We start from the raw sequence: 57671 nt of genomic DNA on the forward strand, positions 1-57671 counted from the left end.
TCCTGGTAAGCATTGCGCCGGAAACACTTGAAAAAGGCAAGGAAGAATACACCCGAATTACAAGCACAACCAATATCGCTGATTTTTATTATGAAAAAGGCGTGCTTTATATCACATTCCTTGACGGAAGCGAGTTTGAGTACTTTGGGGTTTTAAGGCCAATTTATATTAAGATGGTCAATGCCGAATCGCCAAGCCGTTTTGCAAGAAGGCACATCTATAACGAATATATTTACAGAAGCACTTCCAAATTAGTTGCCGCTGTTTAACTAAAATTAAAAAAGGTCTTGATATTCTCAAGACCTTTTTCACCTAACAAAATTTAATTTTATAAAAACTAAAAACAAGAGTTCTATTCATCTGCTGCAAAAGCAGAGTTTTTATCGATACTCACTTTCAGGGTAGTCGCAACTCCCTGCTCATTAACCATAGTCATGTTAAGAGTATCAAGCTTAGAAAGGTTTTTAGAAACCAATCCGTTGAACATATTATACGAAATGTTCATTTCTTTAAGATTGTGTAATTTTTCAAGGTCGAACGGAACCTGTCCATCCATTTTGTTTTCAAATAAACTTAAGGTTTCCAATGAAGATAGGTTTGAGACTTCTTTATCTAATTTTCCGGTAAGCTTGTTACTGTTCAATAACAAAACTTTTAATGATTTTAATTGGTAGTAGGAAGCTGGGATTTGTCCTTCGATTTCATTGTTGAACAATGATAAGGTTTCAAGCTTTGATAAATTCCCAACAGCCACAGGCAATTGTCCTGTAAGCCTGTTCATGTGCATTTCAATTGATTTCAATTGGGTCGCATTTCCTAAAGCTTCCGGCAAAGCACCTGATACCTGATTGAATGCAACATTCAGTTTGGTAAGGTTTTTTAAGTTCCCGATTGATGCAGGCAAAACACCTGTAATATTATTTCTGAAAAGGTTTAAAACCTGCAAAGAAGTTAAATCACCTATTTCTTTTGGAAGCTCTCCGGTAAGATTGTTGTTTACTAATTTAATAGACACCACTTTATCATTTTGGATTTCTACACCATACCAAGTTGATGGCGAAGATTTTAAATCCCATTTGTTTGTCCATTGCGAACCTTTGGTGGCTTTGTTCAATTTGATCAAAGCATTTTTTTCAGTCGATGAGATTTCTGCAAAGCAGGAAACCGACGCCAAAAGTACTGTTACGTAGGTAAATAATGTTTTCATATCATTTAGGTTTGAGGGTTATGACGTTGTAAAACTATAAGAGTAGTCGTTTAAAAACAAAAATAATCGATGAAATGCACATTTACTATTATTTTTTATATATTTATCTTACAAATGTTTGTCAGATTCCTACTAAAATTGGAAAAATAGTTAAAAAAAAATCATTTAAATAATATTTTTTACATTTGGGACACTAACCAATTAAACCTAAACAATATGGAATTTAATTTTTACGCAGTTTTAGTCGCAATGCTTGTGACTTTAGTTATTGGATTCATCTGGTACAGCCCAAAAGTATTTGGAACGATTTGGATGAGGGAATCAGGAATGACCGAAGAAAAGGCCAAACAGGGAAATATGTTAAAGATTTTCGGATTGACTATTCTTTACTCTTTTATGCTGGCATTTATGATGTCTGCATTGACGGTTCACCAAATGGGTGCTTTGGGAATGATCGGTGGTCCCGATTTCATTGCAACCGCAAAACCATCCTTCTCTGCATTCATGAGCGATTATGGTACGGCTTTCCGAACTTACAAGCATGGTGCCTTACACGGATTCATGTCTGGGGTTTTCCTGGCGCTTCCTATCACAGCCATCAATGGTTTATTTGAGCATAAATCCTGGAAATACATGTTGATTAACGCAGGATATTGGATTGTCTGCATGACCATTATGGGAGCAATCGTTTGCCGTTGGGTTTAATTTAACATTTAATATAACTGAATCGCTCTACATTTGTGGAGCGATTTTTTTTACTTATTGGAAACCATTACTTATAAAATATATGTTGCAATTGACCAACTTCCCGATTCCTGGGATGAAGTTGCGCAACATAATGCGTTTTTGCAGACTCATTATTTAAAGGTACTCGAAGAATCGGCGCCCACCAATATGCAGTGTTTCTACATCGGTATTTTTGAAAAAGCCGAACTTATAGGCGTTGCACTGGCGCAATACCTTAATTTGAATAAACTGGAATCTTTTGGCGAAAGGGACAAATGCCTGAAAACTTCTGTACGCAACTTTGTGTTCCGGAATTTTGGTTCGCATACCTTGTTTCTGGGAAATAATATGATCACAGGACAAAATGGTTATATCTTTAATAAAGAGATTGATTCGAAAACCATTGGACAGATACTCAAACAATGCGCCGATGAGATTACGGCTTACTTTAAAAAACAAAGCATAAAAATCCACATTGTTTCATTTAAGGATTTCTACAAGGATTGTGCTGATGAACTAAAACAATCGGCATTTTCAGAAATGTACGAATTCAATACGCAGCCCAACATGATTTTTGAATTGAAGCCCGAATGGAAAACCAATGAAGATTATGTTGCCGCACTTTCAAAGAAATACCGCGACCAATACAAACGGGCACACAAGAAGTTTGAAGGAATTGAAACGCGGGAATTATTCCTGGGCGATATCATTACACATGAAAAAAGGATTTATGAATTGTATTACCACGTAGCTAAAAATGCCCCGTTCAACACTTTCTTTTTGGATAAAAACCATTTCTCTTCTTTCAAAAAACAATGCGGTGAACGATTTATCCTGATTGGTTATTTTTTGGATAACGAATTGGTTGGCTTCCACACCTTATTGCTTAACGGAACCACTTTGGAAACTTATTTCCTGGGTTATGATGAAAAAATCCAAAAGGAAAAAATGCTGTACCTGAACATGTTGTACAACATGACAAAATATGGCATTGAAAATCAGTTTAAGGAAATCATTTTCGGAAGGACTGCCTTGGAAATTAAGAGCTCAGTTGGTGCAGAACCGGTAATGATGTCCGGATTCATTTACCATAACAATAAACTAATCGATAAGTATTTTGATAAAATATTTCAAAGATTAGAGCCAAATATAAGTTGGCAGCAACGGCATCCGTTTAAGTAAGCGCGTCAATTTCGCCCTGAACCACTTCCCAGTCTTCAAGCAATTTATCCAGTTCCTGTTTTTTCTTATTGTAAGCCATAAAGAAATTAGCGTCTTCAACATGCTTGTCATAATTTGACGCCAACGCCTTATCATCAGCCTGAATGTCTTTTTCCAATTGTTGTATCTGGCTTTCGATTTTGCTCAACCGATTTTGCAACGATTTGTTTTTCTTCTGCTCTTCGTAGGATAGGTTTTTGGTTTCCTTATTATTTGTATTGGAAGCCACCACATCTTTCTTCTCAATTTCGCGCATATTGTTTGCGTTGCGCTGTTCCAAAAAGTAATTGATGTCACCTAAATACTCCTTTATCTTCTGATCCTTGAATTCATAAACGATATTGGACATTCCCTGAAGAAAATCCCTGTCGTGTGAAACCAAAAGCAAGGTTCCCTCATATTTCTGAAGTGCGGCTTTCAATACGTTTTTCGATTTGATGTCCAAGTGATTCGTCGGCTCATCCATTACCAAAACATTGATAGGCTGAAGCAGCAATTTACACAAGGCCAAACGGTTTCGTTCTCCTCCCGAAAGCACCTTCACTTTCTTCTCTACATCATCGCCACGGAATAAAAATGCACCCAGCATGTCACGGACCTTCATCCTGTTCGTATCCGAAGCTGCGTTGGTCATCGTTTCCAATAAGGTAATTTCGCCGTCGAGGTATTCTGCCTGATTTTGGGCAAAATAACCCAGCTGTACATTGTGCCCCAATTTTATCGAACCTTGGTATTTGAATTCGTTTACGATGGCTTTCATAAACGTTGATTTCCCTTGTCCGTTCTGGCCTACAAAGGCAATCTTGGAACCACGTTCCACCAAAAGTGAAATGTCTTTTAGGATGGTTTTATCTCCATAAGCTTTTGTAACATGCTCCGCTTCAATCACTACACGTCCCGGAGTCTGCGAAACGGGAAACGAAATATTCATCACCGAGTTGTCATCTTCATCAACCTCAATGCGTTCCACCTTATCCAATTTCTTGATCAGCGACTGCGCCATAGAAGCTTTTGAAGCTTTCGCACGGAATTTTTCAATCAGTTTTTCGGTTTCCTCAATTTTCTTTGCCTGGTTTTTTTGCGTTGCCAATTGCTTTTCACGGATTTCCTCACGCAGCACTAAATATTTGGAATAAGGTTTGTTGAAGTCGTAAGCCTTCCCCAAGGAAATCTCAATCGTTCTATTCGTAACATTATCCAAAAACATCTTATCGTGTGAAACGATTACCACGACTCCGGGAAAATTCCTCAAAAATCCTTCAAGCCAAATGATACTTTCGATATCCAAGTGGTTCGTCGGCTCATCCAGAAGCAATATGTCATTGGACTGCAATAATAATTTGGCCAATTCGATACGCATTCTCCATCCACCCGAAAAAGTATCGGTTTGATTATTGAATTCCTCACGCTTGAAACCAAGTCCAAGAAGAATCTTTTCGGTATCACCTACATAATTATAACCGCCTAATATTTCATAATGATGCGTTACATCACTCAATTGTTCAATCAAATCGGAATACGACTGGCTTTCGTAATCGGTTCTTGTTGCCAGCTGATGATTGATTTCGTCAATCTTTAATTCGGCTCTTTTTATTTCATCAAACGCCTGATAGGCTTCATCCAATACCGTTCTTCCCTGTTCAAAATCGATATCCTGACGCAGGAATCCAATCTTCACTTCCTTCTCGGTCGCAATCTGACCGGAATCGGGTTTGAAATCTCCGGCAAGAATCTTAAGCATCGTCGATTTACCCGCACCATTTTTTCCAACAAGCCCTACCCTGTCTCCCGAACCCAATCGAAAAGTTACTTCTTCAAAAAGGTAGGTTCCACCAAAAGAAACCGATAAGTTATGGATATTTAACATAGAGAAAAAGAATAGTGTATTAGGATTAAAACTGTTGTTTGGATTTACCTTTGTGCTGCCCATCCGCTGATGCGGAAAGTGTACAACCTTAAAATTTTTGCAAATGTTAAAAAAAGGATCCAAACTAAATAGCATTTTAACAGGAACTTGTCCAAGATGCCAGGAAGAACGAATGTATGTTGATAGAAATCCGTACAATTTGCCTAAACTTTTTAAGATGCATGAGCATTGCAGCCATTGTGGTTTGCAGTACCAGCTTGAGCCGTCATTTTTTTACGGCGCCATGTATGTTAACTACGGACTGACCGTCGCCCTGGGTGTTGCGGTTTTCATCATCACCAAGATTTTTATGGGCATGGACATCACCGAATCCTTCCTTTCCATCATCCTGGCGCTTATAATTCTCATGCCTGTCAACCTAAGGCTGTCGCGGAACATTTACATTAATATGTTTGTTAGTTTTGACAAAGAGGCTGTAAAGGAATAATTATTCAGGAGCACAACATTATCTTGAATCAGGATGTACTGTCCCGCTGTCCGCGCTACATGGTAGCTAGCTTCCATCGGGGCTATTCCACACTTTTGGCTGTATCTTGTCCATTCAGGAATTTACCCTTTCATCGTTAAAAAGTTACCATAAATCGGAAATTTAAAAAAAACGTTTACTTTTGCCGACATAAACAATCGTGATATGGCAAAGAATTTAGTTATCGTTGAGTCACCGGCTAAGGCAAAAACAATTGAAAAGTTTTTAGGACCCGACTTCCAGGTAGAATCGAGCTACGGTCATATTGCAGACCTGCCTTCTAAGGAAATCGGAGTTGATGTGACCAATGGTTTCAAGCCAAAATACGAAGTCTCCTCCGACAAGAAAGCTTTAGTTACCAAACTAAAATCACTAGCCAAAAATGCCGACACGGTTTGGTTGGCTTCCGATGAGGACCGCGAAGGGGAAGCCATCTCATGGCACTTGGCGGAAGAACTGAAATTAGACAAAAACAAAACGAAACGAATCGTTTTCCACGAAATCACCAAAAACGCCATCCTGAAAGCCATCGAAAACCCAAGGGAAATCGATTACAACTTAGTAAATGCCCAACAGGCACGAAGAGTTTTAGACCGATTGGTTGGGTATGAACTTTCTCCGGTTTTATGGAAAAAAGTAAAAGGCGGATTATCTGCCGGACGTGTACAATCGGTTTCTGTGAGATTGATTGTTGAAAGAGAAAGGGAAATACAGGAATTTAAGGCAGTAGCTTCTTATTCGGTTACGGCTGAATTCACCAACGAAGCGGGAAAAGTGGTTAAGGCCAAACTGCCTAAAAACTTTGCAACCCAAAAAGAAGCAGAAGATTTCCTAAATAAAAATATTGGTTCTATATATAAGGTAGGAGATTTGGAAACCAAACCTACCAAAAAATCACCTGCTGCACCATTTACAACATCAACCTTGCAACAGGAAGCCGCGCGTAAACTGTATCTTCCGGTTGGAATTACGATGCAGATTGCTCAACGTTTGTACGAAGCAGGATTGATTACCTATATGAGAACGGACAGCGTCAATCTTTCAAAAGAAGCAATGGATGCTGCTGAAGCTGAAATTACAAAATCTTACGGAAGGGAGTTTTCAAAACCAAGAACCTTCGCCACAAAAAGCAAAGGTGCCCAGGAAGCCCACGAAGCAATCCGTCCTACCGATATGTCGCGCCACACCATTAATGTGGAAAGAGACCAGGCACGTTTATACGATTTGATTTGGAAAAGAACTTTGGCGTCACAAATGAGCGATGCTGAATTGGAACGAACGAATGTGAGGATTGAAGCCAATAATCATTCAGAAGTTTTCCAGGCATCAGGAGAAGTAATCAAGTTTGAAGGCTTCCTAAAAGTCTATTTGGAAGGCAATGACGATGATGATGAAGAACAGGAAGGAATGCTGCCAGCTTTGAAAGTTGGAGAAAAATTGGCAAACAATTTTATCACCGCAACTGAAAGATACACCAGGCCGGCATCAAGATATACCGAGGCTTCTTTGGTAAAGAAACTCGAAGAACTGGGAATTGGACGACCATCAACCTATGCGCCTACCATTTCGACCATCATTGCAAGGACCTATGTTGAAAAAGGAAATCTTGACGGCGTTGAAAGAAAATATACACAGCTTACGCTGAAAGACAATAAAGTTGGGCAGCAAACCCTAACTGAAAATACCGGTTCCGATAAAGGGAAATTAGTCCCAACAGATATCGGGACAATCGTAAACGACTTTTTGGTTAAGAATTTCTCTACGATATTGGATTATAACTTTACCGCTAAGGTGGAACAGGATTTTGACGAAATCGCCGAAGGCAATATCGACTGGGCGAAAATGATGCAGGAGTTCTACGATAAGTTCCATCCGAATGTAACTTTGGTCCAGGACACAGCCGAAAGGGAAAGCGGAGAAAGAATATTGGGCACAGACCCAAAAACCGGAAAACAGGTTTTGGTGCGTTTAGGGAAATTTGGCCCGGTTGCACAGATTGGTGAAGCCGATGATGAAGACAAGCAATTTGCCAGCTTACGCCAGGAACAGAATATCGGAAGCATTACTTTGGAAGAAGCACTGAATTTATTTTTACTGCCAAAAAATCTGGGTACTTATAAAGGAGAAGAAGTTGAAGTAAGCAATGGTCGTTTTGGACCTTATGTCCGTTTTGGAAAACAATTCATTTCATTGCCAAAAGGGGAAGATCCATTAGATGTAACTATGGATAGGGCTCAGGAACTGATCAATGAAAAAGCTCAGGCCGATGCACCGATTGCTACTTATAAAAATGAGCCGGTTCAAAAAGGCGTTGGGCGTTTTGGACCATTCTTGAAATGGAACGGAATCTTCATCAACGTAAGTAAAAAATACAACTTCGATAATTTATCGCAGGCTGACATTACCGAACTTATTGAAGAGAAATTACAAAAAAACATCGATAAGGTTATCCACGACTGGAAAGAAGAAGGCATAGTGGTTGAGAAAGCCCGTTGGGGAAAATCGGTAATCCTTAAAGGAAAAACCAAAATCGAATTAAACAAAGATATCGATGCGTCCAAACTGACTTTGGAGCAAGTAAAAGAAATGATTGCTGCCAAAACTCCGGTTAAAAAGGCTGCAGCCAAAAAAACCACAACCAAAAAAGCACCTGCAAAAAAGAAATAAACTATGGAATTCGATTTTCTGTCGCCTGTTGATAATGAAATTGTTCAATACATAAAAGGATTGTCATCACAGCACTTGGGAAGTAAAGTTGCTTTCCATACTGAAAAGGATTTTCCGGATATCGATAAAATAAAAATTGCCATTATTGGCGTGCTCGAAAATCGCGGCATAGCAAACTTCGTAGATGACGAAGTCAACCTTGACGCCGCCAGAAAGGAATTATACAGCTTATTTCCCGGAAACTGGCAAAGCTCTATTGCCGATTTGGGAGACATCATAGCAGGAAACTCTTTGGAGGATACTTATTTTGCCCTACAGAAAGTAGCTTCCAAACTTATAAAAAAAGGAATCATTCCGATTGTTATAGGCGGTACTCAGGATTTAACGTATCCATTATACAGAGCCTATGATAATCAGGAGCAAATGGTCAATTTAGTTTCGATAGACAGTAAATTTGATTTTGGCAAACAGGAAGAAGGCATTTCGGCTAATTCCTATTTATCTAAGATTGTACTGGACGAACCAAACAACCTTTTTAACTTCAGTAACATAGGATACCAAACCTATTTCAACTCACAGGAAGAAATAGATTTGATTGAAAAACTCTATTTTGACGCTTACAGATTAGGAGAAATTTCAAACAATATTGAACTTGCAGAGCCAACATTCCGCGATGCAGATATCGTTAGCATAGATTTGAATGCTGTAAAGTCTTCGTATTCAGGAAATTTTGTTACTTTTACACCTAACGGTTTTGACGGGAAGGAAATCTGTAGTTTATCAAGATATTCCGGCATAAGTGATAAGGTAAGTTCTTTTGGGATTTTCAACCATAATAATACAAGGGAAGAATCGGTACTTATTGCCCAGATAATCTGGTATTTTATTGAAGGGGTAAATTACCGCTCCAATGAATATCCTTTTGGAACAAAAGAAAACTATCTGAAATATATCGTTCCGATGGAAAGTGAGGAATTGGTTTTCTATAAAAGCAACAAAACAGGGCGATGGTGGATAGAAATAAATTTTTTTGCAGGCCAACACAATAAACTGAAAAAAAATACGTTATTACCTTGTTCGCATGAAGAATATCTTGCTGCGTGCAACAATGAAATACCTGAAAGATGGTGGAAAGCGCAGCGAAAAAATAGTATTTAAGAATAAAAACCAGACATATTATAGCGTAAAACTTACAAAATAGACAAAAAACAGCATTTTATCGTTAAAAAGTGCATTTTATCGATAAAATATTTTTTTTATATTAACAATAACTCTATTTTTGGAATGTGAATTAATATGTTGAAAGAATTAACAGAGAAATTTAATATTAATTAATTGCTTTTTTGAAAAATAATAAATAGGTTTACGCCCTTAAAAAATTATTCAAATTAACCCCAAAATATACATATGAAGAAGTTCATAACATTTGCGTCATTTTTAGCTTTATTAACCAGTTGTGGTGGATCTAGCGATAAAGGTGAATTGGTAGGAGTTAAAGGAAAAAAATGGCATCCAGAAAAGCCATTTGGAATGACTTTAGTTCCTGGTGGAGCATACATTATGGGTAAATCTGACGATGACCCAGCAAATATGCAGGATGCACCTACTAAAACGGTTACGGTCCGTTCGTTTTATATGGATGAGACTGAAATCACGAATAGTGAGTACCGCCAATTTGTGGAATGGGTAAAAGACTCTACAATAAGAGTTCGTTTGGCTATTCTTGCAGATGAGGTTGGGCAAACTTCTACAGGTAAAGGTGGAAAAGGTGGCGGAAAAGGTGGAAGCATCGGAGATTTTGCTTTCGCTGATACAGATCCGGCTAAAATGACTCCGTACGACAAATACATGTATGAGAATTATTATAGTGTAGGAACTGATGACGATCCTTATGCCGGAAGAAGACTGAACAAAAAAATCAAACTTATAAAAGATACTAAAAAATATCCGGACGAGTATTACACTGAAGTTATGGATACAATGTATCTACCAATTGCAGAATCATTCAATGGTTTGAGAACAATTGACGTTAAAAAATTGAAATTCAGATATTCTTGGATGGACATCCAGGCTGCAGCTAAAGCTAAAGTTGGAAAAAGAAGTTCATTCATCAGAACAGAGCAACAGGCTGTTTATCCTGATACTACTGTTTGGATTAAGGATTTCGCTTATTCTTACAATGAGCCAATGCACAATGATTATTTCTGGCACCAGGCTTATGCTCAGTACCCAGTTGTTGGGGTAAGCTGGAAACAGGCTAAAGCATTTTGTGCTTGGAGAACCTTAAACAAAAACGCTTACATTAAATCTAAAAAGAAAAAGCAGGATTTAACAAACTCATTCCGTCTTCCAATCGAATCAGAATGGGAATATGCTGCAAGAGGAGGTCTGGAGTCAGGAACTTTCCCTTGGGGAGGACCATATGCTAAAAATGACAGAGGTTGTTTCCTGGCTAACTTCAAACCAAATAGAGGAGATTACGCAGCAGACCAGGCTTTGTATACTGTTGAAGCAAAATCTTATGAGCCAAACGGATATAACCTTTACAATATGTCTGGTAACGTAGCTGAATGGACTGATTCATCTTATGATGCCGCAGCTTATGAATATGTTTCTTCAATCAATCCAAACGTTTCTGATACCAAGAACATGAGAAAAGCAGTTCGTGGTGGTTCATGGAAAGATGTTGCTTACTTCCTACAGGTAGGAACCAGGGATTTTGAATACGCAGATTCAGCAAGAAGTTATATTGGATTCCGTACAGTACAGGATTACATGGGAACTAAAGTAACTAAGAACGCTGCACCTAAAAAGTAATTTTAAACTAACTTGAATATATTAACTTAACTAACTAAAATTTTTATTATTATGGCATTATTAAGCAAAAAAACAATGAATTTCGCTTACGGTATGGGAGCGGCAGTTGTAATCGTAGGAGCATTATTTAAAATACAACACTGGACAGGAGCAAGTTTAATGCTTATTGTAGGTCTTTCTGTAGAAGCGTTAATCTTTGGTTTATCAGCTTTTGACCCTGTTGATAATGAATTAGATTGGTCTCTTGTTTATCCAGAATTAGCTGGAGGTGAAGCTAAAGCAAAAGATAAAAAAGAAAAACCAGAAGATGCTCAGGGATTATTGTCTCAAAAATTAGACGCTATGTTGAAAGAGGCTAAAATCGATGGTCAATTAATGGAAAGCTTAGGAAACAGCATCAAAAACTTTGAAGGTGCAGCTAAAGCTATCTCTCCAACTGTTGACTCTGTAGCTTCAACTAAAAAATATGCTGAAGAAATGACTAAAGCAGCAACTCAACTTGAAACTTTAAATGGATTATACCACGTACAAGTTCAAAGCGCTGAGAGAAACGCTCAAATCAATAACGAAGTTGCTGAAAACAACTTAAAATTAAAAGATCAAATGCAAAGTTTGACTTCTAACCTATCTACATTGAACAATGTATACGGTGGAATGCTTTCTGCAATGAGTAATAAAGGATAATTAGTTTTATAACTATATATTTTAAACCAAAATAATAATTTAAACTAATTAGAAAAAATGGCAGGAGGAAAACTAACCCCTAGGCAGAAGATGATTAACCTGATGTACCTGGTTTTCATCGCAATGTTGGCATTGAACATGTCAAAAGAAGTATTGACAGCTTTCGGTTTGATGAACGAAAAATTTGAAGGCGTTAATAAATTTTCTGAAGAATACAACAAAAGTTTATTAGGTACTTTAGAGCAAAAGGCAGAAGATGAGCCAGCTCGTTTTAAAGCACCATTAGATAAAGCGAACCAAGTTCAAAAATATTCTAAAGAGCTTTACGCTTACTTAGGAAGTTTGAAAGAAGAAGTTTCAAAAGAGTTCAAAAGAGATGAGAAAACCGGAAAATTGCCATACGAAGCAATGGACAAAGGTGGATACATCGACGAGCACTGGTTTGAAGGTGATAAATATTCTAAAAAAGGAGATGAAATCATCTCTAAAATTGAAGCTTATAAGAAAAACGTAATTGCTGTGTTTGGTAATGACGTTAAATATCAGCCAATCATCAACAACATTAAAACTAAATTCAATTTAGATAATGTTAAGGATAAAGACGGAGTTTCTAAAAAATACTTAATGTATCACTTTGAAGGATTCCCAGCTGTAGCATCTATTGCAAAACTTACAAGTATGCAAAATGACGTTGAGCAGACAGAACAGGATATCTACAATGCATTAATCGGAAACACGATCGCTCAGGCAGCGTCTTTGAAAAACTTCCAGGCAATGGTAGTTTTAGAGAAAAATGTGTTCTTTGAAGGTGAAACTGTAAAAGGTAAAGTAGTATTGGGTAAATACGATGCTAACACAGTACCAACAAGTTTCTCTGGACCAGGTAAAATCGAAAACGGACAAGCTGTTATCTCGATGACTGCAGGTGGTGTTGGAGAAAAAACCATCAATGGTACATTCTCTTTCATGGAAGATGGTAAACCAGTGCCTTTGAAATTCGAAGGTAAATATGTGGTTGTGCCTCGTCCAAACTCTGCAAACATTTCTGCAGATAAAATGAACGTTGTATACCGAGGTTTACCAAACCCAATGACAATCTCTTTCGCAGGTATCGCTGACAATAACGTTACTGCTTCTGCTCCGGGATTATCTTCTGCAGGAAAAGGAAAATACAACCTAAACCCACAGAGTGGTACTGAAGTAGTAATTACTGCTAATGGTAAAATGTCTGATGGTAAAACCGTTTCTGATAAAAAAGTATTCAGAATCAAGAACATCCCAGCTCCGGCAGGTGCAATCGCAGGCCAGGTTGGAATTGTTAAAGGTGCTAAATCACGTTTAGAGGTTTCTCAGATTTCTGCAGTATTACAGGATTTCTTATATGACTTAAATTTTGATGTAACCCGTTTTAGCTTCAAAGTTCCAGGTCAGGCTGCTGTTATCGTTAGCGGAAACAGAGTTAATGCACAATGTAAAGCTGCATTAGCAAGAGCAACAAAAGGTGACCAGATTACTATTTTTGACATCAAATCAAAAATCGTTGGTACTGCTGCAAATATTGAAATCAAAACGGCAGCGCCGGTAGTTTACGAAATACAATAAATAATTTAAGTTGAAAAGAAACCTACTTAAATAACTTATATTATAATAATTATGAAAATTAAAAATCTTTTATCAGTAGTTTTTGCAGTAGCATTGAGTGCTTCAACTTTTGCTCAGTCAAACTTGTTGAATTCCAAAACTCCGGATGAGATTGGGAAGAAAACACCTGCTCAGTTAATTTCTGACAATGACAAACCATTGCCATATGGTTATGTTCATGACAGGGATGTATTAATGGGTAAAACCATCTGGGAGTTTATCGATATTGATGAGAGAATTAATTTCCCATTGTACTACCCTATCGATACCGCTTTTGTTGGTAAAGAAAGAAGAGCCCTTTTTGATGTATTGGTAAAAAACATCAAAAATGGTAAAATCACTGAAGTATATGTTGATGATTATTTCAATATCAAGAAAACATTCAAAGATATGGAGTCTTCTTTTACCTACATCGATACCATCGAGGCTGGAAAAGATGAAATCAACAACTACTATGATGATTACAAAGCGGGTAGAAAAGTATTGGATCCTCAATATATCAATAAAAAAGAATTGGATGCGAGCTATATTTCCGGATACAAAATCAAAGGATACTGGTATTTTGACAAACGTCAAGGTGAGTTAAAATACAGATTATTGGCTTTATGCCCGGTTACTCCTGAGGCAAGAGATGCAGGAAATGATAATGCTGACGTAATCGATTTATTTTGGGTTTACTTCCCTGCAGTGAGAGAAATACTCCACGAGTCGAAGGCCTTTAATGATAAAAACTCCGCGATGCCCATCACGTTTGACCATTTGCTGAATTCCCGACGATTTAACGGCGAGATTTACAAAGAGGAAAACGTATATGGTGACAGGGAAATCCAACAATACATGAAGGACAACTCGCAGAATCAGCTTTTAGAATCCGAAAGGGTAAAAGAGAAGATTCGTAGTTTTGAATCTGACATGTGGAATTACTAAAAGATATTTCATAATACAATATAAAACTCCCATCTTTACGGTGGGAGTTTTTTTTAGCTATAAATTATGCAGGATTATATCATCGTTGGCTCGGGTTTGGCCGGAATTGCTTTTGCAGAAACACTTTTGCAGCACGGAAAGTCGTTTATCGTTTTTGATAATCATTCGCAAAACTCAACCCAAATTGCCGGTGGTTTATACAATCCGGTTATCCTGAAAAGATTCAGCCAGGTTTGGAATGCCAATTCACAACTTGAAATTGCCCATAAAACTTATAAAGACATTGAGCAGAAACTTTCAATCCAGCTCGATTATAAAGTCCCTATTTATAGAAAGTTCTTTTCCGTAGAAGAACAGAACAACTGGTTTACAGCTTCAGATAAACCAAACCTCGCTCCTTTCCTATCCACCAACATCGTCCATAAAAAATACAATGGCATTGATTCGCCTTTTGGTTATGGCGAAGTTTTAAATACCGGCTATGTTGATACTATTACATTATTGAATGAGTATCATCAATACCTAAAAAAAAATAATTGGCTAAACGAAAATGCATTTGACTATGCAGCCTTAAAGATTTTTGACGACCATATCGAATATCAAAACCTAAAAACCCGGCATATTGTCTTTGCCGAAGGATTTGGAATGCATTCTAATCCGTTTTTTGATTATTTACCATTAGACGGAACCAAAGGTGAATTATTCATCATTAAAGCTCCTGAATTGGATTTGGATGTAATCATCAATACCAGTGTTTTTGTTTTACCGCTTGGAAATCATCTTTACAAAGTCGGCGCAACCTACAATTGGGATGACAAAACCAACATTCCAACAGATGAAGGCAGACAGGAATTAATCGACAGGATAAAAGAACTGCTCAATTGCGATTTTGAAATAATCGAACACCTTGCCGGTGTAAGGCCAACCGTGAAAGACAGACGTCCTTTATTGGGCACACATCCCAACCACAAAAACATCCACATTCTCAACGGACTTGGAACCCGTGGTGTAATGCTTGCACCAGCCATGGCAATGGATTTATATGATTATATCGAAAACAATAAGCCATTAGAAAAAGCCATTGACATAAAGCGCTACAATTCCTTAAGGAAAGCGGACTAAAGCTTTAAGGGTTTAATCTTTTGTTAAACCGCTTCTGCCATCTTGTCATATTTTGTAAATTAGTATTATCTTTGATGCCCGCTTAAGGAAGACTATTTTATGGAAAAGGATATTGACGAAAAATTACAAGGAACAAGTCTTGTTTTAGAACAAAAGCCAGAAAACACAAAGAAACTATTCATAGAAAGCTATGGTTGTGCGATGAATTTTTCGGACAGCGAAATCGTAGCTTCCATCATGACCAATGAAGGTTATAACACCACAACAATTTTAGAGGAAGCCGATTTAGTATTGGTAAATACCTGTTCTATAAGGGACAAGGCAGAACAAACCGTTAGAAAGAGACTCGAGAAATACAATGCGGTAAAACGCGAAGTAAATCCAGGAATGAAGGTTGGAGTTTTGGGCTGTATGGCGGAACGCCTGAAAGAAAAATTCCTTGACGAAGAAAAAATTGTCGACATGGTTGTGGGTCCGGATGCCTATAAGGATTTACCCAATTTGCTGAAAGAAGTTGAAGACGGAAGGGATGCCATCAATGTAATTTTATCCAAGGAAGAAACTTATGGTGATATTTCGCCGGTTCGTTTGATGAGCAATGGCGTAACTGCGCTGGTATCCATTACACGAGGCTGCGATAATATGTGTACCTTTTGTGTGGTCCCATTTACACGTGGCCGCGAACGAAGCCGTGAGCCTCAAAGCATTTTAGAGGAAATCCGTGATTTATGGAAAAGAGGTTTTAAGGAAGTCACTCTTTTGGGTCAAAATGTCGATAGTTATCTATGGTACGGCGGTGGTTTGAAAAAAGATTTTGAAAAAGCTACCGAAATGCAGAAAGCAACGGCAGTTGGCTTTGAGCAGTTGCTTGAAATGGTTGCCGTTCAGTTTCCTAAAATGCGAATCCGATTTTCGACTTCAAACCCACAGGACATGCACGAAGAAGTACTGCATGTAATTGCCAAACATCCAAATATCTGCAAACACATTCATTTACCGGTTCAGAGTGGAAGCGATCGTGTGTTGAAAGAAATGAACCGTCTTCATACAAGAGCGGAATACATGACATTGATTGATAAAATAAACACCATACTTCCTGAAAGTTCAATTACTCAGGATATGATAGCCGGTTTCCCAACAGAAACTGAAGAAGACCATCAGGATACTTTAGCGCTGATGGAATATGTGAAATATGGTTTCGGTTATATGTATGCCTATTCTGAACGTCCGGGAACATTGGCAGGAAGAAAAATGAAAGACGACGTTTTGGAAGAGACAAAATTGAGAAGGCTACAGGAAATCGTCGACTTACAACGCGTTCACAGCGGCATCAGAACAAAGGAATTTGTTGGCAAAACCGTTGAAGTGCTTGTGGAAAAAGTTTCCAAAAAATCGGACAAGGATTTATCGGGTCGAAATTCACAAAGTTTTATGGTTGTTTTCCCTAGGGAAAATTATAAAATTGGGGATTTTGTGAATGTGAAAATTACAAATTGTACCAGCGGAACCTTGATTGGCGAAGCTATTGGATATAGTGAAATGCAAATCAACTAATCATGGAAAACGTCCAGAATATAAAACAACGCTTCGAGATTATTGGGAATGACCCAAAATTAAATCGTGCCATCGAAAAAGCCATTCAGGTTGCCCCAACAGATATTTCAGTCCTGGTTGTGGGTGAAAGTGGTGTTGGTAAGGAAAGTATTCCAAGAATCATCCATTCGCTTTCGCACAGGAAACACGGAAAATACATTGCGGTAAACTGCGGTGCAATCCCCGAAGGAACGATTGATAGTGAGCTTTTTGGTCACGAAAAAGGCTCGTTTACCGGCGCTAATGCTGAACGACAGGGATATTTTGAGGTTGCAGATGGCGGAACGATTTTCCTTGATGAAGTAGGTGAATTACCCTTAACCACTCAAGTGCGCTTATTACGTGTTTTGGAAAACGGCGAATTTATAAAAGTAGGTTCTTCCCAAGTTCAAAAAACCAATGTGAGGATAGTGGCTGCAACAAACGTGAACATGTTTGACGCAATTGAAAAGGGCAAATTCCGTGAGGATTTGTATTACCGATTGAGCACAGTTGACATCCCTTTGCCTCCACTCCGCGACCGAAAAGACGACATCCATCTGTTGTTTAGAAAATTTGCTTCCGATTTTGCACACAAGTATAAAATGCCTCCAATAAAATTGAGCGATAGCGCTATTTCCTTTTTACAGAAATACCGTTGGAGTGGGAATATCCGCCAACTTCGAAATGTCGCTGAGCAGATTTCGGTTTTGGAAACCAATAGGGATATTTCATTGGAGACTTTACAATCTTACCTTCCCGTAGAAGGCACAAGCCTGCCCTCTGTTGTTGGCGGAAAAAAATCGGAAAATGATTTTTCTACAGAAAGGGATATTTTATATAAAGTGCTTTTTGATATGAAAAGCGATCTGCATGATTTGAAAAAACTGACTTTGGAATTGATGCAGAACGGAAGCTCCAAAGTTCAGGAAATGAATAAAAACCTTATCCAGAAAGTTTTTGGGCAAAAAGAAGAAGCCGTTTCCAATTTTGAAAACGAGACAAGATTAAGCACGATGCCGCCACAACACGAAATCGATCAGGAAGAATTTGACGACGACGATGACAGCAATTATTTAATGGCAGAAACCGTTGAAGAGGAAGAAACGCTTAAATTGGAACAAAAGGAAGTGGAGCTTATCAAAAAATCTTTGGAACGACATAAAGGCAAAAGAAAAGCTGCCGCAGACGAATTAGGCATCTCAGAAAGAACACTTTATCGAAAAATTAAGCAGTACGACCTATAATTTTTTTATTTTAACAATAAATTTTTACGTTTACGCCAACCAAATTATTATAGTCATGAGAAAAATATTCTTCTTTTTTATAGCAGCCATTGCATTAACTTCATGCAGCAGCAGCGATGATACTAACATTACTCCGGCTTCAACTTTGCAAAAAGTGATTTTTTACAGAAACTCTGTAAACGAAAGACACTGGAATTTCAGCAATAATCAATTAAGCACGATTACCCTTGCTGATGGAAGCTTGGCTGAAGAATTCATTTATGATAATCAGAACCGCGTAATTTTGGATAAAAAATATACTAACGGCGTAGTTTCTGAAACCACTACCATTACTTACAATACTGATAATACCATCCAAAGCATTAACGGATTACCATATACCTACAATGCTGCGAATAGGACTTATGACTATTCATACGGAAGTGGTTTTACGATACACTGCCAGGTGAATTCGGATATGCTTGCTGAAAATTTCGTGCGAACAGGCACAGGAGCCAGAACATTCCACATGGTTTATGAAAATGGAACAATGACATCATTTGAAAAGATCAACAATGGCACTACCGAACTTATGAAAAACTTCCATTTCGGATCAGTTATGCCTAATCCAATCGCTGCCGAAGTATTGGCTGTAGCACAAGTTAAATCTTTGACAGACCCTGATTTTTTTATAGACGGTGTTACTTCCCAACAGTTGGCAGACGGACATGATTACGGACCAAACAATGCCTATTATTTCAATTATGGTTTTATTGTAAGCCAGGATATGTCCTATATGCAGATTGGGATTGAAGTCATAGATCCTAGCAGCACTGTTGTTGATTGGGCACTGTACGCTGAATATTACTATGAATAATAACATTGGTAATTTAAAAATCCAATTTATTTCCTTATTTTTATAGAACTAAACCATTCGCTATGAAAAAGTTCTGTCTTCTTTTGATTTCAATCTGTCTATTGACATCATGCTCCAATGATTCGACAACGAGTAATGAACCGAATCCAAATTTGCTGCAAAGGGTTGATTTTTATCCGGGTACTCCCAATGAAAAACAATGGATTTTCAATAACGAGGGTATATTGACAGAGATAGTTAAAGCCGATGGAACCCTCGTTCAGGATTTTATCTATGACAATAACAATCGATTGATTGGTTCTACTGTTTACCATGATGACTCAACTACCGAAGGACACACCTTTACTTATGACTCCAACGATTTCCTGACTAGTGTTGACGGTGAAAACATTCATTATGACAACTCATTGCAGGCATATTATACAGGTAATTTGAACAGTTATTACAGGTTAACCAAAATCAATAGTGATAAATTATTATTGGAAGGCAGAACCATACAAGTAGATAATGACGAAAGTGGATTTAATGAAACCATATGGTCAGAGATGCTTGTATATTATTCAGGCAACAATGTTACTTCCTACCATCCCAATGAGAGTTGTAATTACCTAACCTATGACAGCAATGTCAATCCCTTAAGAAATGCAACCCTTTCGATCTGCAGGGCTTTTAGTTTTGTACAATATTCAAACTGGGTTGATGGACAATTCAATTCCACCAATAATGTGCTTACACACAGTTATTGCGCGGAAGATCCTGAAAGCTCCGTTTACCATTATACCTATAATTCGAATAACCTGCCTCAAATTCAAACCAGTGACTCTTATTATCATGGGGTTTTTGAAAGTACTATGACTTCAATAAAGTATTACTACCAAGGAGATCTTCTTCCTTAATTCAAAATAAAGAAGTACTTTAGCGGTCTTTAATTATTACCATGAAGTTTTTAAAATTACTTGCTGTTTTTATCCTTGCCATTGCCGTTAACGGTTGTGGCCCTTATAATTTTACAGGAACAGGAAAAATTGACGCCAAGACATTCCAGGTGAATTATTTTCAGAATAATGCCGATTTGGTTGAGCCGGGAATCGAAAGGACTTTTACGATTAAACTTCAGGAAATCATACAGAACCAAACCAATCTTAACCTGACCAACACCAATGGTGATTTGGTATATGAAGGTGAAATTGTAGATTACCGAATTACTCCGATGCAGGCTACTGCCGCACAAACGGCTGCACAAAGCAGGCTTTCCATTACAGTAAACGTTCGTTTTACAAATAAAAACAAGGAAGCTGATAATTTTGAAAAACGCTTTTCGTTTTACAGGGATTATGACGGATCAGAACTTCCAACCGGTGCTACATTAGCTGGTTATATCGATTTCATTTATGAACGGATTACGCAGGATATTTTCAATGAATCATTGGCAAAATGGTAATTAAATCTTGAAATGAATTTAACAGATTATACTTTTTTACTCAACAAACCCGACGCTGTCAATGATCGGTACGCTGAAACATTGGACAATGTTTTGGAAGCGTTCCCTTATTTTCAGAGCGCGCGTGTGCTGAAATTAAAGCATCTGTACAATCAGGACAGTTTCAATTATAATTATGCCTTGAAAATTTCTGCAGCATATACCACCGACCGAAGCATCCTGTTTGATTTCATTACTTCCGATTCATTTGTTTCTGTCCAAAAAGGGCTCTACGAAAAGAAGCTTGAAGAGCTGATGAACATGAATGTTGTGGGAAGTGAACACCTTATTGTTGAAGCCAAACAGCCAACAGTTGACGCTTTGGAACAATCAATCCTAACGTCAATCAAGGAAGCGACCACAACCGAAGAACAAAAAGCAGAAGAAAAATTGTCCATCGGAAAACCCTTGGAATTTTCAAGGAACGAAAAGCACTCTTTTCAGGAATGGCTGCAATTATCGCGCTTGAAACCCATCGTTCGTGAAGAAATCAAGCCAAATATCGATGAGGATAAGAAGAAAAAACTGGATTTAATTGATAGGTTCATTGAAAACAACCCTAAGATAACACCAATTGCAAAAGACGCTGAAGTCCCAGTTGCTGCTACATTTTCAGAGGATACTTCCTATCTTATGACCGAGACTTTAGCCAGGGTTTATCTCGAACAAAAAAAATATTCGAAAGCAATTCAAGCTTATGAAATATTAATTTTGAAATATCCAGAAAAAAGTAGTTTCTTTGCAGACCGAATTTCTGATATTAAAATTTTACAACAAAATAATAAGTAATAATGAGCACATTTTCAATCTTTTTAGTATTAATAACAATAGTTTGTTTTTTACTGATAATCGTAATTATGGTACAAAACCCAAAAGGTGGCGGTTTATCATCTTCATTAGGTGGTTCAACACAAATGGGAGGCGTTCAAAAAACAACAGACTTTTTAGATAAGAGTACTTGGACATTAGCAACGATACTAATCGTTTTGATATTATTGTCAAGCTTAAGTTTCACAGGAAGCATGAGCGATGCCAATTCAAAAATCATTGACGAAAAAGAAGCTGCGGCTCCTGCTAAAACAACAGCTCCTGCTCCTGCTAAACCGGTGGAGACTCCAAAAAAATAATTCTTAGATATAAGAAATACAATGCCAGCAGTATAAGCTGGCATTTTTTTTAGACTGAAAATTTGTCAGCCAATATCCAAATGGTATAATTTCTGACTAGCAAAAACCAAATATTAAAAAACAAATACATCATATTATGGCATTAAATATTAAACCTCTTTCAGACCGAGTAATCATTGAGCCTGCTGCTGCTGAAACGCAAACAGCTTCTGGAATCATCATTCCGGATACGGCAAAGGAAAAACCACAAAAAGGAACTGTCGTTGCTGTTGGAAATGGCAAAAAAGACGAACCAATGACTGTAAAAATTGGCGATACAGTCCTTTATGGAAAATATGCTGGAACCGATTTAAAATTCAATGGAAAGGATTACCTAATCATGCGCGAAGATGACATCTTAGCAATTATCTAATTCAAAAAAAAAATACAAAACTAATTATGGCAAAAGATATAAAATTCGATATTGAAGCACGTGACGGATTAAAACGTGGCGTTGATGCATTGGCTAATGCAGTAAAAGTTACCCTTGGACCAAAAGGACGTAACGTAATCATAGGAAAATCATTTGGCGGGCCAAATGTTACTAAAGATGGTGTTACTGTTGCTAAAGAAATTGAATTAAAAGACCCATTGGAAAATATGGGTGCACAAATGGTAAAGGAAGTGGCTTCTAAAACCAACGATTTAGCTGGTGACGGAACTACAACTGCAACCGTTTTAGCTCAGGCAATCGTAAAGGAAGGCTTGAAAAACGTAGCAGCTGGAGCCAATCCAATGGATTTAAAACGCGGAATTGACAAAGCGGTTGAAGCTATTGTTGCCGATTTGGCAAAACAAGCTCAAGTAGTCGGAAGCGATTCTGAAAAAATAAAACAAATTGCCTCTATCTCGGCTAACAACGACGAAGTTATTGGAGATTTGATCGCTACAGCTTTTGGAAAAGTTGGCAAGGAAGGCGTTATCACGGTTGAAGAAGCTAAAGGAACCGATACTTACGTTGATGTTGTAGAAGGAATGCAGTTTGACAGAGGTTACCTTTCTCCATACTTCGTCACTAATCCGGAGAAAATGGAAGTGGAATTGGAAAGACCATACATTCTTTTGTATGACAAAAAAGTTTCTTCATTAAAAGAATTGTTACCAATCTTAGAACCTGTTGCACAATCAGGAAAACCATTATTGATCATTGCAGAAGATGTTGACGGTGAAGCCTTATCGACATTGGTAGTAAACAAATTGCGTGGTGCCTTGAAAATTGCTGCTGTAAAAGCTCCGGGCTTTGGAGACAGAAGAAAAGCGATGTTGGAAGACATTGCCATCCTTACAGGCGGAACCGTAATTGCTGAAGAAAGTGGTTATACTCTTGAAAATACAACTTTGGAAATGTTGGGAACAGCAGAAAAAGTTACTATCGACAAAGACAATACGACTTTGGTAAATGGTGCCGGAAGTGCTGACATGATTAAGAATCGTGTGAACCAAATCAAAGGTCAGATGGAGTCAACTACTTCTGATTATGACAAGGAAAAATTGCAGGAACGTTTGGCTAAATTAGCCGGAGGTGTTGCCGTTCTTTATGTTGGAGCCGCTTCTGAAGTGGAAATGAAAGAGAAAAAAGACCGCGTTGACGATGCGCTTCACGCGACCCGTGCTGCTGTTGAGGAAGGAATTGTTGCCGGTGGCGGTGTTGCGCTATTGAGAGCAAAATCGGTATTGGAAAAACTTAAAGCTGATAATGCTGACGAAGCAACAGGAATCCAGATTGTATCACGTGCTGTTGAAGCTCCGTTGAGAACAATCGTTGAAAATGCAGGATTGGAAGGTTCTGTAGTAGTTGCAAAAGTTTCAGAAGGGAAAGCAAACTTTGGTTACAATGCCAAAACAGACGAATATGTTGACATGCTGAAAGCCGGAATCATTGATCCTAAAAAAGTTACGCGTGTGGCACTTGAAAACGCTGCATCTGTTTCGGGAATGATATTGACAACCGAATGTGCTTTGGTGGAAATCAAGGAAGAAAATGCCGGTGGCGGAATGCCAATGGGCGGCGGAATGCCGGGAATGATGTAATTAAACTAGATTATCAATAAAAAAAGTCCCGAGTAATTCGGGACTTTTTTATTCCTGTTCTTTCGGAACTTTCTTTATGAATTTTAGGAAAACCGGAAGCGTTGAGACTAAAATGATTCCGATTACGATGACTTCTATATGCTTTTTTAAATCGACATCAAATTTGTCCAAAAACATTCCGTACAAATAATGCCCTGAAAAAATAAGCACAAACGACCAAAGAAACGAACTCACTATGTTGTAAAACATGAATTTCTTTTTATCCATGGTAACAATGCCGGCAACAATTGGGGCAAATGTCCTGACAATAGGTAAAAAACGTGCAAAGATGATTGCTTTTCCTCCATATTTTTCAAAGAAATCCTTTGACTGGATCAGGTATTTTTTCTTGAACCAAAAACTGTCTTCCTTTTTGTATAAGTAATAACCACTTTTGGCACCAAACCAATAGCCAACCATATTCCCCAAAATCCCGGCTATTGCTATTAAAGTCGAAAGAAGGACCACATTGAGGATATCGCTTTCGATGAAAGCAAAATTTTCAATCAAGTCCCGACTGTAAATTCCCGATAAGAAAAGTAAACTATCGCCAGGCAAAAAGAAACCGGCAAACAAACCTGTTTCGGCAAAAACAATGAATAATACAATCCACAAACCTACTTTTACACCACCAAGAGACATGGTTATGTAGAACTCGGGATTTAGCAATTGCATCCAGTCAAAATCACTCATGGATCATAAATTTTATCGAGCGTGAAATTAATGCTTTTTTTTGGGATTCAGCGTTAAAATTAATGCTTTTGCAAATCCAGATTGTGAAAAAGCGTAACTGAAACCGTATGATTCATAGCATCATTGCCATAACTTGAAGTAACATACTGATTCATATAACCCAATTCCAATCGCAGTTTATTATTGTGGTTTAAACCAAGTCCAACAAGAAACCGGTTCTGGTCCATGAATTTGGAATTGACTTTGTTTTCACCTATTGTCAAAAAAACTTCATCCTGAAGCACGGCATAAATCTGGTTTTTATCCGATTTTAAATCTGCAATGTGAAACAAATTCCGGTTCATATACCGAAACCTGTTTTGATAAGCTGTAGAATTATCCGCCAATTGTTCAATCCATCGCTGTTCCAACCTCAAGCGGTGTGTCATGGTGTTTTTGCTCCATTTATTGTTGATTTGGTATTGTTCCCAAAGTCGGTTTTCGGTAAAAAATTCGTCTGCCGAAGCGCTGTAAGTATGTATCAAACCGTAACCTACTGTAACGTGTTCGTTTGGTTTGATAAAATAAATTCCGCCAATCCGGAAAACATTTTGGAGGTTTTGGTCAAAATGATTTTCATACCTTAATTGTCCTTCAACATGAAATCCCCATTTTTCGGAAACCTTCCACTGTCCAATGTATGCAAACCAAGTGCGTTGATCCTGAACTGTTTTTTGGGCAAAACAATTTCCATAAACAAGCAATAACAGAAGGAATAATATTCTTTTCAATTTGGAATTTTTAGCAAATTTAAACATAAAAAACTCCTTAAAAAGTTAAGGAGTTTTTAATTTATTTTCTTTCATACTTGCAGCAGGAATGCAGCTTTTCATAAACTTCATCAGTAGATTTTACCTCGTCAGTATCGTGGCCAACTTTAGCAATGGCTTTTTTCACATCAATTATGGAACATTTTTCCTCATTGATGATCAAATGAAGGATGTGGTCGTCAATATGCCATTCGGCGCTTTTTACTCCGGATACAGAATAAGCAGCCTTTTCAATCCGCTTTTTGCATTGCTCGCAATTGCCATTTACCTCGATATTGTATTTGGCATTTTTGTTCTTCTTATCTTGTGCTTGTGTTGAAAGTGTTACAAACAGTAACATCATTCCTAAAAATATATTCTTCATAATTTTTATTTTATTTTATTTTAAATCGTAATCCCGCATAATACATTTGGCCAAAAACCGGAGCATAGATAATCGACGTGTCAAAATTAGTTCCAAACGGATTGTCTGCTCCTAAAATTGCTTTGTCCTGACGGTAGTTGCCAATGTTTTCTCCGCCAACATACATTTCAAAGGTACTCGAAAAAGTTCGGGTAATTTGCGCATTCATCACAGCAAACGAAGGTGAAAATTCAGGAAATCTATCTGCCGCCGCATTAGTACGGGTATTTGGCAATTGCTGTTTTCCAAGCCAGTTCACGGTGTAGTCAAATTTCCATTGCCTTCCATGGTCTACAATATGCGTTGCATATTCCATATTGGCAAAAAATCGGTGCTTAGCCTGCAATGGCCTTTGATAGCTTCCTGAAAGATAATCGGTCGATATGTCATAATATTTATACGCTGTACGAAGATTTAGATGCTTGATGATTTCCAGGTTGAAATCGAGCTGCAGGCTATTGGCATACGATTTTCCTTTAAGGTTGTAAAACAAAACCTCTTGCGGCGAATTCATTACATCAACCACAGCTTGGTTTTGGAAATCGGTGCGATAGAAATCAATCGTCGTATCGGCATTCATGCCAAACAATTTGAAATTTTGCGTAAAACTGATTCCGTAATTCCAGGCAATTTCCGGGTCAAGTCCATAAACTTTCCCATTTGTATCCAAAACCTGAAATGTCCTGGAGCTGGCAAAAAGGTTTTGGTTTTCCGCAAAAATATTAGCTGCCCTCTTTCCTCTTCCGGCAGAGAAACGTAATACCGATTTCTCCCAAGGATTGTATTTCACATGCAGCCTTGGCGTAAAGAAAGCCCCTAACCTATTGTGATAATCAAATCTTCCGCCCAATATATAACTGAATTTATCATTATCGTCATAAGTATATTCGAAGAAAGCTCCAACAGAATTATCGATTCGGCTTACATCAAAAAGGTTTACAAACTCTGAATATTTGTCATAAGTAAAGTTCAGTCCCGTGGCAAATTTATGTTTGGTATTATTGATAATCGAATTGAAAATCAGGTTGGAATAATAGCTTTGCTGCTTGATGTCGTATTGGTTTAAACCAAAATACGATTGCTGGTTGTGATTGCTGAATGCATTCTGGAAACCAATGCTTTGGTATGGCATATCTTTAAAAACATAACCTACTTTCGAAGAAAAATCCAGTCTTTCCGTATTGATTTCTGAGCCCCAGTAATTCGTAGTCAACCTGTCTCTGTCAGGATCAAAGTCAAGCTGGCCTGTTTGTTTCTGGTCGTTCATATAACGAAAATTAATAAACGAAACCCAACCTGTTTCGGCACAAGCATACTGCCAGCGGTTGATGATATTGAATTGTTTTCCCAAAGGATTGTCCAGGAAACCATCATCATTCATATCGTTTTTGGAAACACGTGCGTTGCCATGCACAAACAAACTAGTGGACCAATCGTCTGAAATTTTCTTATTGAAATGAGTGTTCAGTTCGAAGCGTGAATCAGTCGAACCGTAAGCATTAAGATAAAACGGAATATCTTTAAGTGGTTTGATTAATTCTGTGTTGATTTGGCCCGAAATGCTTTCGTACCCATTGACCACACTACCAGCACCTTTTGTAATTTGGATGCTTTCAACCCAGGTTCCCGGTGTAAATGATAATCCGTAGGCTTGCGAAGCGCCGCGAACCGAAGGTATATTTTCCTCAGTAATCATAATGTAAGGGCTGGTAAGTCCTAACATCTTGATTTGTTTGGTTCCGGTCAATGCATCAGAAAAATTGACGTCAATGGACGGATTGGTTTCAAAACTTTCGGCAAGGTTGCAGCAGGCTGCCTTGAGCAATTCCTTACTCGTGACAAGTGTTGTATTTGCCGTGCCTGAAATTGATTTTTTCAATCCCTTTTTACTGGTTTCTACTGTGACGGTTTTCAGGGTATCCTTTTTAATTTCTTCCTGGGAAAAAGTAACAGCAGAAATCAACAATGCTAGGAATAACAGTATTTTTTTCATTAGTTAAAATTTTAATATTCGTAATAAAGAGTTCCTTATCGAATATTAAAATCAGCAGTAAAAAGTGTATTGGCTGTACAAGAGATACAAAGGCGGCGCATGGGCATCGCAGTAGTAAGTAAAGGTATCTCTTTGTTGGAAGTTATTATTTAATGTAAAGAATTGAGGCGTCCAGTAATCGGTAACCGCAATAAAGTCGAGCAATAAGGATGGAACGATTATTTGGTCTGATTTGATTTCGGCCTTGATGACTTTATCATTGCAGCATTGGGAATCCTTTTCAACAATTCCGCAGCATTCATCAATTACTTCTGCAGTTGCAGGTATTGTGCTGATTGTAACCGAAGCGATTTCATTATCACAATAATGCACATTGAACGCCAATCCCAAATTGGAAACCAAAAGGAAGGCCGTTAATAATATGCTGATGTGCTTTTTGAAAATCATAAGGCAAATATAAGCAAAAGAATTATTTACATTCTTAAGATATGTTTAAAAGCAAAAACTTTCGATTATCTGCGGAAAACTTGAGAAATCAGTTGTGTCATTAGGAGAAACACTAATGAATTGAATACTTTTTACTAAATAATTGAAAACCTTTTGCTTATTGGTTTTTATTAGGTTTTTACCTATATTAGCTTGTGATTAACGTTAACAGGAAAAAAACTGTTAATGGTTAGTGTTTTTCCTAATTTGATTTTGAATGATAAGATTGAATTTTGAAGAAAATATTAATCAACTTTAAAAACTAAAATCATGAGAAAAATTATTTTAACCGGATTATTGCTAGTTATCGTACTAGGAATTGGAGGAATCATTGGTTATGAAATTGGTAAAAAACCAGTTGAACACGGAATTGTTGAAGGAGACAACGGTAATACGCACGAAAAATTTGACAAGCTTAATTATACCCAGCTTTTGACCGAATTAAAAAAGCGGCCTGATAATTTCGCCGCATTTGCCAGAGTGTTAGGAAGCCATAGAGTTTGTGAAAAAGATTATTTACAATTCCAGTCCGATTTTTGGAAAGGCACTACACCTATGGAAAAAGAAATAGATGTTAATAGCTTTATCCTTTCTGAGATACCAAACTCCAGTTGTGGATTTGCTGATTTAGCCGAATTCAATCCGGATTCTGCTAAAAACTTAAATATAAGTCCTCCAAAATGCACGGCTCTAATGGATCATGATCGGTTGACATCCTGTTATCCTAAATCAATGTTTGATTATTTTAATTACCTACATATTAATCATAGTTATAGAATCTACATCACCAAAGGATTGAAAGATATTGAGTTAGCAGATGGCAGCATACAGAAGGATGTAACGATTATAATGTTTAGGGTTGAAAACAAGACCAGGACTTATAGCAGTTATTATGATATTGTTGATGATCCAACGTTTGAGCCAGAAGGAGAGATCCATTGCCTTCCATAATGGTTTGGATAAAGGCATATATCTTTTTAACCTTACTCTTTTGTCTTTTCTGTTTAAGAAAAACAAAAAGCTGTTTTTTATTGACAATAATCTTATTAGCAGCAAACACAACAGGGCTAATAGCTTATGTTAATGAAAGCTATTATCACGAATCAGCGAATTTGTACATTTTCATATCTTTTATATGCAGTTTTCTTATTATGAATATGGGTTGTAAAAATTCGTTGATTCCAAAATATTCGGTGTTGCTATTTGTTGGTTTCTGCATCGCTTCGTATTTTTTTAATTCAATTCACAAGTTCAATCAGGATATATTCGTTTTTGGTTCACTAGCTTATCTGGTTGTTTTCATTATCGTTTCGATTAATAACCTAAAGGAAGAGGATTTGGATTTTTTTACGTCCAATAACTTTATATTGATTTCTTCTCCTTTGTTATTTTTTTTAGGAATGGCGCTTATTTTTGGTTTTAAAAACAAGGAACTAAACAACCAGGACGTTTTAGGAATGAAGTTCTATGAACTGGTTAATTTGTTTGGCAACATTACTTACTATTCACTAGTCAATCTTTACATCTACAAAGAATTCAAACAAAAAAATGCTACATAACATTGCCATAGGAGTTCTCATTTGTTTACTATTCATTACGATAGTGATCATTTTTAGTGCTGTTATCATAAAGCTCTATATCAAAAAGGTAAAAGAGCACAACTTTAAGGAAATTGAGTTTCAGAAAAACCTAAATAAGGCGATTCTTGAAACACAGGAACAAGTGTTGGAAAACATTTCGCAGGATTTACATGACGATATTGGACAGCAGCTCACCTTTGTCAATTTCCAGTTAGAGAAAATAAAGCTTGGTACACAAGACCACGAGGAATTAAACAAACTTACCGAATCAGTTTCAAGGGTTTCCGGCTCGGTGAGAGACTTGAGTCATTCGTTGAATTCCAATTTCCTGGCACAAAATGATTTACAAAAGGCCATTGAAAAAGAAGTTACCCGAATAAAAAAATATGGCAATCTCAATGTTTCCTTTCAATCATCTTTAACGAATTACAAATTCACCAATACCGAAAAAATCATTTTATACCGTATTTTTCAGGAAGTCACGGCGAACGCATTGAAACATTCCGATGCCACAAAAATTGAGATTACAATGAATGAAAAGCCTAACTTTCAGTTTATTATTAAGGACAATGGCAAAGGTTTTAATATGGAGGAAACCATCCATAAAGATTCGCTGGGTTTAATTAATATCAAATCCAGATGCGAAATCATAGATTGTGAGTTTGATATGAATTCAAAAATCAACGAAGGAACAACAATCATCATCACCAAAAAAACACCTCAAAATGAATAAAATATCAGTATGCATCATTGATGATCACACTATTGTGCGTCAAGGCTTGAAAGACCTGTTGGAAAAACTCGGCGGTTTTAGGGTAATTTCAGAATTTGAAAATGGCCAGCAATTTCTCAATGCACTTCCTCTGGAAACACAACCCGATGTTTTCATCCTCGATTATTCGATGCCAAAAATGACCGGAATTGAAGTATTGAAAGCGCTTGAAGAAAGAGAGGAAGAATATAAAGTCCTACTGCTTACCCAACATTTTGACGAAAACATCATCAACGAAGCCTATAATTTTGGAGCACGCGGCTTTTTGCATAAAAACTGTTCGGCACATGAATTAAAATTTGCGCTTGAAAACATTGTGAAAATTGGCTACAACAATGTTTCTGAAATACTAAAACGAATTAAGAACTATGACAGCCAGCCCAAACCAAAAGAAGTAATTGATTTGACTACAAGGGAACTTCAGTTCTTAACCCTGGTTTGTGACGAAAAGGAATATACCTACGAACAAATGGCTGAAATAATTGGGGTTTCGGTGAAATCAATTGATGGATACCGAACCACAATGTTTGAAAAATTCAATATAAAATCAAAAGTCGGATTGGTGCTTTTCTCTTTTAAACATAAGCTTACAGAACCTTTTCTGTAAACTTATTTCTTAAACTGTTTCTGATAATAGAAAGCCGGAATGAACAACAGGATGAATATTGGCTGTATCAAAAACCTTCTGATATAAAACAATGTCATTTTTTCATGCGGAAAGAAAGTCAGCGTAAACATGAAGCTAATCAATAACACAGAACCTAAAATAAAATAAATAAAAGCGGTGAATTTCACTATTTGCTTATCCTTAAAAATCACATACAGTAGAAAAAGTGAAATCATTGAGTTCAGGTAAAAGCGCATTCCCATACTGAAAAAAAGTTTGGCCATTTGGGGAATGCTGAATTTTGGCAAAGGAATGTGACTGTATTCCGTTTTGAAATACTCCAAAAAAGGATCGTAAAAAATCGTCTCCTCAAAGGCACGGATTAAAACCAAAAGCAGGATAAGGAACAACACTTTCCCTATCTTTTTCTTATCATTTAGCAGGTCTCTCAGCATACAACGAATATTTATTAACCCAAACCACCCATAATAAAAACACAATTCCATAAATCACCAACGGAAAAATCACACCATGAAACAGATGCTCATACGTTGGCAGTTGATACAATGCCACGCACAAAAGCGCAATCCTTCCAATGTTCAGAACGTGAATCAAAAGACATCCCAAAACAATAAAAATAATAGTATTCCTAAACTTTCCGCTAAAGGCAATCACAAATGAAATAAACAAAATCATCACACTAATGGCATTGCAGCCTTCAATAATCCGGGAAATGTATTTGCCTTTGTAAATGATTTTCACGCTGGGTTCCTTGAGATGTGGCATGGTGTAGGACTTTGAATCAAACCAGGACAAAACGGTTGCAGATTGATCGGCGACGATTTGTGTAAAAGAATCTACCTCAGCATTATTCGCATCGAAACGATTGAGGTACGTTTGATAAATTACCGTCAGGATCAAATAACTGGCAATGAATTTTCCGAGAAAAAGCAAAAAGGGTTTGTATTGCTGCAGTATATTTTTCAAGAGATAATTTTTAACAAATTTATATAAAATAAAAAAGGTGCAGTCGTTACATTTGCATAAAAAATTGAAAATGAATTTTGAGAGCCTAAAACCCAGCGTAGTTTCTATATTATCGGACAATCACACAACCGATGAAAAACTCAAAAACCTCTGCCAGTTCCTGAGCAATAGTGTTACATATTACAATTGGGTTGGATTTTATTTTGCCAACCACGATAATAAAACTTTGCATCTCGGACCATATGTTGGCGCCGAAACCGACCACACCATCATTCCGTTTGGAAAAGGGATCTGTGGCCAGGTTGCCGAATCGAATCAGAATTTTGTTGTTCCCGATGTTGCTGCACAGGATAATTACATTGCCTGCAGTTTTACAGTAAAATCGGAAATCGTAGTCCCGCTTTTTGTCAACGGAAAAAATATTGGCCAGATAGACATAGACAGCCATGTGATTGATCCTTTCACAGAAGCCGATGAACGTTTCCTGGAATTTGTAAACCAAGAGGTGGCAAAATTATTTTAATAGTTCTTTTTTATTTGCCTAATCAAAAAAGAAGATTATCTTTGCACACGAATTGAGAAAACCTCTATTCATACATAATAATCATTTAAATAAATATTGGAATGTATCTAAGTAAAGAAACAAAATCAGAAATCTTCGCTAAACACGGAGGAAAAGCAGAAAACACAGGATCTGCAGAGGGACAAATCGCTTTGTTCACATTTAGAATCTCTCACTTAACTGAGCACTTGAAAAAAAATCGTCACGATTACAACACTGAGCGTTCGTTAGTACTTTTGGTAGGTAAAAGAAGAAGTCTTTTGGATTACTTGAAGAAAAAAGATATCAACAGATATCGTGAGATCATCAAAGAATTGAATATTAGAAAATAATCAATATAAAAAGAGGTGCCCACGCGCCTCTTTTTGTTTTTAGATTTTTAAGAAGAAAAGTTTCGGTTTTTCATTGGGTTACAAACAACTACAAACAACAACTACAACACAACTAACCTAATTGTTTAAAACGAATTAAATTTTATGATTCCAAAAGTAACCCAAGAAACAATCGATTTAGGTGATGGAAGAACCATCACAATCGAAACAGGTAAATTAGCAAAACAGGCAGACGGTTCTGTAGTTGTAAGATGTGGCGACACTATGTTATTAGCTACTGCAGTTTCTGCAAGAACATCAAACCCTGGTGTAGACTTTTTACCTTTGACGGTAGATTACCGTGAAAAATTTGCAGCCGCAGGACGTTTTCCTGGTGGTTTTTTCAAAAGAGAAGCACGTCCAAGTGACAGCGAAGTATTGACAATGCGTCTTGTTGACCGTGTTTTACGTCCGCTGTTCCCGGATGATTACCATGCTGAAACGCAGGTGATGATCCAATTAATGTCGCACGACGAAAATGTTATGCCGGATTCTTTGGCAGGATTAGCAGCTTCGGCAGCTTTAGCTGTTTCAGACATTCCATTCTACAACCTGATTTCTGAAGTACGTGTGGCACGTATCGACGGTAAGTTTGTAATCAACCCAAGCAAAGAGCAATTAGAATTATCAGACATCGATATGATGATTGGTGCTTCTGCTGATTCGGTTTGTATGGTTGAAGGTGAGATGAAAGAGATTTCAGAAGCTGAAATGGTTGAGGCAATCAAATTTGCACACGAAGCCATTAAAGTACAAATTCAGGCCCAGGAAAGATTGAGAACTGGAGTTGGTTCGCCAGCCTACAGAGAATACACAGGTGAACCAGAAAATGAAGAGGTTTACAAAAAAGTAAAAGCTGCATCTTACGATAAATATTATGCAATCGCGCAGGAAGCTTCGGCTAAAAGTGAAAGAGGCGAAAAATTCTCAGTAGTAAAAGACGAAGTAAAAGCGTTGTTTACAGAAGAGGAATATGCTGAAAATGCTGACTTGGCAGAACTAGTTGGTAAATACAACTACAAAACGCAAAAAGAAGCGGTTCGTAACGTAATCCTTGAAAAAGGAATCCGTTTGGACGGAAGAAAAACTACCGAAATCAGGCCAATCTGGTGTGAGGTTGATTACTTACCAAGAGTTCACGGTTCTTCATTGTTTACACGTGGAGAAACTCAGGCATTGGCAACAGTAACTTTGGGAACTTCAAGAGAAGCGAACCAAATTGACTCGCCATCTGAACAAGGAGAAGAAAAGTTCTACTTACATTATAATTTCCCGCCATTCTCAACTGGTGAAGCAAAACCTTTAAGAGGAACTTCACGTAGAGAGGTTGGTCACGGAAACCTGGCTCAAAGAGCATTGAAAAACATGATTCCTGCTGATTGTCCTTATACGATCCGTATTGTTTCTGAAGTATTGGAATCTAATGGTTCTTCTTCTATGGCAACGGTTTGTGCAGGAACAATGGCGCTAATGGATGCCGGGGTTCAAATGACGAAACCAGTTTCCGGTATCGCTATGGGATTGATTACTGATGGTTCTAAATTCGCTGTTCTTTCAGATATCTTAGGTGATGAAGATCACTTGGGTGACATGGATTTCAAAGTAACCGGAACCAAAGACGGAATCACTGCTTGTCAAATGGACATCAAAATTGACGGACTGCGTTATGACATCATGGAACAAGCCTTGAACCAAGCTAGAGATGGTCGTATGCACATTCTTGAAAAATTGGTTGAAACAATTGCTACTCCAAGAGCTGATGTTAAAGCACATGCTCCAAAAATCATCACAAGAACAATTCCAGGAAACTTTATCGGTGCCTTGATTGGCCCTGGTGGAAAAGTGATTCAGGAACTTCAGAAAGCTACAGGAACTACAATTGTCATCAACGAAGTGGATGAGCAGGGTGTTGTTGAAATCCTTGGAACTGACCCAGACGGAATTGCAGCAGTATTAGCAAAAATCGATTCTATCATCTTCAAACCAGTAATGGGTGAAGCTTATGAAGTGAAAGTAATTAAAATGTTAGACTTTGGTGCTGTTGTAGAATATACAGCTGCTCCTGGTAATGAGGTCTTATTACACGTTTCAGAATTGGCTTGGGAAAGAACAGAAAATGTTTCTGATGTTGTAAAAATGGGCGATGTGTTTATGGTGAAATATTTAGGTGTTGATCCAAAAACAAGAAAGGAAAAAGTATCAAGAAAAGCACTTTTGCCAAGACCTCCTAGAGAGGACAAACCAAGAGAAGATAGAAAAGACGCTCCTAAGAGCTAAAAAATAGATATCTTATATTATAAATCCCTAGTTTCAATTCATAAACTAGGGATTTTTTTTTAATTTGACGCAACCTTTTTAATTTTATTAGTCTTTTATCAATAACCTAAATTGTATCGCCATGAAAAAATTGGGAAGAATCGCCTCATTGTTGTTTATTGGAATGCTTTTTATTACCAGCTGTAATGAAGAAATTGAACCTGCTCAAATCAATCATGCTGTGATAGAAAGGAATAGCGAATTATTTGATCTTATTGAGTCAATGCTTGAATATGGTGATCGTCCAATAGAAGATAAGGTCTGCATTGATTTTGTTTATCCTTTTAAACTTTTCATATACGATGCCGATTCTATGCCTACCGGAAGTGTTATATTACATGGAGACGATGAATTCACACAATTTCTTGGAAGCTTGTCTCCAACCCAAACCATAAGCATTAGCTATCCTATTCAAACTACATTGCCAGACGGCTCCATATTTAGCGTTATCAACGACGAACAACTGAAAGTTGCTCTTGAATCCTGTTCCCGCGAAGACATCATAAGTTATTGTAATGGAGCATTCCGAAATACCATTACCTGCGTTTGGGAAATGTCATATGACGAAAATCTGGACAATGAATTTGCTGAATCCATTTTTAAGGCAAATTCAGATGGTTCTATTTCATTACATCATCACAACACCGACTATGTAGGTACATGGGTCTTTTTATATGTGGATAATATCCTGCATCTGAACATCCATCTATCCGGCAATAATTATGTGACCCAACGCTGGAATTATGATTATGTGGTAGACAGCTTTGATTCTTCAATGCTAAAAATATCCTCGCCAGGCGGAACAAGGACATTTGTAAAACAATGTTCAGATACGGCTACTGTATATGCCATTGGAGACACAGGTCCTAGTGGTGGATTGGTCGCTTATGATAAAGGTGAATATACCAATGGTTGGAGGTACATCGAAATTGCAACCACCGATTTACTGATTGAAGAAGAATGGGGTTGTGATCAAAGTTCCGTAACGGCTTCACGATATGATGACATTGGAACCGGATATCAAAATACCGTTGCCAATATACAATTCCATGACAGGTTGACCAATTATTACACCAATCCTGTAATCTGCAGTGCCGATAATAACGGAACGCTTTCGGCTAAAACAGCACTTGGGCAGGTACTCACAAACAGCAATTGGTTTATTCCTTCCATAGAAGAACTTAAAGCCATTAGAACAAATCTGACGCCTTTGAGCTTGGGTAATTTTGACGCTGGATTATATTGGACCTCATCTGAGTTTGACAGTTCAAAAGCAAAATGCCTAAACTTTGTTGATGGCGAAACAGAAAATATCATAAAAAACAGCACCGGAGTAAAAACAAGGATTATCCGTTATTTTTAATACGAAAGTGTTGTAAAAAGCATAATTGTGGTTAATTATACTTCAGGCCTCAGCTTAAATTTTAAGTTGGGGTTTGTTTTTTTTATTCCCTAACGCAACCTTTTTATTTTATTTCAGACTTTGATTAAAAGCCCATTATTTATGAAAACACTTAACCCATTTTTGAAAATCTTTACTGTACTTTTTTTGGCGCTTTCCATCAACAGTTGTAAAGACCTTGACGATAATATTACCATTCCGAACGCTGAAGATTTGATTCAAAAAGATTCGGAAATATTCAACCTGCTTGAGCGCGTGACCAAAGAAGAGAATGATCCTTTACAGGACATTGTCTGCATTGATTTTGTTTATCCTTTAAATCTGGTGATTTACAATTCGAGTTTACAGCCAATAGGATCGGTTACTATTGTTGGCGATGACAATTTTAGTGCTTTCCTTGGTGTTTTCCCGGCTGACCAATCTTTAAGCATTAGTTATCCAATCTCAACCACACTTGCTGATGGAACTGAATTCACAGTAAATAACAATACCGAATTGAAAATAGCCATTGACAGTTGTTCAAGAGAAGATATCATCAGCTATTGTGGCGGATTATTTTCTACAACAACTCCAGGTTCACCAGCAGTTCCTTGTGTTTGGAGGGTTGCATATGATGCTACCGGAGACAACAGGTACATAAGCGGTTATTTTGATGTCAATAGTGACGGCACGATAAAGTTTTATTATGGAAATCAGATGTATATTGGCAGTTGGGCATTTCTTTTTGTCAATGATGAATTTCATATCAATATTAATTTAGAAGGAGCTTCCCAAGTTGCTTTAGATTGGAATATAGACCGAAAAGCAATTTTTACTGGCGGCGACATCATTATTGAAAATCCACCGAAAAACATTCATCTTAAAAAAACCTGCCAGGATACGCAAACCTATGCAATTGGTGATCCAGGTCCGGCAGGAGGAATCGTATTTTATGACAAAGGCACTTACAGTGAAGGTTGGAGATATGCTGAAGTCGCTTTAAATGACTTAGCTTATTTTGAATGGGGCTGTGCCAATTCAACGATTGCAAACTCGCAAAATGCCGGCATTGGAAAAGGACTTTATAATTCAGGGCAAATACTTAACTTTCACGATTCCCTGACTAATTTTTATACGAATCCAATTGTTTGCAGCAGTTTGAATAACGGAACTGTTGTTGCTAAAGAGACTTTGGGATATCAGCTAAATGGTAATGGAGATTGGTTTTTACCTTCAGAAAACGAATTGGCTTTACTACACACTAACTTACACCTACTAAACCTTGGTAATTTCTCAAACGCAATTTACTGGAGTTCAACAGAAAATGATGCCACAACTGTAAAAACAATTGATTTTTCAAACGGACAAACTGTTATGAACATGAAAGTTCCCGCTCCAAATACAATAAAAGCCAGATGCATCCGTTACTTTTAAAATAAAACAGCCCTATCAGTACTATAAAACATAAATTATCATGAAAACAAACCTAATAAAAATTGCATGCGCCGTTTTTGCCGTAATCAGCTTTTCGTGCAGTTCTGACTCAGAAGATACTGCTACACAAGAATTATCTTTAAGTCAAAGCGTGTTCTATCTTCCTCAGATGGAAGGATATAACCACAAACACGTGATTAATTATGCCGACAACCGAAAAATCAGCGAATTAGATTACGATGGTACCGGAACCATGACCAGCAGAAAGGAAATAACTTATGGCTCCGGAACTTCAACCACTTTTTCTTACGACTCACAAGATGCATTTGTTGGGAAAAGAATTTGCAATTATGATTCATCAGGAAGGATAGCCACAATGGAATTTTACAATAGCGGTAATCAACTGGAAAGAACAAGGCAGTATATTTATGAGGGAAATGACATCAATGTTTATTCTATTGAAAATGGTATTTCTACCTTAGACTGGCAGTACCGAACCAACAGTCAAAATTTACTTTGTTATGAAAAAAGAATGCTCGACTCATACGAACAGACCATAAATTATGCAAACGATACACCGAGTGAATTGTTTGTAACAGACTTTGACAATTCAAATATGTTGAACCTGTTGAATTATGAATTCTATCCAACAATGAAACCTTTGCCGCTTCAAAATACTATTACTGAAATGAATAATTACTCCCTTATAAGTTTAAGCATCCAGCAGATGCATGAAACCGCTAATTATTATTTAAGTAAAACCTATCGTCCAGGTTTTGGATTCTATTCTGACTATTATAAGGAGTTTGATTCAAACAACTATATTACGTACGCAAAAATAAGCCTAGTAGACAGCGACGGACCGCACCCAAGCCAGGAAAGATTTTATTATTACAATTAGAAAAAACACTATATTCAAACAAAAAAATTGAGTCTAGAAGATTTAATACAAGGCTGCATCAGGCAGAAAAGTAGTTCACAGGAAGCGTTATACAATATGTATAAAAACACGCTCTTTGTGTTATGCCTGAAATATTGCCAAAACGAAGCTGAAGCCGAAGACAACCTGCACAATGCCTTCATCGAAATCTTCACCAATATCAAACAATACAAAGGCAACGGTTCTTTTGAAGGTTGGATGAAAAGAATAACCATCAACAAGGCAATTGACAGCTATAAAAAGTCTTATCAGCTGACTCCAATTGGCGATAAAACTTTTCCAGACACTGAAATTGAAGAACAAGAACTGGATGAATATTCCCTTGATTATATTCTTTCATTAGTACAGGCATTGCCTAATCAATATCGATTGGTTTTCTGCTTATATGAATTAGATGATTATTCGCATGCTGAAATAGCAGAAATGTTGAACATAAGCACTGGAACATCAAAATCAAACCTTCACAGGGCAAAAATGATTTTGAAGGAACAGATTAAAGCAAACACACCAGTCCATAATATAAACATGAGATATGGAAAATAGAAAAGATATAGGAAAAGCCATTAATGACAAGCTAAGTTCGCTGGATAAAACTCCAAGGGAACAAGTTTGGGTTGGCATTAATGAAGAGCTTCAAAAGAAGAAGAAAAGAAGATTTGTTTTCTTTTTCTTTTGGACAAAAGTTATTGGTTTATTGCTTGTAGGTGCACTTGCAGCATTTTATGTTTATCGTTATAATGACGGATTTAATTTTGGTCTGCCAAATGATTCCAATAAATCAATCATCGAAAATGGCAGTAATAAGAATTTAAATGGTGACGGTATAAATGCCCCGAAAAATATATCTGATATTGAAAGTTCAACGACAAATGATACCCATTCAAATATCAATAACGGAATTGCAGTTGATGGGAAAAATACAATTGAAAACAGTAATGATGTCAATAACAACAGCAAAAATATCCTAAACAAGAAGAATTCCTCTAAAAATGGAAATCTAGTCAACACTAAAAACAATAGTACTTCCATTAAAGCAGGGATTAGGAATAATTCGGTTGGTCTTTCTTCAAAATCAGGAAAAGCTAAATCAAAATTATATTCGAAAGCAGACAAAAGGAAATCTGGTAAAAAATCCAAAGACAATAAAATCAATAACGCGAAAGATGATTTGGCTTTACTTGAAACCAATTTAATCAAAAAAGATTCCGCAATTGTTGACCTTGCTTCCCTAAAAGGTAAAAAAACACATGAATCCATTTTGGAAGCAAAATCGAAAAAAAGAGATTCTCTTGCCGAATTAAAAACGAAAAAAAGAGATTCAATAGCCGAATTAAAAGCAAAAAAAAGAGATTCTATTGCAGCCCAAAAGGAAAAAGACCTGACGAAGAATATCAATATGTATAAGAAAGAGAAAGAAGATAGTATTCCGGTGCTTAGCTACAAGAAATTCGATTTTGATGTGTATGTTTCCCCTACTTTCTATGGTTACTTTGGAGAAACTTCATCCCTTGACCGCCGTTTGGATTCTCTTCCTAAAAAATCGGAAGTTAAATTCAGCTATGGCGTTGGATTGACTTATGATATGACCAAAAAATTATCTTTCCGCATTGGCTACAGCAAAGTTAATATTAGTTATGTTACTCAAAATGCGCCAATAAATGTTCCGAATTACAGTGGAATTGGATATAGTCCAAATTTGTCCAATGAAACAATTTTTAGTGCTTCAAATGGATCAGAAACAATGGACATTACACAACAAATATCATATACAGAAATCCCTTTTGAATTTAAATACAAATTCATGGATAGAAAAATTGGACTGAAATCAAGTGTTGGTTTTAGTTTTTTCCTATTGGATAAAAATTCAATCAGTATTAAAACGCTAAACGGCTTTAGTCAGGAAATTGGAAAGACCAAAACGTTGTCAGACAATGGAATGTCAGTAAATCTTGGTGTTGAAGCCGATTATCCATTGTTTAAAAATATGAAAATCTTTGTTGAACCAACATTCAACTATCAGATAAAGTCCTTTTCAAACAGCGATGTCAAATCTTATTATTTCGGAATTCACACCGGACTTCGATATAGTTTCAACAATTAGTTAGTTTATTTATTCTTTGATTAAAACCCCAATTCAATGTGCTGGATTGGGGTTTTTTGAAATAAAATTTATATAATTGTAACTTTTTTGAAACTTATAACGTATAACTACCTGAACACTTTAAAAGAAAAGGAGAAAAATAAATGAGACAGCTCAAAATCACCAAGCAGGTAACCAATCGTGAAACTGCATCCTTAGACAAATACCTACAAGAGATCGGAAAAGTTGACCTAATTACAGCTGATGAAGAAGTTGAGTTGGCACAAAAAATCAAAGCTGGTGATCAACGAGCTTTAGAAAAGTTGACAAAAGCCAATTTACGTTTCGTGGTTTCTGTAGCAAAACAATATCAAAATCAAGGATTAACACTCCCTGATTTGATTAATGAAGGAAACTTAGGTTTGATTAAAGCGGCTCAACGTTTTGATGAAACCCGTGGATTCAAATTCATTTCGTATGCAGTTTGGTGGATTCGTCAGTCTATTCTTCAGGCTTTAGCAGAACAGTCAAGAATTGTTCGTTTGCCTTTAAATAAAATCGGTTCTATCAATAAAATCAACAAAATGTACGCTTTGCTTGAGCAATCTAACGAGCGTCCTCCAAGTGCTGAAGAAATTGCTAAAGAATTGGACATGACCGTAAATGATGTAAAAGAGTCTATGAAAAACTCTGGCCGTCACTTATCAATGGATGCACCTCTTGTAGAAGGAGAAGATTCTAACCTTTATGACGTATTGCGTTCTGGTGAATCTCCAAATCCGGATAGAGAGTTAATCCACGAGTCATTGCGTACGGAAATTGAAAGATCTTTGGAAACTTTAACACCAAGAGAAGCAGATGTTGTACGTTTGTATTTCGGTTTAGGCGACCAACATCCAATGACATTGGAAGAAATTGGGGAAACTTTTGATTTAACACGTGAGCGTGTACGCCAAATCAAAGAAAAAGCAATTCGTAGATTAAAACATACTTCAAGAAGTAAAATATTAAAAACATATTTAGGGTAATCCTAAAAACCACAACAACAGTCTGATTAACTGTTCGTTTTTTGATTGATGATTGAAACTCCGGCTGATTACCGGAGTTTTATTTTTAATAAACCTCCGCAGTTCGAGCAAAGCTCTCGGGTTTCCGGAGTTTTATTTTTATGGGCGTGCCCCTTCGGGTCAGGCATTCTGCAGTGCACGGCACTGCTGCCAATCCTTCACGCAATCTTCAGCAAATAGAAACTTTTGCTATCTTTGCAGAAACAATACAATACAACTAAAAATGAAGAATATACTTATTGCCCCATCTGTACTTGCAGCTGACTTTGCCAATCTTCAACGCGACATCGAAATGATTAACAACAGTGAAGCTGATTGGTTTCATATTGATATCATGGATGGAGTGTTTGTCCCAAACATTTCTTTCGGCATGCCGGTTTTGGAAGCAATAACCAAACATGCAAAAAAAACAATCGATGTACATTTGATGATTGTTGACCCTGACAGATACATCAAAACTTTCGCTGCTTTAGGAGCTAATATCCTTCAGGTTCATTATGAAGCCTGCACACATTTACACAGGACTTTGCAAGCTATAAAGGCTGAAGGAATGAAAGCAGGTGTCGTATTAAATCCGCATACAAATGTTGATTTACTTGAAGACATAATCACCGACATAGACTTAGTCTGCATTATGAGTGTCAACCCAGGTTTTGGCGGACAATCCTTTATCGAAAACACCTATTCAAAAATTGAAAAACTGAAAGCATTAATCAACAAAAAAAATGCAAAAACAATCATCGAAGTTGACGGTGGTGTTACCAATAAAAATGCAGCCCAATTGGTTAGAGCTGGAGCCGATGTATTGGTTGCAGGGAATTTTGTTTTTAAAGCTGAGAATCCATCTCAGACGATTTCTGATCTAAAAGCAATTACCTGTATTTAATTTAAAAATCTTCCTATAAAGAATTTAAGTAAACATTTTCTCAATTTGATAGAGAGATAATAAATGTATTTAGCTAAATTTGTTTTCATTAATCATTTAAAAAACAAAAGGCTATGAAAAAAATTACTCTTATTTTATTATTCTTTTTAAGCGTATTTGAATTGTCGGCGCAAGTTGACCATTATGCTGTTGTTGAAGGAATTGCAACATCCCAACTTGGTAGAAATCCTCAAGGAGCAAGAAACGTAACCCGAAGTGTGTGGTTGGTTACAACTGCAGAAATGACAGCAGGAGGTTTTGTTGCTGGTGATGTTATTGCAGGTTTAGGTTTTTCCTATCAGGTTGCACAAGCAACTGCCACAACTGGAACTTGTGTGATTTATTTGCAAAACACTACTGATACAGCCAACACAAAAAGTACGACATGGGCAACTGCAATCGGCGGAATGACTACAGTAAGCAATGGAGCTTACACAATTCCAGCTGCAGCTGGTGAAATCAATTATGATTTTAGCGGAGGAAGTCCTTTTACTTATACTGGTGGTGCTGTGTATGTGGCAATTGATTATCAATCGCCAACCGTTTCTGCTACGCCAAATACAGCATATTGTAACAACGCATTAACTGGAGGAGTAAAAAGCGCAATGTCTGCTGCTGCTTCAACAACTCCACCAACAACAGTTGCTGCATCAAACTTCAGGCCTGTTACAAGACTTGGTAAATCAGTTACTTGTTCAAGACCTTATAACTTATATTCTGATGTTACAGTAAATACAACGACTTCGGCTTCCCTTACATTCAACCCTCTTGGAGGAACAGATTTTGAAATCGAATATGGTGCCTATGGTTTTACTCCTGGATCTGGAACAACATTAACTGGTATAACCGGTTCTCCTTATACAATCCCTGGACTTTCAGCAAGTACTGTTTATGATGTTTATATTAGAAAAAACTGTGGTAGTTCATTCAGCGGATGGAACGGCCCTTATAGTTTAAATACTGTCTTTACACCAGCATCATCACCGTACAACACAAGTTTTGAACAGGAAACACTTCCTTTCAGCGGATGGGCTACGCCAAACGCTATACCACTTGCAGGAGATTGGGCTACGGGTATATTTGGGCCTGGCGCTTTAGTTCAGGATGGTTCAGTTTCTGCGCTTTCAATCACTCCAACAACCGGAGCAAACAACTGGATGTTTTCAAGAGGTGTAAATTTAACGGCAGGAAGCAATGTTACCATAACTTATTACGTTAGTAATTTTCAAAGTGCCTCAACCACTACTGGTAGTTTAGACTTTACTGTAGGTGATGCACAAACTTCCGCAGCACAATCAACAATCTTATTGTCTGAAACTGGATTGAATCTTGCTGCATTTGTACAAAAAACAGTCAATTTTACACCTACAACAACAGGTGTTCACTATTTTGGATTCAGGAATTTTACTCCTGCAGCAACAGGAACTCATGCAATAATCGTTGACAACTTTACAGTTACTGAGGTTTTAGGAATGAGTCAAAATGAATTAGATTCACATTTTTCAGTGTTTCCAAATCCAACAAAAAACATCATAAATATTTCGAATTCGATGGACGCTTCGATTCAAACCGTTGAACTAAGTGACTTGAATGGAAGAAGTATTAAAAATGTAAAAGTTGCTGACCTTAATGAAACACAACTTAACATATCTGACATTTCTCAAGGTGTGTATATGTTAAGAATTGCTACTGATAAAGGAACTTTAATTAAAAAAGTAGTAAAAGAATAAATCAAATCCTTTTTATAATAATGAATCCGTCTTGATATTTCAGGGCGGATTTTTTATTTAAAGTGAATTCCTGATGATCAAATCACTTTCATTTTCTATCTGCTCTTTTTTATTTTCCAATATCATTTTGGCGAGCAAAGTCCCCATCATTGAAAAGTTTGTTGAAATGGTTGTAATGCCTTGTTCAACCACTTTTTTCAACGGCGTGTCATTATACGAAATGATGCCAAAATCCTGAACTATCTTCAAATTCTGAACTTTAGACTGCTCCAAAACATTTACCAAATCCCTGTCATTTGGGATAATGAAAACCTCGCCTTTTTGAATATCCCTATTTTCAAAACTGGATAGAATCTCATTTGAAAACGAATGCTCTGTACAAAATTTCTCAAATCCTTCGACCATTCCAATGGGTTCCTTAAAACCCGGAAAAATCAAAATTAGTTTTTGATACTTTTCCAACCTCTCCTTCCCTTTTGAAAGCGCTTTGTACATATCCTCAACAAAATCCTGATGAACCGATGGATATTCCGCTAATTCGCTATTAGTTTGGTCCAAAATATATACATCGTTCTTAGGCAGTGTTTTAATAACAGATGCTGCACCAGCCAAGTTTGTTGGCATCACAATGTATTTGGAATAATTCCCATTGCTTTCGTTTATCAATTTTCTAAACATATCAAAATTGAAATGATGAAAGAAAATATCGATTTGCGCATTTCCATCAATCGTTTGTAAAAAAGCATTGTAGATATCTTCCTTAAAAATATTCAATTCATCAAACAGAAGAAAAATCCTCTGTTCAAAACTAAACTCTACACTTTTCACATAATATCCTTTCCCCAAAATTGAATAAATAATTCCTCTTTTCTTTAGCTCATCAAAAGCCAACAAAATCGTATCGCGCGAAATGCCAAATTCCAGGCAGACCTTATTAACCGAGGGCAATTTGTCGTTCCTCTGCAATCTTTTTTCAGCTATTGCTACTTCTACCGAAAATATAATCTGCTTGTATTTTGGTAACGTCGAGTTAGGGTCAATGGTGATGATTTTCATAAACTGGAATTAACTGGTGGCAAGATACTAATAAACTGGTAGGTACTGGTATGGTAAAATAATATTAAATACTATTTTTGATAAAGCATTAATAAAAAAGTAATGGATAAAAATCATTTTTCGCAAATTGATACTACAAAAAATGTGAAATCATTTGGTTTTTTAGCAGATGGCAAAGAAGTCCTTTGTTTCACTTTAAACAATAAAGCGGGTTGCGAATTTTCGGTGATTAACTACGGTGCGACACTAACTTCATTGAAAATTCCGGTTTATGATAACAAAAAAACTGACATTGTTCTGGGTTTTGAAACCTTGGACGATTATATTAATTCTTATTATCTGCCAAGTCCTCCTTATTTCGGCACTGTAGTCGGAAGATATGCCGGACGCATAAGCAATGCCGAATTTTCACTTAATGGAAAGCGAATTTTCCTGAATAAGAATCACGGAGAGCATAGTATTCACGGCGGGATTTTAGGCTTTAGCCGAAAGTTTTGGAAGCTCATTTCTTTCTCTTCTGAAGAGAATCCATCGATAACATTGGAATATGTGAGCAAAGATGGCGAAGAAAATTTTCCTGGTGAATTGACTGTAAGGGTTACTTATACATTAACCGAAGAAAATGAATTACAAGTTTCCTTTTCGGCAAAATCGAGCGAAGAAACCATACTCAATTTAACACAACACACCTATTTTAATCTGGATGGTCATTCAAAAGATATTGCCAATCAAAAACTTAGTGTTAATTCAAACAAGATTCTGGAAACAACAGAAGAACTGATTCCAACCGGTGAATTTGCCTCTTTAAAAAACCATTTATTCGACTTTTCGTCAGCTAAATTCTGCCCGGTTTCAATAGACAATACATTTGTACTCGATGACAGAATTGCCGCAACGCTTATAAGTGAAAAAAACAAGTTGAAAATGACCATTACAACCAATCAGCCAGCAGTCCATATTTATGTTGGCGGAAATTGTTTTGGCAGGATAAAAGGAAAGGAAAACACCGATTACCATACTACAAGTGGTATTTGCTTTGAAGCTCAGAATTTCCCTGATGCGCCAAATCACAATCACTTTCCAAGTGCTACCTTAAAAAAAGATGAAGAATACAATCATCAGACAACATTCAAATTTGAAAATATTTAACCATGAAAAAATTTCTCTTCTTATTGTTGACTGTGTGTTTGTTTTCCTGCTCGTCGGACAATGGCACTAATCCGCCAATTGAGGAAGAATTTATTCGTGCTGCAGACATGTCTTACCTTCCACTCATTGAAAGCGAAGGAACGGTTTACAAACACAACAATATTGCTGAAAATGCCATTACCACCTTGAAAAATGCTGGCTGTAATACAATACGCATCCGTCTTTGGAAAAATCCTTCAGATGCTCATTCTGGTTTAACAGAGGTTAAAACTTTTGCTCAACGTGTAAAAGCTGCCGGATTAAAGGTTTGGCTCACCGTTCACTATTCCGACACTTGGGCCGATCCGGGAAACCAAACAAAACCTATGGCTTGGCAAAGCATGGACTTCAATACGCTCAAAACTTGCGTGACTGATTATACCAATGAAATCATGACCGAAATCAATCCGGATATCATTCAAATAGGAAATGAAACCAACGACGGAATGCTTTGGCCGGAAGGAAAATTATCAACAAATGAAAATCAGTATTTACAGCTGGTAACTGCAGCAACAACCGCTGTCAGAAGCAAATCCACTACAACCAAAATCATGCTGCACTTTGCCGGGATTTCAGGATCGGATTGGTTTTTCAGTAAGGTTGCCAATATTGATTACGATTATATCGGACTTTCCTATTATCCAATCTGGCATGGAAAAAATTTAACCGATTTACAGAACACTATGAATAATCTTGGACAGTTATATAATAAAAAAGTGCTGATTGCCGAGACTGCCTACCCTTTTACATTAAATTGGAACGATTATACCAATAACATTGTCGGCCTCGACAATCAGATAATTGCAGCTTATCCTGCTACAAATGACGGTCAGAAACAATATTTGTTGGCTATAAAAAATTTGGTGAAACAAAGCGCTCACGGAATCGGGTTTTGTTATTGGGGTTCTGAATGGGTGGCTTTTCGCGGACCAACATCCACTAATGGCTCATCATGGGAAAACCAGGCACTTTGGGATTTTACAAACAATTCACTTCCGGCAATGGAAGCTTTTAACGAATAAATCATGAGAAAATTAATTTTATTATTATTCATTTCTACATTGGGCTTTAGCCAAAACAAACCCTTTGCAAAAGGTGCAGATGTTGGATGGCTGCCACAAATGGAAGCCACAGGCTATAAATTCTATGACTCCGATGGAAAGGAAAAAGACTGCCTCCAATTATTGAAAGACAGAGGCATGAACTCCATTCGTCTTCGGGTTTGGGTAAATCCTTCAGATGATAAGGCAAGTGGACATTGCAGTAAGGAAGAAACGGTTGTGATGGCACTACGCGCCCAAAAAATGGGAATGCGCGTGATGATTGACTTTCATTATTCCGATTCATGGGCTGATCCTGCAAAGCAATTCAAGCCAAAAGCATGGGAAAACCATACTTTCCATGAATTACTGGACGATGTGTATTTCCACACTTTTGATGTGATTAATGCGTTGAAGATTGCAGGCGTAAGTCCGGAATGGGTTCAGATTGGAAACGAAATCCCAGGCGGAATGCTATGGCCTGATGGGAGTACGCAAAATTGGGTGAAATTGGGGCAATTATTGAACAAAGGCTATGACGCAGTAAAAGCCGTTGACAAAAACATAAAAGTAATCGTCCATGTTGATGAAGGAAACAACAACAAGAAATTCAGGACTTTCTTTGACAATGCCACCAAACAAAAAGTGCGTTACGATATCATTGGATTGTCTTATTACCCTTTTTGGATTAAAAAGGATTATACCGAAACCATCGCTGATTTACGATTCAACCTCAATGACATGGTTAAACGCTATGGCAAAGAGGTAATGGTTGTAGAAGTCGGCGGCGAAGATGACAAAATCCAGAACACTAAAGAACTATTGACCGAAACGATTAAAGCTGTCAGGAATGTGCCCGGTAATAAAGGCTTGGGTGTTTTTTATTGGGAACCTCAGGGCGCAAGAAGCTGGAGCCATTATGCATTAAGTGCATGGCTGGAAAATGGCCAACCTTCACCTGCTTTGGATGCTTTTAAAGAATAATATGATGGATATAAAATCAATACTAGTATTGCTGTTTTGCTTCTCTTTGGCAAATGCGCAGAAAAAAATAAACTTTGATGAAGGCTGGAAATTCCATTTTGGACATGCAGCCAATCCGGATAAGGATTTTAATTACAGCACTGCTACCATCTATTCCAAATCAGGTGGCGCTGCAAAAACTGCCATTGATGCCAAATTTGTAGATACAACCTGGACCAACATCAATCTGCCCCACGATTGGGCTGTTGGACTTCCGTTTGAAAACTCACCGAGTTTTGATGTGGAATCCCACGGATACAAACCGGTTGGCGGATTGTATCCCCAAACCAGCATTGGTTGGTATCGAAAACATTTTAATGTTGATAAGACTGATACAGGGAAACGTTTCGAAATCCAGTTTGATGGAATTTTTAGGAATGCCACAATTTGGGTAAATGGATTTTTCGTTGGGAATAATTTTAGTGGCTATGTCGGAAAATCGTATGATATCACCGATTATCTTTTGTTTGACAAGGAAAATGTACTCGTTGTCCGTGTCGATGCTACGCAATATGAAGGCTGGTTTTATGAAGGCGCCGGAATCTACCGCCACGTTTGGCTCAATACAACCAATAAGGTTTATATCCCTGAAGATGGATTGTTTGTTCATGCAGCAGTCAATGGGAAAAATGCAGAGGTTATTATAGAAACTGAAGTTGGAAACAAAAATTTTAATTCATCAAACTGCTCTGTTTATTCGTATATCACTGACAGAAACGGGAAACAAATTGCAAAAACAAGTGAACAAAATTTATCACTAGCTGTAAATCAAAAACAAACCGTCAAACAAAAACTCAGCATTAGCAACGCACAGTTATGGTCTTTGGAAGATCCTTATTTGTACAAAGTGATTGCTGTAGTAAAGCAGGGAAATCAAATCATACACACAAAGAAAGAGCGGTTTGGTGTAAAGACTGTTCGCTTTGATGCAAATCAAGGTTTCTTTTTAAATGGAAAACACATTAAAATACAAGGAACCAACAATCATCAGGACCATGCCGGACTTGGAAGTGCCTTACCTGATTATTTGCAATATTACCGAATCAGATTATTGAAGGGAATGGGTTCCAATGCCTATAGGGCGAGCCACAATGCTCCTACTCCGGAACTTTTGGATGCCTGCGACAGTTTGGGAATGTTGGTTTTGGATGAACAACGTTTATTAAACAGCAGCCCTGAATACATGGATCAGTTCGAGCGTTTAATCCGTCGTGACCGAAACCACGCTTCAGTGTTTTTGTGGTCCATCGGAAACGAAGAAGGCTGGATACAAAAAACCGAAACGGGAAAGAAAATCGCGCAAACGCTTTTGGCAAAACAAAAAGAATTAGACCCAACCAGAACAAGCACTTATGCCGCTGATATGGGGAATGAATTCAATGGTGTAAATGAAGTAATACCTATTCGCGGATTTAATTACCGTCAGTTTGGCGTTGCCGATTACCATCGGGACCATCCCAGCCAGCCTTTACTCGGAACCGAAATGGGAAGTACCGTAACCACTCGCGGAATTTACGAAAAAGACCCAATCAGAGCCGATGTTCCCGATCAGGATATAACCGCTCCATGGTGGGCAAGCAAAGCTGAAGATTGGTGGAAACTAGCAGCCGAAAATAAGTATTGGTTAGGCGGTTTTGTATGGACAGGTTTTGATTACCGTGGCGAACCAACTCCGTATAAATGGCCCAATATATCTTCGCACTTCGGGATTATGGATGTTTGTGGTTTCCCAAAAAATATTTATTACTATTATAAAAGTTGGTGGACCAATGAAGATGTGCTGCATATTTCCCCACATTGGAATTGGCCTGAAAAAGTTGGCAAACCAATTGATGTTTGGGTGAATACCAATGCAGATGATGTAGAATTATTTTTAAACGGAAAAAGTTTAGGCAAAAAACAAATGCCAAGGAACAGCCATTTGCAATGGGAAGTAATTTATGAACCCGGAACTTTAGAAGCGATTGCGTATAAAAATGGGAAAAAACTCTCCACAAAAATAGAAACTACCGGACAGGCTTCAAAAGTTGTTCTTTCACCAGACAGGACCACAATTACCGCCAACGGAAAAGACGCGGATGTGATCAATGTTTCTTTTGTTGATGCTGCCGGTAAGGAAGTTCCTGATGCGAATAATATGGTGTATTTTACAATTTCAGGTGATGCCAAAATCATTGGCGTTGGCAATGGCGACCCTAGTTCGCACGAACCCGATAAATGTGTTGATGGTGCTTGGCAAAGAAGCGCTTTCAGCGGGAAATGCCAGGTAATCATTCAGGCTGGAAAAACTTCCGGGTCTATAAAACTCGAAGCCAAATCTAACGGATTGATTTCTGGTTCAACAATCATCCAAAGTAAACAATGAAGAAGAAATTAATAAATCATACCTCGGAACATTTTGAAAAAATACTTCAAAAGAAACCCGAATACATTTTCCTCTCACCGGGAAGAATCAACATCATTGGCGAACATGTTGACTATAATGACGGTTTTGTAATGCCGGCTGCAATCAACAAATACATTTGCTTTGCAGTTTCCAAAAATGAAGATTCCCAATGTACACTTATTGCCAAAGACTTAAACGAAGCGTACAAATTTGACCTAAACGACGAGTTGAAACCTATCGATAAAATGTGGGCTAATTACATTCTAGGTGTTCTGCATCAGTTGAAAAAAAAAGGTTTCAAGATGAGTGGTTTCAATATCGTTTTCAGCAGTACAGTTCCAATGGGCGCCGGGCTTTCGTCTTCTGCAGCTTTGGAGTGCGGCATCGGCTATGCTATGAATAAAATGTTTGAATTGGATTTATCCAAAGAAGAAATCGCATTAATCGGGCAAAAAGCGGAGCATACTTTTGCCGGAGTTAATTGTGGCATCATGGACCAATTTGCCTCTGTTTTTGGCAAAAAAAACAGCGTTATTAAGCTCGACTGCACTACATTGGAATACCAATATTACAAAGCCGACTTCAAAAAATATTCGTTACTTTTATTGGACAGCAATGTAAAGCATACACATCTTACCTCAGGTTATAATGTCAGAAGGCAGGAAGTGGAATTGGGTTTGGCCATCATAAAACAGCATTTCCCTGAAGTGCGCACTTTTAGGAATTGTACCGAAAAGATAGTTTTGGATTTGGAACAGGAATTAGGTCCGATTGTTTTCAAACGCTGCCTTTTTGTGGTAAAGGAAATCCAGCGCGTACTTGATGCTGCCGATGCTTTGACCAATTCTGATTTCAAGAAGTTAGGCCAATTAATGTCGGAAGCACACAAAGGTTTGTCAAAGGAATATGAAGTAAGCTGCGATGAAATTGATTTTTTGGTCGATTCCGTTCAGCATGAAAAAACCGTTTTAGGTGCCCGAATGATGGGTGGCGGATTTGGTGGCTGCTCGATAAACCTCGTAGAAAAAGGAACCGAAGACGAGCTCATCGAAAGAGTGTCGCAACAATACAGAACCGCTTTTGGTATCGAATTAAAGCCTTATAAAATCAAGATTTCAAAAGGAACAACACTTTACAAAAATTAATTATGCAGCCGTTTAAAACCAACGAACATCCACACCGCCGTTACAATCCGTTATTAGACGAATGGATTTTGGTTTCCCCGCATCGCAACAAGCGTCCGTGGCAGGGACAAAACGAAAAGCTGCACGAAGACAATCGCCCTGAATATGATTCGGAATGTTATTTATGCCCGGGAAATGTTCGTTCCAATGGCATTAAAAATCCAGAGTACACCGATTGCTATGTGTTTGAAAATGATTTTTCAGCCTTGCTTCAGGAAGAAGTTTCGTTTGAGAATGAAGCTTCAAACTTATTCCAATTAAAACCCGAAAGAGGCATTAATAAAGTGGTTTGCTTTTCGCCAAAACACAATCTGACTTTACCTGAAATGGAAGTTTCGGAAATTGAGAAAGTGGTGCAGACCTGGAAAGAACAGTACATCGAACTCGGAAGCCACGACTTTATCAACTATGTCCAGATTTTTGAAAACAAAGGAAGTATTATGGGATGCAGCAATCCGCATCCACATGGGCAAATCTGGGCGCAGTCTTCATTGCCAACGCAGGTAGAAAAAACTCAAAAAAGCCTGTTGAATTATTTTGAAAAAAATAAAACGAGTTTACTGAAAGATTATTTAAGCCAGGAATTGGAGTTTCATGAACGTATTGTAGCTGAAAACAATCACTTTGCCGTTGTAGTTCCGTTTTGGGCAATCTGGCCTTATGAAACGATGATCATCAGCAAAAGGCATTTTGGCAATATCATCGGAATGACCAATGAGGAAACCAAGGCTTTCGCCGAAATCATTAAAATCATTACGGTCAAATACGACAATCTTTTTGAAACTTCGTTTCCGTATTCTGCCGGAATCCATCAGGCACCGACCGATAGGATTTCGCATCCCGAATGGCATTTCCACATGCATTTTTATCCGCCATTATTGCGTTCGGCAACCGTAAAGAAATTTATGGTGGGCTACGAAATGCTAGGCGAAGCACAACGCGATATTTCACCCGAACAAAGTGCCAAAATTTTAAGAGAGCTACCAACCAACCATTATAAAACCAAGTAATATGCAAACCTTAGACACCAAAGATTATATCGTTTTCTTCTGCTATTTTGTCCTCATCGTAGGTTATGGATTGTGGATTTACAGGAAAAAAAAGAAAATAGAATCGAGCAGCACCGATTATTTTTTGGCTGAAGGTTCGTTAACGTGGTGGGCAATTGGCGCATCGTTGATTGCGAGTAACATCAGCGCGGAGCAATTCATCGGAATGAGTGGCAGCGGTTTCAAAATGGGATTGGCAATTGCGACCTATGAATGGATGGCAGCTTTGACTTTGGTCATCGTCGCGGTATTCTTTATTCCGGTGTACCTGAAAAACAAAATATTCACGATGCCACAATACCTGAACCAGCGTTACAACGGCAATGTAGCCATGATTATGGCGGTGTTTTGGCTGTTGCTATATGTGTTGGTCAACCTGACTTCCATTCTCTATCTCGGAGCTTTGGCAATCAGCAGCATTTCTGGGCTAAACCTGACTTTGTGCATGGTTTTCCTGGCGATTTTTGCCGTTATGATTACGCTTGGCGGAATGAAGGTTATTGGTTTTACCGATGTCATCCAGGTGTTCTTTTTGATTTTGGGTGGATTGGTTACTACGTATCTGGCGTTGAATTTGGTTGCCGAAAAATTTGGTTCAAGTGGAGTCATCAATGGTTTTCATTTGATGAAAGACAATGCGGCCGACCATTTCCACATGATTTTTGAAAAAACGAATCCAAACTATATGGACTTACCCGGACTTTCTGTACTTATCGGTGGAATGTTAATTATCAACCTGAATTATTGGGGTTGCAACCAATACATTACCCAACGTGCTTTGGGTGCAGATATCAAAACAGCGCGAAGTGGAATCCTGTTCGCAGCCTTCCTAAAATTATTGATGCCATTAATTGTAGTGATTCCCGGAATCGCAGCATATGTTTTATACCAAAAAGGGGGCTTCCAAACCGAAATGTTACAAGATGGTTCGTTAAATCCGGACAGAGCGTATCCGACGCTTTTAAACTTATTGCCAACCGGACTAAAAGGATTGTCATTTGCAGCTTTGACTGCGGCAATCGTGGCTTCTTTGGCAGGAAAAGCAAATAGTATCGCGACGATATTTACCCTCGACATTTACAAAGAAAAAATAAATGTGGATGCTTCCGAAAAGAAATTGGTAAAGATTGGAAAAGTGACCATAATTGTTGCCATGATTATTGCGGTAATCGTTGCGCCGCTTTTGGGAATTGATAAAAAAGGTGGCTTCCAATACATTCAGGAATATACCGGATTTGTAAGTCCGGGAATTTTTGCGATGTTTATACTTGGTTTTTTCTGGAAAAAAACAACTTCAAATGCGGCCTTGTTTGCAACCATCGGAGGATTCCTGCTTTCGATTGTATTCAAATTCATGCCGGGTTTTGTAGACCTTCATTTCCTGTATGACTTTGGTTTCGCGGTTCCGAATGCAGATGGAATCTATGAAATTCCTTTTGTGGACCGAATGGGGTTTGTCTTCCTGATTTGCGTAATCGGGATGTACATCATCAGTATTTATGAAACGAAAAAAGGAGTGCAGCCAAATGGTTTGGAAATCGACAAATCCATGTTTAAGGTTTCACCCGGATTTATGGTGGGTTCCATCATCATCATCGGGATTTTAGCAGCTTTATATACTGCTTTTTGGTAGAGTAAAAGTTTAAAAGACAAAACCCAGAAGAAAACTTCTGGGTCAGTTATATTGTTAAAGGTGGCGATATTACATTTTTATAAATCGTTTTACAATAGTAGCATCATCAAATTTAATTTTTAAAATATAATTCCCAGATGCAAATTCCGAAACATCAATGCTAGTTTCAGCAGCTGTTATGCTTTTTAATTTTCTTCCAGACTGATCAAAAATAGTGATACTGTTCCAGGCAGTATTGTTTTGATTTGAAATATTGAGCGTATTTTTAGTTGGATTAGGATAAACTAGTACCGAAGCCGAAAAATCATTTTCTAAAGTACTTAAGTTCACAATTGTTCCATTTATCGAAAAAGGCAAATCTTGCGGAACATCAGCAGCGGTATCCGGATCACCAATATCTATGACATTCGCCCATCCTAAAACCGTTCCAGGAATGGTATTAGCAACAAAATTTTGTTTTGCGTTCCAACCTGCTACTCCTCTGGTTCCCTCAATTGTTACAGTAGGAATAAAAATGGCACCATCGTTAATTGCGTGAAATTGATACACAACCCAATAAGTTCCTGAATTCAGTATGGTGTTAATATTCCCTTTTATTTTCCAAACTTTCCTGTTGGTATTTGGCGCAAATATTGGGTTGCCAATAATGGAGTTGGCTATCCTATAGATAAAAGTATTTCCAGTACTATTAGGTGCGTCTAACACATTAGTTGTCATATCACCAATAACAACTTCTGACGCTGGCAATGAAGGGTCCCCATTCCAAACTTCAATCCTCAATTGATCAACAGGAATTGTTGTACCTGTAAAACTATTTTGGTGGGCAAAAAAATCAAAACTTGTGATATTCCATTGCTGTCCTGCAGGAACAACAAAATCATCCGCTAATTCAAAACTGGAAGTCCCAGCAGTATTAAAATAACCTGCAAAACCACTACTCTTATTGCATTCAGTTGTGTTGCCATTATCGTTTTGGAGTTCGCTCCAAGAATAACCAGCTGGTGCTATCAAGCCACTTTTAGATAAAACTCCCGTAGACAAATTGCCATTAGAATATAGTTGGGCAAATCCGTTAGCGTAAAGAAAAAGGAATAGAAAAGCAGTTACATATTGTGGTGTAATTCTCTTATGCAGTGTTTTAACTCTTGTACCCATGATATTAATTTGACATGTTAGAAATATAAAAAATAGGAAGTAACCTTCCTTACCGCAAACCTACGCCATAAAACGGCCTTAAAGTTATACACGATAAAGTAAACCTTTCATAATTACCACCTTAGTGTCTATTAAATCTTCCCTGTCTTAAATCTTCTGGTAAAAATCAGGGTTTGTGGTTAAGCATACGGCTGACATTCTGGTACAATTTGGGGAATTTACTCCTGAATTCAATTGGTGTTTCAAAATAATGCTCGATCATTACCGAAATGAATTCATAACTATTGGTATAGGCATAAATCCGGAAGTAATCGGAATTAATGAGCTTTTGCTTATTGGGTTCATAATTCACTTCCTTCGAAAGCTGGGTGTAATACTTTTTAAACGTCAGCGAACTTGCATCATTGCTTTGCATGCTATGGCAATGAACGGCATGCGAAAATTCATGGATTCCAAGATTCAGGTTATCATTGTCGATTTCGTAGCCTTCCCTAAAATCCTTCCAGGAAAAAACAATCGCCTTCATCTTTGGATTGAATTCGCCTTTATAGTATTCCTGGCTTTGCGTTGACAGGTACTTTTCGGGATAAATGATGATTTTGTCAAAAGCATCAACAAGGTACTGCCGCATCCCGAAAGTCAGCATCACATAAGTTGCCGCAATGAGCGTTTCCACTTCCTGGGTTACCACAAAATCTTCAAGCGGGATAAATTGGTATTTCTCAATAAAACACGCTAACCGGTGATGGAAATAAATCTTCTGTTTGTCATTTAGTTTTTGATAAAACCGGAATTTCTGACGCAGCAGGTACTCCTGTTCCGGGCTTACTTTCTTAGGCCTAAAATACAGGTGGATATAAAGAGGCCTGTTGAATAAAGCAATGCTGATATCGTCCAAAAGGCTGATGAAAAACATACCAGAATATACAATTGCGGCTGTAATGGCCAGTAAAAAGATTATGAAGACGATTTCCATTTTGGAAAGATATAAATTTAGATAAGGAATAGGAAGTACTGAAAGAATC

Annotated in this window: 54 protein-coding genes (1 of these 54 only partly in view); 42 read left to right on the forward strand and 12 right to left on the reverse strand. The window is 37.5% G+C overall.

The window, feature by feature from the left end:
• Positions 1–269: the 3' portion of a KTSC domain-containing protein gene (locus tag L1S31_RS01335; protein WP_236461117.1), read on the forward strand. 184 nt of this gene lie to the left of the window's left edge; only the last 269 of its 453 coding nucleotides appear in the window; its start codon lies off the left edge, out of view; the stop codon is at positions 267–269.
• Between the two features lie 83 nt (positions 270–352).
• On the opposite strand, the gene L1S31_RS01340 is transcribed toward L1S31_RS01335, so the two are convergent.
• On the reverse strand, positions 353–1207 hold the full coding sequence (locus tag L1S31_RS01340) for a leucine-rich repeat domain-containing protein (protein WP_236461118.1): 855 nt from the start codon (positions 1205–1207) through the stop codon (positions 353–355).
• A gap of 216 nt (positions 1208–1423) precedes the next feature.
• Here L1S31_RS01340 and L1S31_RS01345 point away from each other — a divergent pair, with 216 nt between their 5' ends.
• Positions 1424–1912 carry a DUF1761 domain-containing protein gene (locus tag L1S31_RS01345; RefSeq protein ID WP_236461120.1) on the forward strand — a complete coding sequence of 163 codons (489 nt, stop codon included), beginning with the start codon at positions 1424–1426 and terminating at the stop codon, positions 1910–1912.
• Between the two features lie 57 nt (positions 1913–1969).
• A complete protein-coding gene (locus L1S31_RS01350; protein ID WP_236461122.1) occupies positions 1970–3115 on the forward strand; it encodes a peptidogalycan biosysnthesis protein in 1146 nt (381 codons plus the stop codon).
• Here the strand turns inward: L1S31_RS01350 and L1S31_RS01355 are convergent.
• The gene (locus tag L1S31_RS01355; protein WP_236461124.1) at positions 3108–5021 is read right to left on the reverse strand and encodes an ABC-F family ATP-binding cassette domain-containing protein; all 1914 of its coding nucleotides are present in this window, start codon (positions 5019–5021) and stop codon (positions 3108–3110) included. The genes L1S31_RS01350 and L1S31_RS01355 overlap by 8 nt on opposite strands.
• Positions 5022–5124: 103 nt before the next feature.
• Between L1S31_RS01355 and L1S31_RS01360 the strand changes: the two genes are divergently transcribed.
• The 17 genes from L1S31_RS01360 to groL all read left to right on the forward strand — a co-directional run bounded on the left by L1S31_RS01360 (position 5125) and on the right by groL (position 23757).
• Positions 5125–5508, forward strand: coding sequence for a DUF983 domain-containing protein (locus L1S31_RS01360; RefSeq protein ID WP_236461127.1), 384 nt, complete (start codon positions 5125–5127; stop codon positions 5506–5508).
• Between the two features lie 204 nt (positions 5509–5712).
• A complete protein-coding gene (gene topA, locus L1S31_RS01365) occupies positions 5713–8214 on the forward strand; it encodes a type I DNA topoisomerase (protein ID WP_236461130.1) in 2502 nt (833 codons plus the stop codon).
• Positions 8215–8217: 3 nt separating this feature from the next.
• A complete protein-coding gene (locus tag L1S31_RS01370) occupies positions 8218–9372 on the forward strand; it encodes a formimidoylglutamase (protein WP_236461134.1) in 1155 nt (384 codons plus the stop codon).
• A 249-nt stretch (positions 9373–9621) separates the two neighbouring features.
• Positions 9622–11031, forward strand: a complete 1410-nt coding sequence (gene porK / locus L1S31_RS01375) for a T9SS ring complex lipoprotein PorK/GldK (RefSeq protein WP_236461136.1) — start codon at positions 9622–9624, stop codon at positions 11029–11031.
• 51 nt (positions 11032–11082) lie between these two features.
• Positions 11083–11715: a type IX secretion system motor protein PorL/GldL gene (gene porL, locus L1S31_RS01380; RefSeq protein WP_236461138.1), complete on the forward strand. Its 633-nt coding sequence runs from the start codon at positions 11083–11085 to the stop codon at positions 11713–11715.
• 57 nt (positions 11716–11772) lie between these two features.
• The gene (porM, locus tag L1S31_RS01385; RefSeq protein WP_236461140.1) at positions 11773–13317 is read left to right on the forward strand and encodes a type IX secretion system motor protein PorM/GldM; all 1545 of its coding nucleotides are present in this window, start codon (positions 11773–11775) and stop codon (positions 13315–13317) included.
• A 51-nt stretch (positions 13318–13368) separates the two neighbouring features.
• Positions 13369–14283 (forward strand): type IX secretion system ring subunit PorN/GldN, encoded by a 915-nt coding sequence (gene porN, locus L1S31_RS01390; RefSeq protein WP_236461142.1) that lies wholly within the window; start codon positions 13369–13371, stop codon positions 14281–14283.
• A gap of 66 nt (positions 14284–14349) precedes the next feature.
• Positions 14350–15405 (forward strand): NAD(P)/FAD-dependent oxidoreductase, encoded by a 1056-nt coding sequence (locus tag L1S31_RS01395; protein ID WP_236461144.1) that lies wholly within the window; start codon positions 14350–14352, stop codon positions 15403–15405.
• 99 nt (positions 15406–15504) lie between these two features.
• Positions 15505–16959, forward strand: a complete 1455-nt coding sequence (gene miaB / locus L1S31_RS01400) for a tRNA (N6-isopentenyl adenosine(37)-C2)-methylthiotransferase MiaB (RefSeq protein WP_236461146.1) — start codon at positions 15505–15507, stop codon at positions 16957–16959.
• Between the two features lie 2 nt (positions 16960–16961).
• Positions 16962–18224, forward strand: a complete 1263-nt coding sequence (locus L1S31_RS01405; RefSeq protein WP_236461148.1) for a sigma-54 interaction domain-containing protein — start codon at positions 16962–16964, stop codon at positions 18222–18224.
• 55 nt (positions 18225–18279) lie between these two features.
• Entirely contained in the window at positions 18280–19080 is an 801-nt protein-coding gene (locus L1S31_RS01410) for a lipoprotein (RefSeq protein WP_236461150.1), read from the forward strand.
• Between the two features lie 62 nt (positions 19081–19142).
• On the forward strand, positions 19143–19976 hold the full coding sequence (locus L1S31_RS01415) for a hypothetical protein (protein ID WP_236461152.1): 834 nt from the start codon (positions 19143–19145) through the stop codon (positions 19974–19976).
• Between the two features lie 41 nt (positions 19977–20017).
• Positions 20018–20521 carry an LptE family protein gene (locus L1S31_RS01420; protein WP_236461154.1) on the forward strand — a complete coding sequence of 168 codons (504 nt, stop codon included), beginning with the start codon at positions 20018–20020 and terminating at the stop codon, positions 20519–20521.
• Positions 20522–20533: 12 nt separating this feature from the next.
• On the forward strand, positions 20534–21349 hold the full coding sequence (locus L1S31_RS01425) for a tetratricopeptide repeat protein (RefSeq protein ID WP_236461156.1): 816 nt from the start codon (positions 20534–20536) through the stop codon (positions 21347–21349).
• 2 nt (positions 21350–21351) lie between these two features.
• On the forward strand, positions 21352–21687 hold the full coding sequence (gene secG, locus L1S31_RS01430) for a preprotein translocase subunit SecG (RefSeq protein ID WP_236461158.1): 336 nt from the start codon (positions 21352–21354) through the stop codon (positions 21685–21687).
• Between the two features lie 136 nt (positions 21688–21823).
• Entirely contained in the window at positions 21824–22099 is a 276-nt protein-coding gene (locus L1S31_RS01435; protein WP_236461160.1) for a co-chaperone GroES, read from the forward strand.
• A gap of 26 nt (positions 22100–22125) precedes the next feature.
• On the forward strand, positions 22126–23757 hold the full coding sequence (gene groL, locus L1S31_RS01440) for a chaperonin GroEL (protein ID WP_236461161.1): 1632 nt from the start codon (positions 22126–22128) through the stop codon (positions 23755–23757).
• A 48-nt stretch (positions 23758–23805) separates the two neighbouring features.
• On the opposite strand, the gene L1S31_RS01445 is transcribed toward groL, so the two are convergent.
• The 5 genes from L1S31_RS01445 to L1S31_RS01465 form a co-directional block, all read right to left on the reverse strand.
• Positions 23806–24489: a DedA family protein gene (locus tag L1S31_RS01445; protein ID WP_236461164.1), complete on the reverse strand. Its 684-nt coding sequence runs from the start codon at positions 24487–24489 to the stop codon at positions 23806–23808.
• A 59-nt stretch (positions 24490–24548) separates the two neighbouring features.
• Positions 24549–25259 (reverse strand): DUF2490 domain-containing protein, encoded by a 711-nt coding sequence (locus L1S31_RS01450; RefSeq protein WP_236461166.1) that lies wholly within the window; start codon positions 25257–25259, stop codon positions 24549–24551.
• Between the two features lie 61 nt (positions 25260–25320).
• Entirely contained in the window at positions 25321–25662 is a 342-nt protein-coding gene (locus L1S31_RS01455) for a heavy-metal-associated domain-containing protein (protein WP_236461169.1), read from the reverse strand.
• 10 nt (positions 25663–25672) lie between these two features.
• On the reverse strand, positions 25673–27694 hold the full coding sequence (locus tag L1S31_RS01460; RefSeq protein ID WP_236461170.1) for a TonB-dependent receptor plug domain-containing protein: 2022 nt from the start codon (positions 27692–27694) through the stop codon (positions 25673–25675).
• Positions 27695–27745: 51 nt separating this feature from the next.
• Complete coding sequence (locus tag L1S31_RS01465; protein ID WP_236461172.1) at positions 27746–28141, reverse strand: HYC_CC_PP family protein; 396 nt, start codon at positions 28139–28141, stop codon at positions 27746–27748.
• A gap of 309 nt (positions 28142–28450) precedes the next feature.
• On the opposite strand from L1S31_RS01465, the gene L1S31_RS01470 reads away from it, so the two are divergent.
• The 4 genes from L1S31_RS01470 (at position 28451) to L1S31_RS01485 (ending at position 31139) form a co-directional block, all read left to right on the forward strand.
• A complete protein-coding gene (locus L1S31_RS01470) occupies positions 28451–29131 on the forward strand; it encodes a hypothetical protein (protein WP_236461174.1) in 681 nt (226 codons plus the stop codon).
• Between the two features lie 206 nt (positions 29132–29337).
• Positions 29338–29739: a hypothetical protein gene (locus L1S31_RS01475; protein ID WP_236461175.1), complete on the forward strand. Its 402-nt coding sequence runs from the start codon at positions 29338–29340 to the stop codon at positions 29737–29739.
• Entirely contained in the window at positions 29729–30493 is a 765-nt protein-coding gene (locus tag L1S31_RS01480; RefSeq protein ID WP_236461177.1) for a sensor histidine kinase, read from the forward strand. The genes L1S31_RS01475 and L1S31_RS01480 overlap by 11 nt, the downstream gene beginning before the upstream one ends.
• Entirely contained in the window at positions 30486–31139 is a 654-nt protein-coding gene (locus tag L1S31_RS01485) for a response regulator transcription factor (RefSeq protein ID WP_236461179.1), read from the forward strand. The genes L1S31_RS01480 and L1S31_RS01485 overlap by 8 nt, the downstream gene beginning before the upstream one ends.
• Positions 31140–31141: 2 nt before the next feature.
• Here L1S31_RS01485 and L1S31_RS01490 read toward each other — a convergent pair whose 3' ends face one another.
• Together L1S31_RS01490 and xrtF are read right to left on the reverse strand one after the other, a co-directional pair.
• Positions 31142–31594: an exosortase F system-associated membrane protein gene (locus tag L1S31_RS01490; RefSeq protein ID WP_236461181.1), complete on the reverse strand. Its 453-nt coding sequence runs from the start codon at positions 31592–31594 to the stop codon at positions 31142–31144.
• A complete protein-coding gene (xrtF, locus tag L1S31_RS01495) occupies positions 31572–32126 on the reverse strand; it encodes an exosortase family protein XrtF (protein WP_236461182.1) in 555 nt (184 codons plus the stop codon). The genes L1S31_RS01490 and xrtF overlap by 23 nt, the downstream gene beginning before the upstream one ends.
• A 70-nt stretch (positions 32127–32196) precedes the next feature.
• Between xrtF and L1S31_RS01500 the strand changes: the two genes are divergently transcribed.
• From L1S31_RS01500 to L1S31_RS01550, 11 genes are all read left to right on the forward strand, one after another.
• On the forward strand, positions 32197–32649 hold the full coding sequence (locus L1S31_RS01500; RefSeq protein ID WP_236461183.1) for an XrtF-associated fRMsr-like GAF protein: 453 nt from the start codon (positions 32197–32199) through the stop codon (positions 32647–32649).
• Positions 32650–32750: 101 nt separating this feature from the next.
• The gene (gene rpsO / locus L1S31_RS01505) at positions 32751–33020 is read left to right on the forward strand and encodes a 30S ribosomal protein S15 (RefSeq protein WP_236461184.1); all 270 of its coding nucleotides are present in this window, start codon (positions 32751–32753) and stop codon (positions 33018–33020) included.
• Between the two features lie 144 nt (positions 33021–33164).
• On the forward strand, positions 33165–35336 hold the full coding sequence (locus L1S31_RS01510; RefSeq protein ID WP_236461185.1) for a polyribonucleotide nucleotidyltransferase: 2172 nt from the start codon (positions 33165–33167) through the stop codon (positions 35334–35336).
• A gap of 121 nt (positions 35337–35457) precedes the next feature.
• Complete coding sequence (locus tag L1S31_RS01515; RefSeq protein WP_236461186.1) at positions 35458–36738, forward strand: hypothetical protein; 1281 nt, start codon at positions 35458–35460, stop codon at positions 36736–36738.
• Between the two features lie 141 nt (positions 36739–36879).
• Positions 36880–38190 carry a hypothetical protein gene (locus tag L1S31_RS01520; protein ID WP_236461187.1) on the forward strand — a complete coding sequence of 437 codons (1311 nt, stop codon included), beginning with the start codon at positions 36880–36882 and terminating at the stop codon, positions 38188–38190.
• 40 nt (positions 38191–38230) lie between these two features.
• The gene (locus L1S31_RS01525) at positions 38231–39091 is read left to right on the forward strand and encodes a hypothetical protein (protein ID WP_236461188.1); all 861 of its coding nucleotides are present in this window, start codon (positions 38231–38233) and stop codon (positions 39089–39091) included.
• 27 nt (positions 39092–39118) lie between these two features.
• A complete protein-coding gene (locus tag L1S31_RS01530) occupies positions 39119–39673 on the forward strand; it encodes an RNA polymerase sigma factor (RefSeq protein WP_236461189.1) in 555 nt (184 codons plus the stop codon).
• Positions 39663–41231 (forward strand): hypothetical protein, encoded by a 1569-nt coding sequence (locus L1S31_RS01535; RefSeq protein ID WP_236461190.1) that lies wholly within the window; start codon positions 39663–39665, stop codon positions 41229–41231. Before L1S31_RS01530 ends, L1S31_RS01535 begins: the two co-directional genes overlap by 11 nt.
• Before the next feature lie 143 nt (positions 41232–41374).
• The gene (locus L1S31_RS01540) at positions 41375–42238 is read left to right on the forward strand and encodes a sigma-70 family RNA polymerase sigma factor (RefSeq protein WP_026707723.1); all 864 of its coding nucleotides are present in this window, start codon (positions 41375–41377) and stop codon (positions 42236–42238) included.
• A gap of 262 nt (positions 42239–42500) precedes the next feature.
• Positions 42501–43163: a ribulose-phosphate 3-epimerase gene (rpe, locus tag L1S31_RS01545; RefSeq protein WP_236461191.1), complete on the forward strand. Its 663-nt coding sequence runs from the start codon at positions 42501–42503 to the stop codon at positions 43161–43163.
• Between the two features lie 113 nt (positions 43164–43276).
• Positions 43277–44932, forward strand: a complete 1656-nt coding sequence (locus tag L1S31_RS01550) for a T9SS-dependent choice-of-anchor J family protein (protein WP_236461192.1) — start codon at positions 43277–43279, stop codon at positions 44930–44932.
• A 57-nt stretch (positions 44933–44989) separates the two neighbouring features.
• On the opposite strand, the gene L1S31_RS01555 is transcribed toward L1S31_RS01550, so the two are convergent.
• A complete protein-coding gene (locus L1S31_RS01555) occupies positions 44990–45988 on the reverse strand; it encodes a GntR family transcriptional regulator (RefSeq protein ID WP_236461193.1) in 999 nt (332 codons plus the stop codon).
• Positions 45989–46090: 102 nt separating this feature from the next.
• Here L1S31_RS01555 and L1S31_RS01560 point away from each other — a divergent pair, with 102 nt between their 5' ends.
• From L1S31_RS01560 to L1S31_RS01590, 7 genes are read left to right on the forward strand one after another with little or no spacing between them, the layout of a single operon-like run.
• Positions 46091–47137 (forward strand): aldose epimerase family protein, encoded by a 1047-nt coding sequence (locus L1S31_RS01560; RefSeq protein WP_236461194.1) that lies wholly within the window; start codon positions 46091–46093, stop codon positions 47135–47137.
• Between the two features lie 2 nt (positions 47138–47139).
• Positions 47140–48198 (forward strand): glycoside hydrolase family 53 protein, encoded by a 1059-nt coding sequence (locus tag L1S31_RS01565; RefSeq protein WP_236461195.1) that lies wholly within the window; start codon positions 47140–47142, stop codon positions 48196–48198.
• A 3-nt stretch (positions 48199–48201) separates the two neighbouring features.
• Positions 48202–49200 (forward strand): glycoside hydrolase family 53 protein, encoded by a 999-nt coding sequence (locus L1S31_RS01570; RefSeq protein WP_236461196.1) that lies wholly within the window; start codon positions 48202–48204, stop codon positions 49198–49200.
• A complete protein-coding gene (galA, locus tag L1S31_RS01575) occupies positions 49184–51604 on the forward strand; it encodes a beta-galactosidase GalA (protein ID WP_236461197.1) in 2421 nt (806 codons plus the stop codon). The genes L1S31_RS01570 and galA overlap by 17 nt, the downstream gene beginning before the upstream one ends.
• Complete coding sequence (gene galK, locus L1S31_RS01580) at positions 51601–52770, forward strand: galactokinase (protein WP_236461198.1); 1170 nt, start codon at positions 51601–51603, stop codon at positions 52768–52770. Before galA ends, galK begins: the two co-directional genes overlap by 4 nt.
• A gap of 2 nt (positions 52771–52772) precedes the next feature.
• The gene (locus L1S31_RS01585; RefSeq protein ID WP_236461199.1) at positions 52773–53819 is read left to right on the forward strand and encodes a UDP-glucose--hexose-1-phosphate uridylyltransferase; all 1047 of its coding nucleotides are present in this window, start codon (positions 52773–52775) and stop codon (positions 53817–53819) included.
• A gap of 1 nt (position 53820) precedes the next feature.
• Positions 53821–55491 carry a sodium/sugar symporter gene (locus tag L1S31_RS01590; RefSeq protein ID WP_236461201.1) on the forward strand — a complete coding sequence of 557 codons (1671 nt, stop codon included), beginning with the start codon at positions 53821–53823 and terminating at the stop codon, positions 55489–55491.
• Positions 55492–55560: 69 nt separating this feature from the next.
• Here L1S31_RS01590 and L1S31_RS01595 read toward each other — a convergent pair whose 3' ends face one another.
• Complete coding sequence (locus L1S31_RS01595; protein WP_236461205.1) at positions 55561–56646, reverse strand: T9SS type A sorting domain-containing protein; 1086 nt, start codon at positions 56644–56646, stop codon at positions 55561–55563.
• Positions 56647–56812: 166 nt separating this feature from the next.
• Positions 56813–57622 (reverse strand): zinc-dependent peptidase, encoded by an 810-nt coding sequence (locus L1S31_RS01600; RefSeq protein ID WP_236461207.1) that lies wholly within the window; start codon positions 57620–57622, stop codon positions 56813–56815.
• Between the last annotated feature and the right edge of the window lie 49 nt (positions 57623–57671).

This window comes from Flavobacterium wongokense (assembly GCF_021608265.1).
Classification (GTDB): Bacteria; Bacteroidota; Bacteroidia; order Flavobacteriales; family Flavobacteriaceae; genus Flavobacterium; species Flavobacterium wongokense.

Bases quoted from the DNA above. Each gene is read 5' to 3' on its own strand.
- L1S31_RS01340 (WP_236461118.1), bottom strand. From the start codon at position 1,207: ATGAAAACATTATTTACCTACGTAACAGTACTTTTGGCGTCGGTTTCC.
- L1S31_RS01345 (WP_236461120.1), top strand. From the start codon at position 1,424: ATGGAATTTAATTTTTACGCAGTTTTAGTCGCAATGCTTGTGACTTTA.
- L1S31_RS01355 (WP_236461124.1), bottom strand. From the start codon at position 5,021: ATGTTAAATATCCATAACTTATCGGTTTCTTTTGGTGGAACCTACCTT.
- L1S31_RS01360 (WP_236461127.1), top strand. From the start codon at position 5,125: ATGTTAAAAAAAGGATCCAAACTAAATAGCATTTTAACAGGAACTTGT.
- topA (WP_236461130.1), top strand. From the start codon at position 5,713: ATGGCAAAGAATTTAGTTATCGTTGAGTCACCGGCTAAGGCAAAAACA.
- L1S31_RS01370 (WP_236461134.1), top strand. From the start codon at position 8,218: ATGGAATTCGATTTTCTGTCGCCTGTTGATAATGAAATTGTTCAATAC.
- porK (WP_236461136.1), top strand. From the start codon at position 9,622: ATGAAGAAGTTCATAACATTTGCGTCATTTTTAGCTTTATTAACCAGT.
- porL (WP_236461138.1), top strand. From the start codon at position 11,083: ATGGCATTATTAAGCAAAAAAACAATGAATTTCGCTTACGGTATGGGA.
- porM (WP_236461140.1), top strand. From the start codon at position 11,773: ATGGCAGGAGGAAAACTAACCCCTAGGCAGAAGATGATTAACCTGATG.
- porN (WP_236461142.1), top strand. From the start codon at position 13,369: ATGAAAATTAAAAATCTTTTATCAGTAGTTTTTGCAGTAGCATTGAGT.
- L1S31_RS01395 (WP_236461144.1), top strand. From the start codon at position 14,350: ATGCAGGATTATATCATCGTTGGCTCGGGTTTGGCCGGAATTGCTTTT.
- miaB (WP_236461146.1), top strand. From the start codon at position 15,505: ATGGAAAAGGATATTGACGAAAAATTACAAGGAACAAGTCTTGTTTTA.
- L1S31_RS01405 (WP_236461148.1), top strand. From the start codon at position 16,962: ATGGAAAACGTCCAGAATATAAAACAACGCTTCGAGATTATTGGGAAT.
- L1S31_RS01410 (WP_236461150.1), top strand. From the start codon at position 18,280: ATGAGAAAAATATTCTTCTTTTTTATAGCAGCCATTGCATTAACTTCA.
- L1S31_RS01415 (WP_236461152.1), top strand. From the start codon at position 19,143: ATGAAAAAGTTCTGTCTTCTTTTGATTTCAATCTGTCTATTGACATCA.
- L1S31_RS01420 (WP_236461154.1), top strand. From the start codon at position 20,018: ATGAAGTTTTTAAAATTACTTGCTGTTTTTATCCTTGCCATTGCCGTT.
- L1S31_RS01425 (WP_236461156.1), top strand. From the start codon at position 20,534: ATGAATTTAACAGATTATACTTTTTTACTCAACAAACCCGACGCTGTC.
- secG (WP_236461158.1), top strand. From the start codon at position 21,352: ATGAGCACATTTTCAATCTTTTTAGTATTAATAACAATAGTTTGTTTT.
- L1S31_RS01435 (WP_236461160.1), top strand. From the start codon at position 21,824: ATGGCATTAAATATTAAACCTCTTTCAGACCGAGTAATCATTGAGCCT.
- groL (WP_236461161.1), top strand. From the start codon at position 22,126: ATGGCAAAAGATATAAAATTCGATATTGAAGCACGTGACGGATTAAAA.
- L1S31_RS01445 (WP_236461164.1), bottom strand. From the start codon at position 24,489: ATGAGTGATTTTGACTGGATGCAATTGCTAAATCCCGAGTTCTACATA.
- L1S31_RS01455 (WP_236461169.1), bottom strand. From the start codon at position 25,662: ATGAAGAATATATTTTTAGGAATGATGTTACTGTTTGTAACACTTTCA.
- L1S31_RS01460 (WP_236461170.1), bottom strand. From the start codon at position 27,694: ATGAAAAAAATACTGTTATTCCTAGCATTGTTGATTTCTGCTGTTACT.
- L1S31_RS01465 (WP_236461172.1), bottom strand. From the start codon at position 28,141: ATGATTTTCAAAAAGCACATCAGCATATTATTAACGGCCTTCCTTTTG.
- L1S31_RS01470 (WP_236461174.1), top strand. From the start codon at position 28,451: ATGAGAAAAATTATTTTAACCGGATTATTGCTAGTTATCGTACTAGGA.
- L1S31_RS01475 (WP_236461175.1), top strand. From the start codon at position 29,338: ATGGGTTGTAAAAATTCGTTGATTCCAAAATATTCGGTGTTGCTATTT.
- L1S31_RS01480 (WP_236461177.1), top strand. From the start codon at position 29,729: ATGCTACATAACATTGCCATAGGAGTTCTCATTTGTTTACTATTCATT.
- L1S31_RS01485 (WP_236461179.1), top strand. From the start codon at position 30,486: ATGAATAAAATATCAGTATGCATCATTGATGATCACACTATTGTGCGT.
- L1S31_RS01490 (WP_236461181.1), bottom strand. From the start codon at position 31,594: ATGCTGAGAGACCTGCTAAATGATAAGAAAAAGATAGGGAAAGTGTTG.
- L1S31_RS01500 (WP_236461183.1), top strand. From the start codon at position 32,197: ATGAATTTTGAGAGCCTAAAACCCAGCGTAGTTTCTATATTATCGGAC.
- rpsO (WP_236461184.1), top strand. From the start codon at position 32,751: ATGTATCTAAGTAAAGAAACAAAATCAGAAATCTTCGCTAAACACGGA.
- L1S31_RS01510 (WP_236461185.1), top strand. From the start codon at position 33,165: ATGATTCCAAAAGTAACCCAAGAAACAATCGATTTAGGTGATGGAAGA.
- L1S31_RS01515 (WP_236461186.1), top strand. From the start codon at position 35,458: ATGAAAAAATTGGGAAGAATCGCCTCATTGTTGTTTATTGGAATGCTT.
- L1S31_RS01520 (WP_236461187.1), top strand. From the start codon at position 36,880: ATGAAAACACTTAACCCATTTTTGAAAATCTTTACTGTACTTTTTTTG.
- L1S31_RS01525 (WP_236461188.1), top strand. From the start codon at position 38,231: ATGAAAACAAACCTAATAAAAATTGCATGCGCCGTTTTTGCCGTAATC.
- L1S31_RS01535 (WP_236461190.1), top strand. From the start codon at position 39,663: ATGGAAAATAGAAAAGATATAGGAAAAGCCATTAATGACAAGCTAAGT.
- L1S31_RS01540 (WP_026707723.1), top strand. From the start codon at position 41,375: ATGAGACAGCTCAAAATCACCAAGCAGGTAACCAATCGTGAAACTGCA.
- rpe (WP_236461191.1), top strand. From the start codon at position 42,501: ATGAAGAATATACTTATTGCCCCATCTGTACTTGCAGCTGACTTTGCC.
- L1S31_RS01550 (WP_236461192.1), top strand. From the start codon at position 43,277: ATGAAAAAAATTACTCTTATTTTATTATTCTTTTTAAGCGTATTTGAA.
- L1S31_RS01555 (WP_236461193.1), bottom strand. From the start codon at position 45,988: ATGAAAATCATCACCATTGACCCTAACTCGACGTTACCAAAATACAAG.
- L1S31_RS01560 (WP_236461194.1), top strand. From the start codon at position 46,091: ATGGATAAAAATCATTTTTCGCAAATTGATACTACAAAAAATGTGAAA.
- L1S31_RS01565 (WP_236461195.1), top strand. From the start codon at position 47,140: ATGAAAAAATTTCTCTTCTTATTGTTGACTGTGTGTTTGTTTTCCTGC.
- L1S31_RS01570 (WP_236461196.1), top strand. From the start codon at position 48,202: ATGAGAAAATTAATTTTATTATTATTCATTTCTACATTGGGCTTTAGC.
- galA (WP_236461197.1), top strand. From the start codon at position 49,184: ATGCTTTTAAAGAATAATATGATGGATATAAAATCAATACTAGTATTG.
- galK (WP_236461198.1), top strand. From the start codon at position 51,601: ATGAAGAAGAAATTAATAAATCATACCTCGGAACATTTTGAAAAAATA.
- L1S31_RS01585 (WP_236461199.1), top strand. From the start codon at position 52,773: ATGCAGCCGTTTAAAACCAACGAACATCCACACCGCCGTTACAATCCG.
- L1S31_RS01590 (WP_236461201.1), top strand. From the start codon at position 53,821: ATGCAAACCTTAGACACCAAAGATTATATCGTTTTCTTCTGCTATTTT.
- L1S31_RS01595 (WP_236461205.1), bottom strand. From the start codon at position 56,646: ATGGGTACAAGAGTTAAAACACTGCATAAGAGAATTACACCACAATAT.
- L1S31_RS01600 (WP_236461207.1), bottom strand. From the start codon at position 57,622: ATGGAAATCGTCTTCATAATCTTTTTACTGGCCATTACAGCCGCAATT.